Origin of the sequence: Paludibacterium purpuratum, from assembly GCF_004363805.1 — a bacterium.
GTDB lineage: Bacteria > Pseudomonadota > Gammaproteobacteria > Burkholderiales > Chromobacteriaceae > Paludibacterium > Paludibacterium purpuratum.
In genome coordinates this window covers 112,741-167,715 of sequence record NZ_SNZP01000006.1, presented here as the reverse complement: position 1 = coordinate 167,715, position 54,975 = coordinate 112,741, and the positions used below count along the sequence as shown (strand labels likewise).

63 protein-coding genes and 2 tRNA genes (2 of these 65 cut by a window edge) are annotated in these 54,975 nt (G+C 61.4%); 47 read left to right on the top strand and 18 right to left on the bottom strand.

All coding sequences use genetic code 11. From position 1 onward, the window contains the following. The 3 genes from DFP86_RS09045 to DFP86_RS09035 all read left to right on the top strand — a co-directional run. Positions 1-834, top strand: partial view of a DesA family fatty acid desaturase gene (locus DFP86_RS09045; protein ID WP_133680344.1) — the 3' portion only. Its footprint begins 357 nt before the window's first position; the window shows 834 of its 1,191 coding nt (coding positions 358-1,191); its start codon lies beyond the left edge, outside the window; its stop codon occupies positions 832-834. 126 nt (positions 835-960) lie between these two features. Beyond that, a complete protein-coding gene (locus DFP86_RS09040) occupies positions 961-2,133 on the top strand; it encodes a trans-sulfuration enzyme family protein (protein ID WP_133680342.1) in 1,173 nt (390 codons plus the stop codon). A gap of 45 nt (positions 2,134-2,178) precedes the next feature. Beyond that, entirely contained in the window at positions 2,179-2,526 is a 348-nt protein-coding gene (locus tag DFP86_RS09035) for a RidA family protein (RefSeq protein ID WP_133680340.1), read from the top strand. A gap of 50 nt (positions 2,527-2,576) precedes the next feature. Here the strand turns inward: DFP86_RS09035 and miaA are convergent, their stop codons facing one another. From miaA to tgt, 7 genes are all read right to left on the bottom strand, one after another. Continuing rightward, the gene (miaA, locus tag DFP86_RS09030) at positions 2,577-3,548 is read right to left on the bottom strand and encodes a tRNA (adenosine(37)-N6)-dimethylallyltransferase MiaA (RefSeq protein ID WP_133680338.1); all 972 of its coding nucleotides are present in this window, start codon (positions 3,546-3,548) and stop codon (positions 2,577-2,579) included. Between the two features lie 4 nt (positions 3,549-3,552). Then, a complete protein-coding gene (mutL, locus tag DFP86_RS09025; protein WP_133680336.1) occupies positions 3,553-5,403 on the bottom strand; it encodes a DNA mismatch repair endonuclease MutL in 1,851 nt (616 codons plus the stop codon). A 2-nt stretch (positions 5,404-5,405) separates the two neighbouring features. Beyond that, on the bottom strand, positions 5,406-6,044 hold the full coding sequence (locus tag DFP86_RS09020; protein ID WP_133680334.1) for a DedA family protein: 639 nt from the start codon (positions 6,042-6,044) through the stop codon (positions 5,406-5,408). A gap of 79 nt (positions 6,045-6,123) precedes the next feature. Beyond that, a complete protein-coding gene (gene secF, locus DFP86_RS09015) occupies positions 6,124-7,059 on the bottom strand; it encodes a protein translocase subunit SecF (RefSeq protein WP_133680332.1) in 936 nt (311 codons plus the stop codon). Between the two features lie 11 nt (positions 7,060-7,070). Further along, positions 7,071-8,888, bottom strand: coding sequence for a protein translocase subunit SecD (gene secD / locus DFP86_RS09010; protein WP_133680330.1), 1,818 nt, complete (start codon positions 8,886-8,888; stop codon positions 7,071-7,073). A gap of 72 nt (positions 8,889-8,960) precedes the next feature. After that, positions 8,961-9,287 (bottom strand): preprotein translocase subunit YajC, encoded by a 327-nt coding sequence (gene yajC / locus DFP86_RS09005; protein ID WP_133680328.1) that lies wholly within the window; start codon positions 9,285-9,287, stop codon positions 8,961-8,963. A gap of 114 nt (positions 9,288-9,401) precedes the next feature. Further along, positions 9,402-10,517 carry a tRNA guanosine(34) transglycosylase Tgt gene (tgt, locus tag DFP86_RS09000; RefSeq protein ID WP_166642210.1) on the bottom strand — a complete coding sequence of 372 codons (1,116 nt, stop codon included), beginning with the start codon at positions 10,515-10,517 and terminating at the stop codon, positions 9,402-9,404. 126 nt (positions 10,518-10,643) lie between these two features. On the opposite strand from tgt, the gene DFP86_RS08995 reads away from it, so the two are divergent. The 12 genes from DFP86_RS08995 (at position 10,644) to DFP86_RS08940 (ending at position 19,130) form a co-directional block, all read left to right on the top strand. Continuing rightward, positions 10,644-10,720 (top strand) — tRNA-Val (locus DFP86_RS08995). Between the two features lie 187 nt (positions 10,721-10,907). After that, positions 10,908-12,809, top strand: coding sequence for a threonine--tRNA ligase (gene thrS, locus DFP86_RS08990; RefSeq protein WP_133680324.1), 1,902 nt, complete (start codon positions 10,908-10,910; stop codon positions 12,807-12,809). A gap of 45 nt (positions 12,810-12,854) precedes the next feature. Next, positions 12,855-13,373, top strand: coding sequence for a translation initiation factor IF-3 (infC, locus tag DFP86_RS08985; protein WP_133680322.1), 519 nt, complete (start codon positions 12,855-12,857; stop codon positions 13,371-13,373). Positions 13,374-13,530: 157 nt separating this feature from the next. After that, positions 13,531-13,728 (top strand): 50S ribosomal protein L35, encoded by a 198-nt coding sequence (gene rpmI / locus DFP86_RS08980; RefSeq protein ID WP_133680320.1) that lies wholly within the window; start codon positions 13,531-13,533, stop codon positions 13,726-13,728. A gap of 11 nt (positions 13,729-13,739) precedes the next feature. Next, positions 13,740-14,099 (top strand): 50S ribosomal protein L20, encoded by a 360-nt coding sequence (gene rplT, locus DFP86_RS08975; protein ID WP_133680318.1) that lies wholly within the window; start codon positions 13,740-13,742, stop codon positions 14,097-14,099. A gap of 126 nt (positions 14,100-14,225) precedes the next feature. Beyond that, positions 14,226-15,209 carry a phenylalanine--tRNA ligase subunit alpha gene (gene pheS, locus DFP86_RS08970; protein ID WP_133680316.1) on the top strand — a complete coding sequence of 328 codons (984 nt, stop codon included), beginning with the start codon at positions 14,226-14,228 and terminating at the stop codon, positions 15,207-15,209. Positions 15,210-15,227: 18 nt separating this feature from the next. Further along, on the top strand, positions 15,228-17,588 hold the full coding sequence (gene pheT, locus DFP86_RS08965) for a phenylalanine--tRNA ligase subunit beta (RefSeq protein ID WP_133680314.1): 2,361 nt from the start codon (positions 15,228-15,230) through the stop codon (positions 17,586-17,588). A 66-nt stretch (positions 17,589-17,654) separates the two neighbouring features. Continuing rightward, positions 17,655-17,957, top strand: coding sequence for an integration host factor subunit alpha (locus DFP86_RS08960; RefSeq protein ID WP_133680312.1), 303 nt, complete (start codon positions 17,655-17,657; stop codon positions 17,955-17,957). Continuing rightward, entirely contained in the window at positions 17,938-18,291 is a 354-nt protein-coding gene (locus tag DFP86_RS08955) for a MerR family transcriptional regulator (RefSeq protein WP_133680310.1), read from the top strand. The genes DFP86_RS08960 and DFP86_RS08955 overlap by 20 nt, the downstream gene beginning before the upstream one ends. Before the next feature lie 30 nt (positions 18,292-18,321). Continuing rightward, positions 18,322-18,398 (top strand) — tRNA-Pro (locus tag DFP86_RS08950). Positions 18,399-18,586: 188 nt separating this feature from the next. Then, a complete protein-coding gene (locus DFP86_RS08945; RefSeq protein ID WP_133680307.1) occupies positions 18,587-18,850 on the top strand; it encodes a BrnT family toxin in 264 nt (87 codons plus the stop codon). After that, entirely contained in the window at positions 18,834-19,130 is a 297-nt protein-coding gene (locus DFP86_RS08940; protein ID WP_133680305.1) for a BrnA antitoxin family protein, read from the top strand. The genes DFP86_RS08945 and DFP86_RS08940 overlap by 17 nt, the downstream gene beginning before the upstream one ends. A gap of 142 nt (positions 19,131-19,272) precedes the next feature. Here the strand turns inward: DFP86_RS08940 and DFP86_RS08935 are convergent, their stop codons facing one another. The 3 genes from DFP86_RS08935 to DFP86_RS08925 all read right to left on the bottom strand — a co-directional run bounded on the left by DFP86_RS08935 (position 19,273) and on the right by DFP86_RS08925 (position 20,728). Continuing rightward, on the bottom strand, positions 19,273-19,464 hold the full coding sequence (locus DFP86_RS08935) for a hypothetical protein (RefSeq protein WP_133680303.1): 192 nt from the start codon (positions 19,462-19,464) through the stop codon (positions 19,273-19,275). Positions 19,465-19,576: 112 nt separating this feature from the next. Beyond that, entirely contained in the window at positions 19,577-19,903 is a 327-nt protein-coding gene (locus DFP86_RS08930; protein WP_208108276.1) for a helix-turn-helix domain-containing protein, read from the bottom strand. A 120-nt stretch (positions 19,904-20,023) separates the two neighbouring features. Continuing rightward, positions 20,024-20,728, bottom strand: a complete 705-nt coding sequence (locus tag DFP86_RS08925) for a S24 family peptidase (protein WP_133680299.1) — start codon at positions 20,726-20,728, stop codon at positions 20,024-20,026. A gap of 161 nt (positions 20,729-20,889) precedes the next feature. On the opposite strand from DFP86_RS08925, the gene DFP86_RS08920 reads away from it, so the two are divergent. The 28 genes from DFP86_RS08920 (at position 20,890) to DFP86_RS08805 (ending at position 40,155) form a co-directional block, all read left to right on the top strand. Continuing rightward, positions 20,890-21,399, top strand: a complete 510-nt coding sequence (locus DFP86_RS08920; protein ID WP_133680297.1) for a hypothetical protein — start codon at positions 20,890-20,892, stop codon at positions 21,397-21,399. Between the two features lie 203 nt (positions 21,400-21,602). Next, positions 21,603-21,932: a hypothetical protein gene (locus tag DFP86_RS19310; RefSeq protein WP_166642209.1), complete on the top strand. Its 330-nt coding sequence runs from the start codon at positions 21,603-21,605 to the stop codon at positions 21,930-21,932. Then, a complete protein-coding gene (locus DFP86_RS08915; RefSeq protein ID WP_133680295.1) occupies positions 21,820-22,641 on the top strand; it encodes a hypothetical protein in 822 nt (273 codons plus the stop codon). The genes DFP86_RS19310 and DFP86_RS08915 overlap by 113 nt, the downstream gene beginning before the upstream one ends. Positions 22,642-22,649: 8 nt before the next feature. Continuing rightward, positions 22,650-22,796, top strand: coding sequence for a hypothetical protein (locus DFP86_RS19305; protein WP_166642208.1), 147 nt, complete (start codon positions 22,650-22,652; stop codon positions 22,794-22,796). 49 nt (positions 22,797-22,845) lie between these two features. Then, a complete protein-coding gene (locus DFP86_RS08910) occupies positions 22,846-24,414 on the top strand; it encodes a phage tail protein (RefSeq protein WP_133680293.1) in 1,569 nt (522 codons plus the stop codon). A 57-nt stretch (positions 24,415-24,471) separates the two neighbouring features. Then, complete coding sequence (locus tag DFP86_RS08905) at positions 24,472-24,897, top strand: hypothetical protein (protein ID WP_133680291.1); 426 nt, start codon at positions 24,472-24,474, stop codon at positions 24,895-24,897. Between the two features lie 140 nt (positions 24,898-25,037). Continuing rightward, complete coding sequence (locus DFP86_RS08900; RefSeq protein ID WP_133680289.1) at positions 25,038-25,421, top strand: hypothetical protein; 384 nt, start codon at positions 25,038-25,040, stop codon at positions 25,419-25,421. A gap of 177 nt (positions 25,422-25,598) precedes the next feature. Further along, entirely contained in the window at positions 25,599-25,826 is a 228-nt protein-coding gene (locus tag DFP86_RS08895) for a hypothetical protein (protein WP_133680287.1), read from the top strand. 16 nt (positions 25,827-25,842) lie between these two features. Beyond that, complete coding sequence (locus DFP86_RS08890) at positions 25,843-27,516, top strand: hypothetical protein (protein WP_133680285.1); 1,674 nt, start codon at positions 25,843-25,845, stop codon at positions 27,514-27,516. Between the two features lie 3 nt (positions 27,517-27,519). After that, complete coding sequence (locus tag DFP86_RS08885) at positions 27,520-28,491, top strand: hypothetical protein (RefSeq protein WP_133680283.1); 972 nt, start codon at positions 27,520-27,522, stop codon at positions 28,489-28,491. Continuing rightward, complete coding sequence (locus DFP86_RS08880) at positions 28,488-29,570, top strand: rhs element Vgr protein (RefSeq protein WP_133680281.1); 1,083 nt, start codon at positions 28,488-28,490, stop codon at positions 29,568-29,570. Before DFP86_RS08885 ends, DFP86_RS08880 begins: the two co-directional genes overlap by 4 nt. Then, entirely contained in the window at positions 29,567-30,211 is a 645-nt protein-coding gene (locus tag DFP86_RS08875) for a phage baseplate assembly protein V (protein WP_133680279.1), read from the top strand. The genes DFP86_RS08880 and DFP86_RS08875 overlap by 4 nt, the downstream gene beginning before the upstream one ends. Before the next feature lie 2 nt (positions 30,212-30,213). Next, positions 30,214-30,576, top strand: a complete 363-nt coding sequence (locus tag DFP86_RS08870) for a phage tail protein (protein ID WP_133680277.1) — start codon at positions 30,214-30,216, stop codon at positions 30,574-30,576. 3 nt (positions 30,577-30,579) lie between these two features. Continuing rightward, positions 30,580-31,707 carry a baseplate J/gp47 family protein gene (locus tag DFP86_RS08865; RefSeq protein WP_133680275.1) on the top strand — a complete coding sequence of 376 codons (1,128 nt, stop codon included), beginning with the start codon at positions 30,580-30,582 and terminating at the stop codon, positions 31,705-31,707. Then, complete coding sequence (locus tag DFP86_RS08860) at positions 31,708-32,361, top strand: hypothetical protein (RefSeq protein ID WP_133680273.1); 654 nt, start codon at positions 31,708-31,710, stop codon at positions 32,359-32,361. 43 nt (positions 32,362-32,404) lie between these two features. Further along, positions 32,405-34,462, top strand: a complete 2,058-nt coding sequence (locus DFP86_RS08855) for a hypothetical protein (RefSeq protein WP_133680271.1) — start codon at positions 32,405-32,407, stop codon at positions 34,460-34,462. Then, a complete protein-coding gene (locus DFP86_RS19300) occupies positions 34,459-34,626 on the top strand; it encodes a hypothetical protein (RefSeq protein ID WP_166642206.1) in 168 nt (55 codons plus the stop codon). The genes DFP86_RS08855 and DFP86_RS19300 overlap by 4 nt, the downstream gene beginning before the upstream one ends. A gap of 58 nt (positions 34,627-34,684) precedes the next feature. After that, positions 34,685-35,662, top strand: a complete 978-nt coding sequence (locus tag DFP86_RS08850) for a hypothetical protein (protein ID WP_133680269.1) — start codon at positions 34,685-34,687, stop codon at positions 35,660-35,662. Further along, the gene (locus DFP86_RS08845; protein WP_133680267.1) at positions 35,663-36,181 is read left to right on the top strand and encodes a hypothetical protein; all 519 of its coding nucleotides are present in this window, start codon (positions 35,663-35,665) and stop codon (positions 36,179-36,181) included. Further along, on the top strand, positions 36,182-36,649 hold the full coding sequence (locus tag DFP86_RS08840) for a gp53-like domain-containing protein (protein WP_133680265.1): 468 nt from the start codon (positions 36,182-36,184) through the stop codon (positions 36,647-36,649). It begins immediately after the preceding gene. Between the two features lie 9 nt (positions 36,650-36,658). Beyond that, entirely contained in the window at positions 36,659-37,504 is an 846-nt protein-coding gene (locus tag DFP86_RS08835) for a hypothetical protein (RefSeq protein WP_133680263.1), read from the top strand. Between the two features lie 5 nt (positions 37,505-37,509). Continuing rightward, the gene (locus DFP86_RS08830; protein ID WP_133680261.1) at positions 37,510-37,890 is read left to right on the top strand and encodes a hypothetical protein; all 381 of its coding nucleotides are present in this window, start codon (positions 37,510-37,512) and stop codon (positions 37,888-37,890) included. A 65-nt stretch (positions 37,891-37,955) separates the two neighbouring features. Next, positions 37,956-38,135 (top strand): hypothetical protein, encoded by a 180-nt coding sequence (locus tag DFP86_RS08825; protein ID WP_133680259.1) that lies wholly within the window; start codon positions 37,956-37,958, stop codon positions 38,133-38,135. Next, on the top strand, positions 38,132-38,767 hold the full coding sequence (locus tag DFP86_RS08820; RefSeq protein WP_133680256.1) for a glycoside hydrolase family 19 protein: 636 nt from the start codon (positions 38,132-38,134) through the stop codon (positions 38,765-38,767). The genes DFP86_RS08825 and DFP86_RS08820 overlap by 4 nt, the downstream gene beginning before the upstream one ends. Continuing rightward, positions 38,751-38,963, top strand: coding sequence for a hypothetical protein (locus DFP86_RS08815; protein ID WP_208108275.1), 213 nt, complete (start codon positions 38,751-38,753; stop codon positions 38,961-38,963). Before DFP86_RS08820 ends, DFP86_RS08815 begins: the two co-directional genes overlap by 17 nt. Then, positions 38,960-39,352 carry a hypothetical protein gene (locus DFP86_RS08810; RefSeq protein WP_133680252.1) on the top strand — a complete coding sequence of 131 codons (393 nt, stop codon included), beginning with the start codon at positions 38,960-38,962 and terminating at the stop codon, positions 39,350-39,352. Before DFP86_RS08815 ends, DFP86_RS08810 begins: the two co-directional genes overlap by 4 nt. After that, the gene (locus DFP86_RS19295; RefSeq protein WP_166642205.1) at positions 39,336-39,491 is read left to right on the top strand and encodes a hypothetical protein; all 156 of its coding nucleotides are present in this window, start codon (positions 39,336-39,338) and stop codon (positions 39,489-39,491) included. Before DFP86_RS08810 ends, DFP86_RS19295 begins: the two co-directional genes overlap by 17 nt. 343 nt (positions 39,492-39,834) lie before the next feature. Beyond that, entirely contained in the window at positions 39,835-40,155 is a 321-nt protein-coding gene (locus DFP86_RS08805) for a hypothetical protein (protein ID WP_133680250.1), read from the top strand. Between the two features lie 64 nt (positions 40,156-40,219). On the opposite strand, the gene DFP86_RS08800 is transcribed toward DFP86_RS08805, so the two are convergent. Genes DFP86_RS08800 through DFP86_RS08790 form a run of 3 tightly spaced genes read right to left on the bottom strand, consistent with a single transcriptional unit; the run spans position 40,220 to position 41,288 of the window. Beyond that, a complete protein-coding gene (locus tag DFP86_RS08800) occupies positions 40,220-40,525 on the bottom strand; it encodes a DUF2288 domain-containing protein (RefSeq protein ID WP_133680248.1) in 306 nt (101 codons plus the stop codon). Positions 40,526-40,556: 31 nt separating this feature from the next. Beyond that, positions 40,557-40,994 carry a hypothetical protein gene (locus DFP86_RS08795; RefSeq protein ID WP_133680246.1) on the bottom strand — a complete coding sequence of 146 codons (438 nt, stop codon included), beginning with the start codon at positions 40,992-40,994 and terminating at the stop codon, positions 40,557-40,559. A gap of 42 nt (positions 40,995-41,036) precedes the next feature. Further along, on the bottom strand, positions 41,037-41,288 hold the full coding sequence (locus DFP86_RS08790; protein WP_133680244.1) for a hypothetical protein: 252 nt from the start codon (positions 41,286-41,288) through the stop codon (positions 41,037-41,039). 296 nt (positions 41,289-41,584) lie between these two features. On the opposite strand from DFP86_RS08790, the gene DFP86_RS08785 reads away from it, so the two are divergent. After that, positions 41,585-43,390, top strand: a complete 1,806-nt coding sequence (locus tag DFP86_RS08785) for a methyl-accepting chemotaxis protein (RefSeq protein ID WP_133680242.1) — start codon at positions 41,585-41,587, stop codon at positions 43,388-43,390. A 33-nt stretch (positions 43,391-43,423) separates the two neighbouring features. Here DFP86_RS08785 and DFP86_RS08780 read toward each other — a convergent pair whose 3' ends face one another. The 3 genes from DFP86_RS08780 to DFP86_RS08770 form a co-directional block, all read right to left on the bottom strand. Next, positions 43,424-44,284: an HDOD domain-containing protein gene (locus DFP86_RS08780; protein WP_166642204.1), complete on the bottom strand. Its 861-nt coding sequence runs from the start codon at positions 44,282-44,284 to the stop codon at positions 43,424-43,426. 150 nt (positions 44,285-44,434) lie between these two features. Continuing rightward, the gene (locus tag DFP86_RS08775; RefSeq protein ID WP_424991625.1) at positions 44,435-45,862 is read right to left on the bottom strand and encodes an amino acid permease; all 1,428 of its coding nucleotides are present in this window, start codon (positions 45,860-45,862) and stop codon (positions 44,435-44,437) included. Positions 45,863-46,765: 903 nt separating this feature from the next. After that, a complete protein-coding gene (locus tag DFP86_RS08770) occupies positions 46,766-47,644 on the bottom strand; it encodes a hypothetical protein (protein WP_133680236.1) in 879 nt (292 codons plus the stop codon). A 201-nt stretch (positions 47,645-47,845) separates the two neighbouring features. Here DFP86_RS08770 and DFP86_RS08765 point away from each other — a divergent pair, with 201 nt between their 5' ends. Beyond that, entirely contained in the window at positions 47,846-49,225 is a 1,380-nt protein-coding gene (locus DFP86_RS08765; RefSeq protein WP_133680234.1) for an L-serine ammonia-lyase, read from the top strand. Between the two features lie 30 nt (positions 49,226-49,255). Here DFP86_RS08765 and DFP86_RS08760 read toward each other — a convergent pair whose 3' ends face one another. Next, a complete protein-coding gene (locus tag DFP86_RS08760; RefSeq protein ID WP_279526895.1) occupies positions 49,256-50,119 on the bottom strand; it encodes an EamA family transporter in 864 nt (287 codons plus the stop codon). Between the two features lie 210 nt (positions 50,120-50,329). On the opposite strand from DFP86_RS08760, the gene DFP86_RS08755 reads away from it, so the two are divergent. Then, positions 50,330-52,384, top strand: coding sequence for a phosphocholine-specific phospholipase C (locus DFP86_RS08755; RefSeq protein WP_133680230.1), 2,055 nt, complete (start codon positions 50,330-50,332; stop codon positions 52,382-52,384). Here DFP86_RS08755 and DFP86_RS08750 read toward each other — a convergent pair. Beyond that, positions 52,381-54,162, bottom strand: a complete 1,782-nt coding sequence (locus DFP86_RS08750; protein WP_133680227.1) for an ABC transporter ATP-binding protein/permease — start codon at positions 54,160-54,162, stop codon at positions 52,381-52,383. The genes DFP86_RS08755 and DFP86_RS08750 overlap by 4 nt on opposite strands. Before the next feature lie 359 nt (positions 54,163-54,521). Between DFP86_RS08750 and DFP86_RS08745 the strand changes: the two genes are divergently transcribed. Continuing rightward, positions 54,522-54,975, top strand: the 5' portion of a protein-coding gene (locus DFP86_RS08745; RefSeq protein ID WP_133680225.1) for an HD-GYP domain-containing protein. Its footprint extends 770 nt past the window's final position; 454 of the gene's 1,224 nt are visible here — the first part of the coding sequence; it begins with the start codon at positions 54,522-54,524; its stop codon lies off the right edge, out of view.

The following is a 54,975-nucleotide window of genomic DNA, read 5'->3' as shown; positions in this document are numbered from 1 at the left end:
CATGCCACGCCGGACGACTGGATCGAAAACAAGCTCTACACCCCGCATAACGGCAAGGGGATTTTTCTGTTGCTGGCCATCGACCTGGCGTTGTTCGGCTTGCCGGGTCTGTTGATCTGGGGGGTACAGATGATCTGGATCCCGCTGTTCGCCGCCGGCGTGATCAACGGCATCGGCCACTATTGGGGCTATCGCAATTTCGAGTGCGAGGACGCGTCGACCAACATCGTTCCCTGGGGCATCCTGATCGGTGGCGAGGAGCTGCACAATAATCACCATACCTTCGGCACCTCGGCCAAGCTGTCGCACAAGTGGTTCGAGTTCGACATCGGCTGGATGTATATCCGTATTTTGTCGATGTTCGGCATGGCCAAGGTGCGCAAGGTGGCGCCCAGGCTGCAGTGCACGGGCAGCAAGCTCAGCATCGACGCCGAACGCTTGCAGGCAATCGTCGCCAACCGCTATGCGCTGGCGGCGCGCTTCGCCCGCGATTTGGCACATGCCTGCCAGGAGGAACTGGTTCGGGTGCGCGCGGCCTTGCCCGAGGTGCACACGCCCGATTTGCCGGCCAAATTCAAGCGCTGGCTGAAGCAGGAGTCGCAGCAGACCCCGGAAGCCGAGCGGCACGAGTTGCAGCAACTACTGGAAAATAGTCCGCTGGCAGCCAAGGTCTACGCGATGCGCCAGGAACTCAGCCGGGTGTGGCTGCGTTCGAACCTGACGCGCGAGCAACTGCTGCAGGAGTTGCACGACTGGTGCGCACGTGCCGAGTCGAGTGGCATTGCCGCGCTGGAGCGTTTTGCCTTCGACTTGCGCCGGGTGGCCCTGGCCTAAGCGACGTACGCTCGCAAAGCAAAAGCCGATGCATTGCATCGGCTTTTGTTATTAAATTTGCGATTTACATTCCTTGTGGTTATATTTGTTTGCATTCAAACAAAATAGCAAGCTGCAAGGACTGCCATGACCGACTTCCATACCCTTTCGATTACCGCTGGCCTGCTGGCCGATCCGTTTGCCGATCCTTACGGTGCCGTGGTCCCGCCGATTTACGCGACTTCGACCTACCGTCAATATGCACCGGGCGAGCACACCGGCTATGAATATTCGCGTTCGCAAAACCCGACGCGCCAGGTGCTGGAGCGGGCCGTGGCCGAGTTGGAGGGCGGGGCGCAGGGCTATGCCTTCGCTTCGGGACTGGCGGCGATCGCCACGGTGTTGGATCTGTTACCGGCCGGCAGCCATATCGTCGCCGTCAACGATCTGTATGGCGGTACCTTCCGTCTGTTCGAGCGCGTGCGCGGTATCAGCGCCAATCTGACGGTCAGCTATGTGGCGGCCGACGATCTGGCGGCGCTCGCCGCGGCAATCCGGCCGGAAACGCGGCTGTTGTGGGTGGAGACACCCTCCAATCCGCTCAATCAATTGGTCGATCTGGCGGCGGTCGGCCGGCTCGCGCGCGAGCGCGGTATTCTGGCCGTGGCCGACAACACTTTCGCATCGCCGGTGGTGCAGCGCCCGCTGGCTCATGGTTTCGATATCGTGTTGCACTCTGCGACCAAGTATCTGAACGGCCATTCCGATGTCGTGGCCGGGGTCGCGGTGGTCGGCCACGACCGGCCGGAACTGGCGGAAAAACTGGCCTTCCTGCACAACGCCACCGGCGCGGTGCTCGACCCGTTCCCGAGCTTCCTGGTGACGCGGGGCTTACGCACCTTGGCCTTGCGCATGGAACGGCACAATGCCAATGCGCTGGCGCTGGCGCATTGGCTTGAGACGCATCCGGCGGTCGAGCGCGTGTTGTACCCGGGGCTCGAGAGCCATCCGCAACACGCGCTGGCACGAAGCCAAATGCAAGGCTACGGCGGGGTGGTGTCGTTTTATCTGAAAGGCGATGCGGCGGCGCTCACCCGTTTCCTGCAGCCGCTGAAACTGTTTACCCTGGCCGAAAGCCTGGGGGGCGTGGAGAGCCTGGTATGCCACCCGGCGACCATGACGCATGCGGCGGTGCCGCTCGAACATCGGCGTCAGATCGGCCTGACCGACAATCTGTTACGCCTGTCGGTGGGTATCGAGGGAGTGGAGGATCTGCGGCGCGATCTTGCTGCGGGTCTGGACGCTGCCTTGCCGGCGTAATGACGTTAGAATGACCGAACCTCTTTTACTTCGCAGGAGCAAAGCGTGACGATTTACCGCCATCAACCGGGTGCCCGGCTGTCCGAAGCCGTTGTGGCCAATGGCCTGATTTTTCTGGCAGGCCAAGTGCCGAACAATACCGATGTCGATGCCACGGCACAAACCGCCGACGTACTGGCACAGATCGATAAGCTGCTGGCCGAGCTCGGCAGCGACAAGAGCCGGATTGTCGATACCACCATCTTTCTGGCCGACCTGGCCGACTACGACGCGATGAACGTCGCCTGGGATGCCTGGGTGCCGGCCGGGCATACGCCGGCGCGCGCCACGGTGCAAGCCAAGCTGGCCAACCCGGCATGGAAGGTGGAAATCAAATTGGTGGCGGCGCGATAGCAGCGTCCGTGGGGGCTGTGGTACGAACCCATTTCTGACGGGAGTTGCGCTCAGTAGCCGCCGCTGTAGAGCAGGTTCGCCGGCAGTTCGTCGCCGGCGAGAAAGGCCGTGCACAAGGCAACGGCGCGTAGGGCCACGTCGTCTTGCTGTGCATCGAGCGGCAGCACGTCGAGTGAGCGCATCCAGGTGAGCTGACGCTTGCAAAGCTGGCGGGTGGCGGCGATACCGCGCTCGACCATCTCGTCGTAGCTGCAGGCGCCGTCCTGGTATTCCCAGGCTTGGCGATAACCGACGCAACGCATCGACGGCATGGCCGGCGCCAGCTCGGGGTACTGGCTGCGCAATGCGCTGACCTCGTCGAGGAAGCCGGCGGCCAACATTTGGCGGAAACGAAGCGCAATGCGCTCGTGCAACCAGCGCCGCTCGGCTGGCACCAGCGCCAGGTTGAGCGAGCGCCAGCGGCGTTCTGGGCGCGTGCTGTCTTGGAATAGTTCGGACATCGGCCGGCCGGCCAGCAGGCAAACCTCCAGCGCGCGCTGGATGCGCTGCGCATCGTTGGGTTTGAGGCGCGCGGCGCTGACCGGGTCGAGCTCGGCCAAGCGGGCGTGCAGCGCCGGCCAGCCATGCGCCGCGGCGTCTCGATCCAGTTGAGCGCGCAGGGCGGCATCGGCTTGCGGCAGTTCGGATAGCCCTTCGAGCAGCGCCTTGTAGTACAGCATGGTGCCGCCTGCCAACAACGGAATATGCCCGCGAGCGTGGATCTCGTCGATCAGCCGTTCGGCATCGGCGCAAAACTGTGCGGCGGAATAACTTTCCAGCGGGCTGATGATGTCGATCAGATGATGCGGGCAGAGCGCCTGCTCCTCGCGGCTCGGTTTGGCAGTACCGATATCCATGTCGCGATAAACCAGCGCCGAGTCGACGCTGACGATCTCGATCGGGAAATGGCGCGCCAATTCGAACGTCAGCGCGGTCTTGCCGCTGGCGGTCGGCCCCATCAAAAAGAGTACGTCGTGCTTCATCCCGTCATTGTCCCCGCATGAACAGCTCGTCGAGCTGTTTCATGGAAAGGCGCGACCAGGTGGGGCGGCCATGGTTGCATTGACCGGAGCGCTCTGTGGCTTCCATGTCGCGCAACAGCGCATTCATCTCGACCAGCGTCAGCTGGCGATTGGCGCGCACGGCGCCATGGCAAGCCATGGTGGCCAAGAGCTCATTGCGCCGTTCGGTCAGCACTCGCGTCAGGCCGAATTCTCGCACGTCGGCCAGCACCGCCCGTGCCAGGTCGACCGGGTTGCCATCCGATAGCCACTGCGGCACGGCGCGCACGGCAATCTGGGTCGGCGACAGCGCGGCGAGTTCCAGGCCCAGGCGCGTCATGCCCTCCTTGTGTTCTTCCACCGTCGCGACTTCCTGCGCACTGGCGCCAAACGACACCGGCAGCAACAGCGGTTGGGTGGGAATGCCTTCGTGGTCGAGCGCGGTTTTCAGGCGTTCGTAGACGATGCGTTCGTGTGCGGCATGCATGTCGACCACGATCAGGCCTTCCTGGCACTGCGACAGGATATAGACGCCATGCAGTTGAGCCAGCGCGAAACCGAGCGGGGGGATGCCGTCGTCGCTTTCGGGTAATGCCACTGGCGGCAGGTCGGTACGAGGCGTCCCGGTCTGCCGGTCTAAGGCGCGTTCTTCTTCGCGCACGCCGTCGAACAGTTTTTGATAGATCGACTGCGCGCCTTCCGCGACGTGCAGCGGCATGCTTTGCTGAACGAACACTTGGCCGCGGGCGGGCGGCGGCATCGATGGCCGTGCGGCGGACATGGCGGGGGAGGGCATCGTCGAGTCCGTCGCCGTCGCCGTCGGTTCGTGCGTCGCGTCGGCGCGATTACCGGCGCTGCCGGACAGCGTTTTGTTCAGGCTATGGAACAGAAACTGATGGACCGCCTGCGACTCGCGGAAACGAACCTCGATTTTGGTCGGGTGGACGTTCACGTCGACCGCGGCCGGGTCCATGGTCAAAAACAGCACATAGGCCGGGTGGCGCTCGTGGTGCAGCACGTCGCGGTAGGCTTGGCGCAATGCGTGTTGAGCGGTTTTTTCGCGCACGAAGCGGCCGTTGACGTAAAAGTATTGCGCGTCGCGGCTGGCCTTGGAGTAGGTCGGGTCGGCGATGAAACCGGTGAGTTGCAAGGGGCCGGCGACGTGCTCCAGCGGTAACGAGGCTTGGATGAAATCCTGCCCGAGGAGGGCGGCGACGCGCTCGGCGCGACTGCCCTGCGGCAAGCGCCAAACCACCTTGCCGTTGTGCCGCAGCAGAAACTCGACGTCCGGCCTTGCCAGCGCGATGCGCTCGAATACCGCGGCGCAATGGGCGTATTCGGTGTTATCGGATTTGAGAAACTTACGGCGCGCCGGGGTATTGAAATACAGATCGACGGCTTCGACGCTGGTGCCGGGCGCATGCGCCGCCGGTTCCACCGGATGCAGTCGGCCATCGATGGCCAATATCTGGTGCGCGTGCGCGGCGTCTTCTTGGCGGCTGATCAGCGTCAGGCGCGAGACCGACGCGATACTGGCCAAGCCTTCGCCGCGAAACCCCAAGGTGCCGACCTGCTCCAGTTCGTCGAGCGAGGCGATTTTGCTGGTGGCGTGACGATCCAGCGCCAGCGGCAGATCGTCGGCGGCAATGCCGCCGCCGTTGTCGGTGACGCGGATCAGCTTGATGCCGCCTTGAGCCAAATCGACGGTGATCTTATCCGCGCCGGCGTCCAGACTGTTTTCCAGCAGTTCCTTCAGTGCCGAGGCCGGTCGCTCGACCACCTCGCCGGCTGCGATCTGGTTGACCAGGTGGTCGGGCAGGCGACGGATCGGGCGCATGGTCATTTCCCCGCGCGGTGGCGCCAGGCGGCAATGATGCCGGGCAGGAACGACACCACGATGATGCCGATGATCAACAGCTCCAGGTTGTGGCGGATCACCGGAATATTGCCGAACAGGTAGCCGGCCAAGCAGAACAGGCCGACCCACAAAACGCTGCCGACGATATTGAACAGGGTGAAGCGCGCCAGCGGCATCTCGCCGATACCGGCCACGAAGGGGGCGAAGGTGCGCACGATCGGCATGAAGCGCGCGAAGATCAGGGTCTTGCCGCCATGCTTTTCATAGAACGCATGAGTGCGGTCCAGATAGGCGCGGCGGAAGATCTTCGAATTCGGGTTGGCGAATAGCTTATGGCCGAAAAAGCGTCCGATCAGGTAGTTGACCTGGTTGCCGAGGATGGCGGCAACGCCCAGTACGCCCATCAGCGAGCTCAGGCTCATGTTGCCGGTGGCGGCCAAGGTGCCGGCGACGAACAGCAACGAGTCTCCGGGTAGGAAAGGCATGACCACCAGACCGGTTTCGCTGAACACGATGGCGAACAGGATCAGGTAGATCAACGGGCCGTAGGCGGCGATCAGCGGCGGCAGGTGCTGGTCGATGTGCAGGACGAAGTCAATCAAGAAGGTGACGTAGTGCATGGGAACCAGAACTCCGGACGGATCATAACGTAAAAGAAAAACTGGCCGACGCTAGGCGCCGGCCAGTGGGGCGGGGTGGTTAGACCACCGCCTCCTGTTTCTGCTTGGGCGGCTTGACCAGATTCTCGCGCGAGACGCCGAGCCACAGCACGATCGGGCTTGCCACCAGAACCGACGAGTAGATACCGAACAGAATGCCGATGGTCAGCGCGGTTGCGAAGCCGTGCAGCGCCGGCCCGCCGAACAGCAGCATCGCCAGCACCATGGTTTCGGTCGAGCCGTGCGTGATGATGGTTCGGCTCATGGTCGAGGTAATGGCGTTGTCGATGATCTCCGCGACCGTGTGGTTGCGCATATTGGCCTTGCGGAAGTTTTCGCGAATCCGGTCGAACACCACCACCGATTCGTTGACCGAGTAGCCGAGCACCGCCAGCACGCCGGCCAGTACCGTCAGCGAGAACTCCCAGCGGAACAGCGCGAAGCAGCCGAGGATGATCACCACGTCGTGCATATTGGCGATGATGGCCGATACGGCGAAGCGCCATTCGAAGCGCAGGGCCAGGTAGAGCATGATGCCGAGGCAGACGATGCTGATGGCGGTCAGGCCGTGCTGCACCAGTTCCTCGCCCACCTGCGGGCCGACGAAGTCCACCCGGCGCAGATCGACTTGCTGGCCGCCCTGCTTCAGCGCGGTCAGCACCTCGTTGGACAGTTGGGCCGACGACTTGGCCTTCAGGTTGGGCAGGCGGATCATCACGTCGCGCGAGCTGCCGAGCGTTTGGATGGTCGACTCGCCGAGCTTGAGCGCTTCGACGCGGCTGCGCACGTCGGGCAGATTGGCGGCTTGCTGGTACTGCACCTCCATCACGGTCCCGCCGGTGAACTCGACACTGTAGTTCAGCCCGCGGGTGGCGAGGAAGACCACGGCCAGGATGAAGGTCACCAGCGAGATCGCGGTGGTGAGCCGGCCGTAGCTCATGAAGGGAATGTCTTTTTTGATGCGGAAGAATTCCATGGCTGGGTCCCTTACACCGAAATCGAAGTGAGACGGCGACGACGGCCGTACCACAGGTTGACGAGACCGCGCGACACCAGCACCGCCGAGAACATCGAGGTCATGATGCCGAGGCAGTGCACCACGGCGAAGCCGCGAACCGGGCCGGAGCCGAAGATCAGCAGCGCGAGGCCGGCGATCAGCGTGGTGATGTTGGAGTCGAGAATCGTCGCCCAGGCGTGCTCGTAGCCGGCCTGGATCGCCGAGTGCGGCGGCATGCCGTTGCGAAGTTCTTCGCGCACGCGCTCGTTGATCAGTACGTTGGAGTCGATCGCCATGCCCAGCGCCAGCGCAATGGCGGCGATACCCGGCAGGGTCAGCGTGGCTTGGATCATCGACAACAGCGCCACCAGCATGAACAGGTTGACCCCGAGCGAGATCGCCGAAATCACGCCGAACACGCGGTAATAGATCAGCATGAACACCGCGATGGCGGCAAAGCCCCACAGGGTGGAGTGGAAGCCTTTCTCGATGTTTTCCTTACCCAGGCTCGGGCCGATGGTGCGTTCCTCGACGATGTTCATCGGCGCGGCCAGCGAGCCGGCACGCAACAGTAGCGCCACGTCGCGCGCTTCCGCCGGGCTCATACTGCCGGAAATCTGCACGCGGCCGCCGCCGATTTCGGAGCGGATCACCGGCGCGGTCACCACTTCGGAGCGGTTCTTCTCGACCAGGATCATCGCCATGCGCTTGCCGACGTTTTCGCTGGTCACCTGACGGAAGATGTCGGCACCGGTGGCGTCGAGATTGATGTTGACCGACGGCGCGCCGTTCTCGTCGAAGCCCGGTTGGGCATCGTTGATGTTGTCGCCGGTCAATTCGACATCCTTCTTGACCAGGATCTTGTCGGAACCGTTGGCATTGGCTTCGTCCATCAGTTCGTAACCGGCGGGCACGTTACCGGCCAGCGCGGCGCTCACCTTGGCCTGGTCGTCTTCGACCATGCGGACTTCCAGCGTGTCGGTTCGGCCGAGAATGTCCTTGGCCTTGGCGGTATCCTGCACGCCCGGCAGCTCGACCACGATGCGGTTCGGGCCCGACTGCTGGATGATCGGCTCGGCCACGCCCAGTTCGTTGACGCGGTTGTGCAGGGTGGTGATGTTCTGCTTGACGGCGTCGTTCTGGATGCGGGTCATTTCATCCTGCGACAGGCTCAGCGTCAGCTTGAAGCCGGCGTTGTCGCGGGTCTGGGTCAGCGAAGTCAGGTTGCGCGACACCACGTCGGAGGCGGCGGCCAGGGTGTCCTGGTCGCGCAACTGAATCTCGATGGTGTTGCCGATGTGCTTGACGCTGCCGTAACGCACGTCTTTCTTCTTCAGCGCGCGGCGGATGTCGCCGGCGTAGCGTTCCATGGTCTTCTCGACGGCGGCCTTCATGTCTACTTCGAGCATGAAATGCACCCCGCCGCGCAGGTCGAGGCCGAGGAACATCGGGTAGGCCTTCATGCGCGTCAGCCAGTCGGGCGAGGCCGACAACAGGTTGAGCGCAATGATGTAGCTGTCGCCCAGATCGTGCTGGATGGCGTCGCGCGCCTTGATCTGGGTATCCGGGTCGTGGAAACGCACCTTCAGGCTGTTGTTGTCGAGCAGCATGCCGTCGGGGCTGATGCCCTGGGCGCGCAACGCGCCTTCGACGCGGCCCATCAGCGCGGCGTCGACCGGGATCGATTCGCGCGAACTGGAGACCTGAACGGCCGGCGTTTCACCGTAGAAATTGGGTAGGGTGTAGATCGTCGCAATGACGAGAGCCACCGCGATAATGATGTACTTCCAGAGTGGGTAGCGATTCATATGCGTGGTTCAAGGAAGTGTGTTCAGGCCCTGCCCGCCAGGCGGGCAGGGGCCGCAGACCCTAATCGGCGCTTACAGGGACTTGATCGTGCCTTTTTCCAGCTTGCCGGTGATCGCGGCGCGAGCCAGCTGGATTTCAACGCCGGAGGCGATCTCCAACGAGACATATTGGTCGGACAGCTTGCTGACGCGGCCGACGAAACCGCCTTGCGTCATCACTTCGTCCCCCTTGGAAAGCTGAGACAACATCTGCTTGGTTTCCTTTGCCTTCTTCTGCTGCGGGCGAATCAGCAGCAGGTAGAACAGCGCGAAGATGACGATCATCGGCAGGAATTGCATGATCGACGATTCGGCGGCTCCGGCGGGGCCAGCGGCAAATGCGGAAGAAATCAGAAACATTGTTGAAACTCCTGGTTAAGGGGTGTATTCGCAAACCGGTCATTGTAGCCAGCGCGCGCGGCTTTTCCAACCGCTAAGCCATTCTCGAGCGAGCGCGTTTAGACCGGGGAGCACTCATTTAGTGCCGCGTGCGCGTTTCGCGGCGAATTCGGCGCGGAAATCTTCGAAGCGGTCGGCCTCGATCGATGCGCGAATCTCGCGCATCAATTGTTGGTAATAATGCAGGTTGTGGATGGTATTGAGCCGCGCGCCCAGAATCTCGCCCACACGATGCAGATGGTGCAGATAGGCACGGCTGAAGTTGCGGCAGGTATAGCATTCGCAGGTCTCGTCCAATGGCCGGGTATCCTGCTTGTGGCTGGCGTTCTTGATCTTGATGTCGCCCCATTGGGTGAACAGCCAGCCATTGCGCGCATTGCGCGTCGGCATCACGCAGTCGAACATGTCGACGCCGTGCGCCACGCCATAGACCAGATCCTCCGGCGTGCCCACGCCCATCAGGTAATGCGGCTTGTCAGGCGGCAGCATGGGCTGCATCACCCTGAGCATGCGCTCCATCTCTTCTTTCGGTTCGCCGACCGACAGGCCGCCGATGGCGATGCCGTCGAAACCGATGTTCATCAGCTCGGTGAGCGACTCTTCGCGCAGATCGTTATACATCGAACCCTGCACGATGCCGAACAGCGCGTTGGGGTTTTTCAGATCGTCGAACGCGCGGCGCGAGCGCTCGGCCCAGCGCAAGCTCATGCGCATCGAGGCGGCGGCGGTGTCGTAGTCGGCGGGGAACGGCGTGCACTCGTCGAAAATCATGACGATGTCGGAGTTCAGTACGCGCTGGATCTTCATCGAGACTTCGGGCGACAGGAAGCAGCGGTCGCCGTTGACCGGGCTTTGAAAGGTGCAGCCATCCTCGGTCAGTTTGCGCAGGTCGCCGAGACTGAAGACTTGAAAGCCGCCCGAGTCGGTGAGAATCGGTTTGTCCCAGCCGATGAAACTGTGCAGGCCGCCGAATTGCTCGATCACTTCCAGGCCGGGGCGCAGCCACAGGTGGAAGGTGTTGCCGAGGATGATCTGGGCGCCGATCTCGTTGAGTTCCAGCGGGCTCATGGCTTTAACCGAGCCATAGGTGCCGACCGGCTGGAACACCGGGGTTTCCACGGTGCCGTGATTCAATTCCAGCGTGCCGCGACGGGCGCCGCCGGAAGTCTTGTGAACGGTAAACTTGAGCATTTGCAGACTGTGAGCAATTCGAAAATAGGTCGTCAGTATAACCGATGACGCTGAATTTCGCGTTTTATTCACCTCGAGAGGCTTGCGCGTTCGGTTAACTGTCGCTAATATGGCTGCCTCAGCGTTAGGCACGTAGCTCAGTTGGTTAGAGCACCACCTTGACATGGTGGGGGTCGTTGGTTCGAATCCAATCGTGCCTACCAAACGAATATCATGGGACGATCAATCATGTTGGCAGCACGAACTACCACAACCGGTTTCTCGATCTAGTCGAGCCACTGGTCGTTCCCTAATCGAAACAAAAGTGCGGCTCGAATGCCGCACTTTTTTTTTACCCGCGGCATCCGGGGCGATGCTGAAGCAAATAGAAACCAGACTATTGGAGAAATCATGCCTGACATTCGCCTGCCTGACGGTTCCATTCGCTCTTTCGAGCACGCGGTAACGGTTCACGATGTGGCCGCCTCCATCGGCGCCGGCCTGGCGCGCGCGGCATTGGCCGGTCGCGTCGATGGTCAGCTGGTCGACACATCCTATTTGATCGAGCGGGACGCCGAACTGGCGATCGTCACCGATCGCGATGCCGACGGCTTGGACATCATTCGCCACTCGACCGCCCACCTGTTGGCATATGCCGTCAAGGAGCTGTTCCCCGAAGCGCAGGTGACCATCGGGCCGGCGATCGATAACGGCTTCTATTACGACTTCAGCTACAAGCGTCCGTTTACCCCGGACGACCTCTTGGCCATCGAGAAGAAGATGACCGAGTTGGCTCGCCGCGATGTTCCGGTCGAGCGCTACACCTTGCCGCGCGACGAGGCGGTGGCCTACTTCAAGTCGCTCGGCGAACACTACAAGGCCGAAATCATCGGGTCGATTCCGCAAGGCGAAGTCGTGTCGCTCTATCGCGAAGGCGAATTCACCGACTTGTGCCGCGGTCCGCACGTGCCGTCCACCGGCAAGCTCAAGGTGTTCAAGCTGATGAAAGTGGCCGGCGCCTACTGGCGTGGCGACAGCAAGAACGAAATGCTGCAGCGTATCTACGGCACGGCCTGGGCCAAGAAGGAAGACCTCGACGCCTATCTGTACATGCTGGAAGAGGCGGAAAAGCGCGATCACCGCAAGCTCGGCACCCAGCTCGACCTGTTCCATTTGCAGGACGAGGCGCCGGGCATGGTGTTCTGGCATCCGAAGGGCTGGCAATTGTGGCAGAACGTCGAGCAATACATGCGGGCTAAGCTGCTTAAGGAAAACTACCGCGAAGTGCGCACGCCGATGATGATGGACGTGAATCTGTGGGAGCGTTCCGGCCACGCCGCCAACTATCGCGAGAATATGTTCATCACCGAATCGGAGAAGCGCGATTATGCTGTCAAGCCGATGAACTGCCCGGGGCATATCCAGATCTTCAATAGCGCGTTGCGTTCCTATCGCGATCTGCCGCTGCGCTATGCCGAATTCGGTTCCTGCCATCGCAACGAACCGTCCGGCGCCTTGCACGGCATCATGCGTGTGCGCGGTTTCGTACAGGACGACGGCCATATCTTCTGTACCGAAGATCAGATCAATCAGGAGGCCAAGGATTTCCACCGCCTGGTGATGGAAGTGTATGACCGCTTCGGTTTCGACAACGTGGCGATCAAGCTGGCGCTGCGCCCGGATAAGCGTATTGGCGCAGAGGAAGTGTGGGATCGCGCGGAGCAAGGCATGCGCGAAGCGCTCATGGCCTGCGGCGTCGAGTGGGAAGAGTTGCCGGGCGAGGGGGCGTTCTACGGCCCGAAGATCGAGTACCACATCAAGGACGCGTTGGGTCGCTCCTGGCAGTGCGGTACGCTGCAGCTCGACTTTATGCTGCCGGAACGTCTGGATGCCGAATACGTGGCTGACGACAACAGCCGCAAACGGCCGGTGATGCTGCATCGGGCGGCGCTCGGTTCGCTCGAGCGTTTCCTCGGTATCTTGATCGAAAACCACGCTGGCGCCTTCCCGTTGTGGCTCGCGCCGGTGCAGATTGTTGTCATGAATATTACCGAAGCGCAGGCCGATTACGCTTCGCTGGTTGCGGAAACGCTGAAAAAACAAGGCTTCCGCGTGGAACTCGACTTGAGAAACGAGAAGATCAGCTATAAAATCCGCGAGCACAGCCTACAGAAGTTACCGTATCAAGTGATTGTCGGCGACAAGGAAAAGGCTGGCGGACTGGTTGCCGTGCGTGCGCGAGGCGAAGATCTTGGTCAATTGACCGTCGACGATTTCGTTTCCCGTCTGCAGGCTGAGATGCCGGCAGACTGATAGGCCGCGCGGCAAACGTGATGAATTTTTTGAAGGAGAGCGGACATAGCTCAGGAACGTGAAGCACGGATCAACGGCGAAATTACGGCGCGTGAAATCCGTCTGGTAGGTATCGAAGGCGAAGCAATCGGCATCGTGAGTTTGCGTGAAGCCATGGCGATGGCGGAAGAGAGTGACATCGATCTGGTGGAGATCTCCCCGACCGCTCAACCGCCGGTTTGCAAACTGATGGACTACGGCAAGTTCAAGTACGAACAGTCGAAGAAGCGTCACGAAGCGAAGCAGAAGCAGAAGCAGATTCAGGTCAAGGAAATCAAGTTCCGTCCCGGAACCGATGACGGTGACTACCAGGTCAAGCTGCGTAACCTGATCCGCTTCCTGACCGAGGGTGACAAGGCCAAAGTGACCTTGCGCTTCCGCGGTCGCGAAATGGCGCACCAGGACATCGGCTTGGCGCTGCTTAAGCGCGTCGAGTCGGATCTGGCCGAGGTGGGCGTGGTCGAACAGTTCCCACGACTGGAAGGCCGACAGATGGTTATGATGATCTCCCCGAAAAAGAAATAATCGGGTATAATCATCGGTTTGACGCGGCGGAGATTCTCCGCCGGGTTCTTTTGTGGCGCGAAAGTGCCACATTAAAAAAGCGTGGCGTAGCGGTTTTCAAGTGCCTTCATGGCCACCCTGCGCCGGATTCACACAATAATCGCAGGAGTTTTTTTCCATGCCGAAAATGAAGACCAAGTCGAGCGCCAAAAAGCGTCTCAACGTTTTGGGCGGCGGCGGTGTAAAGCGTTCCAAGGCTTTCAAGCGTCACATCCTGACTAAGAAAACCACCAAGAACAAGCGCCAATTGCGCGGTACGACCATGGTCGATGCCACCAATATGGCTTCTGTTCGCGCTATGCTGCCCTACGCTTAAGGAGTTGAACTATGCCTCGTGTTAAACGCGGTGTCACCGCTCGCGCTCGTCACAAAAAGATTCTCGCCCTGGCAAAGGGCTATCGCGGCCGTCGCAAGAACGTCTATCGCATCGCCAAACAGGCGGTGATGAAGGCGGGCCAGTACGCTTATCGTGACCGTCGTCAGAAAAAGCGTCAGTTCCGCCAACTGTGGATCACCCGTATCAACGCCGCTGCGCGTCTGTCCGGTCTGAGCTACAGCAAGTTCATGAACGGTCTGAAGAAAGCCTCGATCGAAATCGACCGCAAGGTCCTGGCCGACCTGGCCGTGTTCGACAAGCCGGCTTTTGCCCAGATCGTTGAAAAGGCTAAAGCAAGCCTCGCTGCTTAAGCTGATGACGGTTAAAAGGGAGGCACGATGCCTCCCTTTTTTTATCCTCTTGCCGAGAAGATTGACCCGACCTGTCCCGCCCGGGGCGAGTGAGGCCAGCCTTCTTACGCATACGGTGTGAGATTCATGAAAAATGTAAACGATATTCTCGAGTCCGGTCTGGCGGCAGTGGCCGCGGTCGGCGACCTGATCGAACTCGAACAGGTCAAAGCGCGCTATCTCGGCAAGAGCGGCGAGCTGACCGATCTACTCAAGCAATTGGGGCAACTGCCGGCGGAGGAACGCAAGGCGGCCGGTGCCACCATCAACGCCGCCAAACAGACCTTCGAGGCCCGGCACAACGATAAGCGCGATGCCTTGAACGCCGAGAAATTGGCGCGCCAGCTTGCCGCCGACGCGCTCGACGTCACCCTGCCGGGGCGCGGTCAAGCGACCGGTGGCCTGCATCCGGTGACCCTGACTCTGCAGCGTATTACCGAACTGTTCGCCAGCATCGGCTTCGCCGTTGCCGACGGCCCGGAAATCGAGAACGATTTCCACAACTTCCAGGCGCTGAACATTCCGGAGAACCATCCGGCACGCGCCATGCAGGACACCTTCTATGTCGAGGGCGGCGACGTGCTGCGCACGCACACCTCGCCGATCCAGGTGCGTTACATGCTGGAACACCAGCCGCCGATCAAGATCGTGGCCCCCGGGCGCGTATTCCGCGTCGACTCGGACGCCACCCATTCGCCGATGTTCCATCAAATGGAAGGCCTGTGGGTGGACGAGGGCGTGAGCTTCGCCGACCTCAAGGCGGTGATGATCGACTTTTTGCGCCGCTTCTTCGAGCGCGACGACTTGCAAGTGCGCTTCCGCCCGTCCTTTTTCCCGTTTACCGAGCCGTCGGCCGAAATCGACGTGCTGGGCGAACGCGGCTGGCTGGAGGTCGGGGGTTGCGGCATGGTGCATCCGAACGTGCTGAAGAATGTCGGCATCGACTCGGAAAAGTACACAGGCTTCGCCTTCGGTATCGGCATCGACCGCTTCGCCATGCTGCGCTACGGGGTCAATGACCTGCGGTTGTTCTTCGAGAACGATCTCAACTTCCTCAAACAATTCAACTGAGCGCGGCGGAGAATAACCATGCAATTTTCCGAACAGTGGCTGCGTAGCTGGGTCGATCCGTCCCTCTCCAGCGAACAACTGTCTTATTTGTTGACCATGGCCGGCCTGGAGGTGGAAGAAACCGCCGCCGCTGCGCCCGCCTTTACCGGTATCGTCGTCGCGGAAGTCAAGGAAGTGGTGCCGCACCCGAACGCCGACCGTCTGCGCGTGACCAAGGTGGATGCCGGTACCGGCGAGCTGATTCAGATCGTCTGCGGTGCGCCCAACGTGGCCGTCGGTCTCAAGGTGCCGTGCGCACTGCCTGGCGCCGAGTTGCCGGGCGATTTCAAGATCAAGCCGACCAAGATGCGCGGCGAGGTCTCCAACGGCATGCTGTGCTCCGGTCGCGAGCTGGGCGTGCCCGACGACGTCGACGGCCTGCTGGTCTTGCCGCATGACGCGCCGGTGGGCAGCAACATCCGCGATTACCTGTCGCTCGACGACACGCTGTTTACCCTGAAGATCACGCCCAACCGCGCCGACTGCCTGTCGATTCGCGGTATTGCGCGCGAAGTGGCCGCGCTGACCGGCGCCGAGCTCAAGCCGGTCGCCATCGCCCCGGTCAAGCCGGCGCACGACGACAGCCTGCCGATCCGCATCGACGCGCCCGAAAGCTGCGGCCGTTACCTCGGTCGCAAGATCGTCGGCATCGATGCCGCCGCCAAGACGCCGGACTGGATGAAGCGCCGGTTGGAACGCGCCGGTCTGCGCTCGATCTCGGCCGTGGTCGATATCACCAACTACATCCTGCTCGAGCAAGGGCAGCCGATGCATGCCTTCAACGCCGACGCCATCCAGGGCGGCATCCAGGTGCGCATGGCTCGCCCCGGCGAGCAACTGCAGTGCCTGAACGAAAAAACCGTCGAGCTGGATGCGGACTTCATGGTCATCGCCGACAACGAACGCGCACTGGCGATTGCCGGTGTGATGGGCGGCCAGGCGAGCAGCGTCGATACGCAAACCCGCGACATCTTCCTCGAGAGCGCCTTTTTCGCCCCCGAGGCGATCGCCGGCCGTTCGCGCAAACTAGGGTTCGGCTCCGATTCGTCCTATCGCTACGAGCGCGGCGTCGACTATCAACTGCAGCATGCCGCCATGGAGCGCGCGACCCAGTTGGTGCTGGAAATCTGTGGCGGTCGCCCCGGCCCGGTCAAGGAGGCCGTCGGCAAGCTGCCGGCCGAGCGCGGCGTGCGTGTGCGCACCGAACGCGTCAACCGCGTGCTCGGCATTCGCCTGAGCACTGAAGCCATCGCGGCCATCCTGCGCCGGTTGGGCCTCGATTTCACCGCGCTTGCCGATGGCTTTGCGGTCAATGTGCCGTCGTTCCGTTTCGACATCGCCATTGAAGAAGATCTGATCGAAGAAGTGGCTCGCGTGCATGGCTACGACGCCATTGGCGCCGAAGTGCCGCGTTCCGGCCTGCGTATGCTGCCGTTGCCGGAAGAACGTCGCCCGCGCGAAGATCTGCGCCTGCGCGTCGCGCTGCGCGACTATCAGGAAATCGTCTCCTACGCCTTCGTCGACGAAGCCTGGGAGCGCGATCTGGCCGGCAATGCCGACCCCGTGCGACTGATCAACCCGATTGCCGCGCAGATGAGCGTGATGCGCTCCACGTTGTTCGGTGGGCTGATCAGCACGCTGTCCGGCAATATCAACCGCAAACAACCGCGCGTGCGGCTATTCGAGATTGCGCGCGTCTTCCTCAAGCAGGCCGAGTCGGTCGAGCAACCGGAAAAGCTGGCCATGCTGGCTTGGGGTTCGCGCCAGCCGGAACAGTGGGGTAGCAAGACCGAGCGCGTCGATTTCTTCGACCTCAAGGGCGACGTCGAAGCACTGCTGCATCCGCAACGCGCCAGCTTCCGTAAGGCGACGCATCCGGCGCTGCATCCTGGCCGTTGTGCCGAGGTGTTGATCGACGGCGAGGTGGTCGGGGTGTTCGGCGAGCTGCATCCGCAGTGGGTGCAGGCCTACGATTTGCCTAACGCACCGGTGCTGGGCGAGCTGGACTTCGCCGCCTTGACCCGTGCCGCGCGCATCGCCGCTCGACCGGTGAGCAAGTTCCAGGCCGTGCGCCGCGACTTGGCTTTGCTGGTCGATGAAGGCATCGAAGTCGGCGCCATGCTGCAGACCTTCGCCGACATGTCGGCGCCGATCGTGCAGCAGGTGGCCTTGTTCGACGTCTATCGCGGCACCGGGGTCGAACCGGGTAAAAAGAGCCTGGCTTTCAGCGTGCAGCTGCAGGATCCGGCCAAGACACTGACCGATGAAGAAATCGAAGAGGCCGTTGCGCGTCTGTTGAACGCCGCCGCCGAGCGGCATGGTGCGCAGCTAAGACTTTGATCTGAGTGCTTGCTTGCTATCGGTCTATATGTAATATTTTCACGTTGTTGTTTATGAGGGGTAGTCATGACTTTAACCAAAGCCGAGCTGGCCGACCTGCTGTTCGACAAGGTGGGCTTGAATAAGCGTGAGGCTAAGGACATGGTCGAGGCGTTTTTCGAAGAGATCCGCATTGCGCTCGAGTCCGGGGACTGTGTCAAACTGTCCGGCTTCGGTAATTTCCAGTTGCGCGACAAGCCGCAGCGTCCTGGCCGTAACCCCAAGACGGGGGAGGAAATTCCTATTACCGCCCGTCGTGTGGTAACGTTCCATGCAAGCCAGAAACTCAAGGGAATGGTTGAGAAGCACCATGCTGACAAGCAAGGCTGAACTACCGCCGATCCCGGCCAAGCGCTACTTCACCATCGGTGAGGTCAGCGAATTGGCCGGCGTCAAAACCCATGTGCTGCGCTACTGGGAGCAGGAGTTTTCGCAACTGCGCCAGGTCAAGCGCCGGGGTAACCGTCGTTATTACCAGCATCACGAAGTGCTGCTGGTGCGGCGCATTCGCGAGCTTTTGTACGACGACGGCTTTACCATTCAGGGCGCTCGCCAGCGCCTGGGGCAGGATGGCGAAGTCCAGGCGCCGCTCACAGCCCAGGACGTGCGCGCCGAGCTGCAGTCCATACTCGATTTTTTAGGTGCGGGGATTGGCAAAAGCTGAGTCCCCCTCTATAATGCGTCCTTCTTGAGTCGGAGTGTGGCGCAGTCTGGTAGCGCACTTGCATGGGGTGCAAGGGGTCGAAGGTTCGAATCCTTTCACTCCGACCAATTCAAAGCCTTACGTACAAGCATTTAAGCCCTGTCGCCACAGGGCTTTTTTTGCGCCCTCATTTTGCCGCGTGTGAGATTCGTGTGACTCATGCGGTTTTCCTCTAGATGATCGCTCACTCCGTTTGTCGGTATTTTATGTATATACAAAAATAGCTTGATTGCAATAATTGTCGTATATACAATAATTGCATGAAGATCACCTACGACGCCGCCAAGGACGCAGCAAACATGGCGTGTCGCTGTCCGAAGCCGAAGGCCTGGAATGGGATACGGCACTCAGCTCGGAGGACGGTCGCAAGGAATACGGCGAAGTGCGCATGGTGTCGTTCGTGATCATGTCCGACCGGCTGTATTGTGCGGTCTACACGGACAGGGGCGATTCCCGGCGTGTTATCAGCCTTCGCAAGGCAAACAAAAGAGAGGTGGCTTACTATGCCGAACACAGTTAAAACCCGCTCCGGGCGGGTTCTTATTGTCCCGGATGATGCAGAAGATGCGGCCATCAATGCTGGCATTGCTGCTGACCCGGATACCTTCGAGGCTAGTTCGGCCGACTTCGCCAAGATGAAACCTTCTAGAGGGCGTCCCAAGGCAGACAAGACCAAGGAGAGCATTAGTATCAGGCTGGATGCCGACGTGCTCGACGCCTTCCGCGCCACCGGCGAAGGCTGGCAGTCGCGCATCAATGACATCCTGAAGGACTATGTGCAAACTCACAAAGCCGCATGACGCTTCGTTGCTTCGAAGAGAAGGGGCGGTTGTTGGCCCGGCGGGCAGGAAATCAAAGGGGTGGATTTCGGATACTGTTTGACTGATGTTTTTCTTGCCCTTTGTTTTCCTGCGCGTGATGCCATTTCGTGAATGTAGCGAATTACCCGGTCGCGATCGCACCGGGTTTTTTATTGTCCGACTCCCGCCTGATCCGTTCGCGTAGCACGATCAAATCCAAGCGCATGCTTTCCACCGTATGGGCGAGGCGTCTTTCCATGACGCTCAAATTCATCAGTACGATTTCCAATTCCTGACCGACGGAGGCTGGCGAGTGCGCTTGTCTACTGTTCATTGTTTGTTTTCTCTCTACACATGATCGCTATCCGGTGGCCGGGGCGCCAGCCGGAGGACGTCAAGCCTAGGCCGAAGAGGGTGGGTTCGCTATCGTTGCGCTTACCTAGCTTTCATGGGTTTTGCCGCTCGCGGCGGCGAAATTCCAGCGCGGCGTGCAGCAGGATGGTGATTTGATAGGTCGAGAGCTGGGGGAGGGTGGCGGATAGGTCCTGCAGCAATTGCTGGCGCTGCGAATCGTGCGTGCCGTACAGCAGGTAGTCGGCCGATACGTTGAGCAGGGCAGCCAGCGAGCTCAGATGGTGCATCCGTGGGTGTTGTCGCGCGGCTAGCCAGTCGTATACGGTCTGCTGGCAGACGCCGACTTGTCGGGCGATATCTTTCGCGGAGAGTCGAAGCTTTGCTTTTTCGATGCGGAAACGGTCTTGGAAGCCACTCATGACGCGAAGAAGGGGAAGGGCGGCCGCCCGGCAAATCTTGGGATAAAAGCTTTCGGCTTTTCCCATGATATTTGCCGGGCGGCCGCTGTGTCTTGGGTTTATGAGGTTCGAAGTCGAAGGCTAGGTCGCGCTGCCGGCCAGTGCGACCACGCGGCCGATGATCTGCAGGCGATCCATGAACTGCGGCGAGACGATCTTATCCGGGTAACGGATTTTGTCCGTGTTGTCGCTGACGATGCGGATCGAGCCATCCACTTCTTTGAACAGGCGTTTGATGAACACTTCCGCATTGAGCGCGATGGCGTACACCTTGCCGTCGATGATGGTATCGCGTTGGCAGTAATCGACCACGATGCTATCGCCGTCCTGATAGCGCGGCTCCATGCTGCTGCCGCTGACCACCATGGTGGCGGCGCAGGTCGGGTCGATGCCGACCCGCGATGCCCATTTGCGCGTGTAAGCCTGGCGTTGTCCGGCTTCGTCCAGGTGCCAGATGGCGGTGCCGGCACCGGCTGACAGCTTCACTTCCAGTGAGGGAATGAACACATATTGGTCTTCCGACAACTCCTCTTCCTGTTCCCATAGCTGGATCGGCCGCAGCAAGGCCTTGACCTGCCAGTCGCCCTCGCCGGTGGAAAGCCAGGCCGGATCGCACTCCAAGTACTCGGCCGCCTTGAGCAGGTTCGAGCCTTCCAGTCGCTTGGTTTCGCCATTGATCCACTTGGTGACGGATGGCGCGGCGATGCCGGCATAGCGGGCGAGCCCTGCCTTCTTTTTGCCGGTTTGTTCGAGTCGCCAAAGGATGCGTTCGGAAAGCGTCTGCATAAAGTTAACCACAAGAAAGTATTTGCATAAAAACTTAACTACAGCTAAGATATGTATAACGTTTATAACTTGCTGTGCAGTTATCATTAAACCATAGTTTGCCTTTTTTGGTAGTGCTAACTGCAGCATCGTCCACATATTGCACGAAATCGGAAAGGGGCATGATGAATCTGGCGGATCTCTCGGTGGTTCGGATGGCGGGCGTCGATGCGGTGGAGGCTTTGGAAATGTGGGGGCGCTGGCAGCGCCTAGGTGCGACGCGCGGTCGTGCGCAAGGCGTGGAAGGGCGCTTTCGCAGCCAGCGCTGCGAGCAATGCTATGAAGCACTTGAGCCTTGCCTGGCCTGCCGGTCTGCCGGTGCGAGCTCGGCGCCGCTCGACGAACGGCTGGCGCTGGCGGTCGAGGCGGCCATCACCTATGGCGCAATGAAGGTTTCGCTGGGCGGCGGGCGGCAACGCATCACCGACGGCTGCAATAGCAAGGAGCAGGCGCTGCTGCTGGCGCATTATCGCGGCTTCCGCGGCCAGGATGGCCACTATCGCGATAGTCACCCGCGGGTGGTGTGCCGCCAGCTGGGCTTGGCGATCGCCGATTACGACGCGCAAGTGGCGCGATTGACCATGGCGGTATGGAATCGTGCTAAAAAACGAATTTCGACGAAAATGTCTTGACAATCGCCGAAGATCATGTATAATAGACTCACAATTTGATTCCGCCTCAGTGGCGAGTAAAAAACCAGCCGGATGGCTGGTTTTTTGCGTCCAGAACAAACCCGGCCACCGTGCCGGGTTTTTTTATTTCCCCTACGGCCCCGCGTTTTCGCGGGGCTTTTTTTATGCCCGGCGCGCCGCCGCGGGGCGAAGCGAGAACCGTCATGCATTACCAATTTGGCGTTCCCCGGCTGGAGGCCCTGCCGGTGCGGCTTGGCCAGCGCCTGCGCTTGCCCTCTGGCCGCGCGGCGGTGGTCGAGGCGCTGGCGCGGCACGACATCGCACTGCGCTATGCCGATACCGGCGTCGCGCTGGTGCTGGATCGCGCACTGTTAGTGCGCTGGCTCGCCGGCGCAGCGTTACCCCGTAAAGGAGATTCCCATGGCAGATTTGTCGGATGTGCTGTCGTTCCTGGTCACCCAGGCGAGCACAGTGCTGTACCCGAATGGCAGCGGCCAGCCGAGCCTGACCGGCGCCAACATCAAAATCTATAGCGGCTGGCCGTCGTCGGCCGACCTGGCCAACGACCTGCCGGCGGGCGTCGCGCACGTTTCGGTGTGTTCCTTACCGCGCGAGCGGCCATCCAGCCGTTTCCTGGGCCAAGCCTGGAGCGTGCAGCAAGCGCCCGCACCGACGCTGACCGCCGCTTTGCAAGGCAATGTCGTCACCCTGGGCGGCAGTGCGGGTCCGCACAACGTGCTGATCCAGCTCGCCGGCATCGACTATGTCTATGCGGTGCAGCCGGCCGACACGCTGGCGAGCATTGCCGTTGCCCTGGCCGCCATGATTCCGGGCGCCAGCTGCAGCGGGGCGACGGTGACCTTGCCACCGCGTGCCAATCCGCTGGTGCGCGTCGGCGCCGCCGGTAAGGTGGTGAGCGAACTTCGCCGGCAGGAGAAGCGCTTCATGCTCTCGGTGTGGGCGCCGAGCACCGCCTTGCGCGACCAGATCGCCAAGGCGCTCGACACCGCGTTTGCCGGCATCGGCAACATCGCTTTCCCCGATGGTTCGGCCGGCATCTTGCAGTACGCCTACACCATCCAATCCGAGCCGCCGGCGGTGGCCAATCAGTACCGCCGCGACCTGGCATACAACATCGATTACGCCACCACCATCACGGCTGGCGCAACGCAAGTCGTCGCCGTGCAACTCAACGGCAGTAACGCCCTCTCCGGGCAACCCTTGTTTACCCGTAACAACTGAGGACTCCCATGGAAAATCAACCAGCGCCGATCGCGCTCATCGTCAAACACGCCTTCGCCGACTATCGGATCGGCGACAAGATCGACGACCCGCAACAGGTCGACGCCATCCTGGCCGGAGAAAACGCCGGCCAGGTACTCAAAGTCCTGAATTGATCGCAACCGACCGCCGCCACGTTTTGGCGGCTTTTTTCTGGAGGAAGCCATGCCTATTTATCCGGCAGGCAGTTTGAACACCGCCGCGCTGTCCGCGCCCGATCTCTATGTACAGCAAGTTCCGCCCAAGACCCGCTACATCAACGGCGTGCCGACCGATATTCTCGGCATCGTCGGCGTAGCCTCCTGGGGCGCGGTCAACAGCCCGATGCTGATCGGCTCGCCGGCGGACGCCGCCTTGAAGGTGGGGGTACAGCAAGTGCGCAAGTACGACCTGGCCACCGCCATCGCGGTATCGATCCAGCTTGGCGCATCCAATCTCCGTGCGGTGCGCGTGACCGACGGCACCGACGCCGCGGCCACCACCACGCTGAAGGACTCGGCCGCCACGCCGGCGACCGGTGCCACCCTGACCGCCATGTATACCGGCTCGCTCGGTAACACGCTGTCGGCGGCGCTGACTGCCGGCACGGCGGCCAACAGCTTCAAGCTGATTGTCACCATGCCCGGCGTGCAGCCCGAAATTTTCGACAACCTGGTCGGCAGCGGCGCGGCGTTGTGGCAGAGCCTGGTCAATGCCGTCAATAACGGCATCAGCGGTATTCGCGGCCCGTCGCAACTGGTGGTGGCGACCGTGGGCGCGTCGAGCTTGGCGCCGCAACTGACCGGCGGCACGCAAAGCGTGACCTTTACCGGCGGCAGCGATGGTGCGGCCGGCGTGACCGATGCCATGCTGGTGGGGGCCGATGGCGTGACCGCTCCGGCGCGTAAGGGCATGTACGCCTTGCGCGGTGCCAACGCCCAAGTGGTCAACCTGGTCGATCTGACCGATTCGACGCAGTGGCCGGCTATGCTGAGCTATGGTCAGGGCGAGGGCGCCTACGTGGTCACCCAGGGCCCAGCCGGCGCGTCTTACGCCACGGTATCCGGCAGTCTCAACACTGCCGGCGTGGACGGTTACGGCCTCAAAGTGCTGGTAGGGGACTGGGTGTACTGGTTCGACACCGTCAACGGCCAAAACCGCATGCTGGCGCCGGCGACCTTCTCGGCCGCGCGTGTTGCCGGTCTGGCGCCGCACTTGTCGGTGTTGAACAAGTCCTTGTCGAACGCCACCGGCACGCAGCGTAGCCTGGCGCAACAGCCGTACAGTAACGGCGAGATCGGCGCCATCAATACCGCGCGGCTGGATGTGATCACCAATCCGTGTCCGGGCGGCAGCTACTTCGGCCACCGCAGCGGCCTCAACTGCGCCAGCAACCCGGCGCAGAACGGCGACAACTACACCCGTATGACCAACTACCTCAGCTTGACGCTGGCCGCGTCGTTCGGTTGGGTGGTCGGCCAATTGCATACCGCCGACCTGCGCCGCCAGGTGAAGTCGACCATCGAAAGCTTCCTGCAGAACCTGGTCGACCAGAACATGATCGGCGACCCGAACGGCGGGCCGGCCTTCTCGGTGCAGATCGACAAGCAGAACAACCCGGACAGCCGCGTGGCGCTGGGTTATATGCAGGCCGACGTGCAGGTGAAGTACTTGTCCGTGGTGCGCTACTTCCTCATCAATCTGGAAGGCGGTCAGTCGGTCAGCATTACCGTGGCCAACAACCCGCGCAGCTGAGCGAACCCACTTTAGCCCCGCCATGGCGGGGCATTTTTTATTTCCGAGGAGAGAGTAATGCTAGGTGGATTCAACACCGGCAAGGACGTGTCGCTGGACATCAATACCCCGAACGGTCCGATGCGTATCAGCAAGATCATGTCCTTCGATTCCAAGCCGAAAACGACCAGTACCGAAATCACCCCGCTCAACGGCCAAACCGACGAGCTGTTGGTGCCCAAGGGCTGGAGCGGTACTTTCGAGGTCGAGCGTACCGACGCCACCCTGGACAAATGGTGGGCGCAGTTCGAGTCCGACTATTACAACGGTGTGGCGCAGCCGCCGGCCACCATCACCGAGACCATCCAGGAAGTCGACGGCAGCACTTCGACCTTCCGTTACACCAACGTGATCCTGAAGCTGGAAGGCGCGGGCAAGAAAGAGGGCGACAAGACCATCCGTCAGTCGGTGACCTTTACCGCCCGCCGCCGTCTGATGGTGTAACGATCGATTGATTTGAACGGCACCGATGCCGGCCCGAGTGGGCCGGCATTTTCTTTTTGCGCGGCAGCCCGGCAGGGCGCGGGAAATCGTCACCCCGCCGCCGCGCCTTTCCCGACGACTCGAGACGAGAGGACCACGAGATGAATACCGTTACCTTGCGCGAACAATCCGATATCAACACCGACACCCGCCAAACCCGCCAACCGCAATTTCAGCGTGTCACCGACAGCCTGGGCCGCGTCATCCAACTACGCGAACTCGATCCGCTGCAACAAGCGCGGTTGGTCATGGCGGTCGGCAGCGAGCTGTCCACCAACGCGGTGTACATGAACGGCTTCGCCTTGCCGGCGGCCATGGTGGCGCACATCGACGACGATTTCTTCGGCTTCCCGGCCAGCATCGCCCAGATCGAGGACATGCTCAAACAGCTCGGCACCGAGGGCATGGTCGCCGTCAACGATCACCTGTTGGCGCGGCTGGAACAGGCGCGTAGCGATGCCGAGTTGGCCGCCGCAAAAAACTGACGCAGAACCCCGATTTTCGCGGCCGCTGTTGGCTGCTGAAAAACGGGGTTCCTTTCGATCGGGTCTTCGAGTGCGAGCGTCTGGCCGCGCATGAGCGCGTGGCGATGTCGATTGTCTTCAGCGAGATCGAAGGCAACGAATGGGACTGGAGTGCGATGAAATTCAAGGAGCAAGCACATGCCAATGGATAGTTTCGGCGCCTTGGCCGCGCACCTGAGCGCCGTCATGGACGGCCAGGAGCAGCACATGGAGGAAGCGGTGTCGCGCGGCATCGCTTTATTGGATCAACGCTACGGCGGCTTTTTGACCGAGCCGTCGGACGCGACCTACGAGCCGGCGCTGACCGCCAGCACCGGCGATTTATTGCAGGCTATCAGCCAGTCGACCCTGGCCGACTTCAACTGAGCGGGGGCAAAGACATATGGCTAACGAGACAACTCTTTCCGTTGCGCTCGCCCTGTCGCTCGACAACGGCATCAAGGTGGGACTGGCCGCTGTCATTCAGCAGGTCAAGGAAGCCGACAAGGCGTCGGACTCCTTTGCCGCCCGGCTGGAAAAAATCAACCAGATCACGCAGCAGATCAACCAGATCGCCTCGGGCGGCATGAAGCTCTATCAGCTGTACCAGGGCGGCGGCGAAGCCATGGACAGCGGCTTTGGCAAGGCCTTGGCGCGGGCGAAAACCGGGGGCAAGGGCAAGGCCGCCGCGGGCGGCAAGGACGGTGGCGCGGGCCCGGGCGGCGGTTTCGATTTCATGGCCGCCGCCAAACAAGCGGGCGAAGTCTACAAATCGGCCAAGCCGCTGATCGACCAGTTGTCCGGCGGCAAATCGGGCGGCAAGAAGGGCGGCTTCGATTTCTTGGCCGCCGCCAAGCAAGCCGGCGAAGTCTACAAATCGGCCAAGCCTTTGGTCGACCAACTGGCGGGCGGCAAATCGGGCGACAAGAAAGACGGTTTCGATTTCATCGCCGCCGCCAAGCAGGCGGGAGAAATTTACAAATCGGCCAAGCCTTTGGTCGATCAACTGGCTGGCGGCAAAGCGGATTCCTCGACAGCCGGGCGGAGCGGCGCGCGTTCACGGCGACGCGCACAAAGCGGTACTTCGGACCGCTCCGCCGGCGGCGCAGGCTTCGACCCCTTTGCCGTGGCCAAGAGCGTGGCCGATTTCTATCTCGCCAAGACCGGCGCCAAGGGCAAAGGTAAGGGCAAGGGCGGCGACAAGCTCGAAGGGCCGGTCGCCACCTTGGTGAAGGTCAACCAACTGGTACAGGCCATCCCCAAGCTGACCGGCAAACCGCTACCGGCCAACCTGGGGCCGTTGATGGACGGCATCACCAAGGCGGCCGTCAACATCAGCAAGGATCCGGCCATGCTGTCGGCGCTGTCGCAGACCTTCGGCGCCTTATCGAAGGTCTTCACCGCCAGCGGCTTGCCCGCCAAGTTCCAGGCGCTGGGCTCGGGATTGACGCAGATGCGCGGGATCATCGACAGCGGCATCGGCCCGGCCATCGGGCGCGGCGTCAGCGCGCTCGGTCAGGCCGGCAACGCCTTCAAGACCATCGGCGGCTTGATCAGCGGTCCGATCGGCAGCGCGCTCAACTTCGGCGTCAAGTTGGTCGCCCTGTTCGGCGAAACCTTGTCGACCTTGGGCATGACGTTGATGGCCAACCCGGTGGTCTTGGGGATTACCTTGGTGATCGCCCTGGTGGTCGGCGCGCTGTGGTACTTCCGCAATTCGCTCGGCGGGGTGGGCGATGCCATCCAGGCGGCCTGGGAGAAGCTGAAGAAGATGGTCAGCTTCTTCGGCGGGGGCGGCGACGACACGAGCGGCAAGAAGGCCGCTACCGCCGTACCGACGGCGCCCAAGATGCCGCCCGCGCCGATGGTGCCGCCGGTACCGCCGCGCGGTCGCGCCGCCCAGTCCGGGCCGGCCAATCTCTACATCACACACGAGGGCAAAACCGTGCTGGCGGCCACCGTCACCGCCGCCCAAGCCAAAGCGGCCAACCGGCCGGCGAGCGGCGGTCGACAGGCCGATCCGACGCGGGCGACGCGGCGGCCCGGGGCGGCCAACTACGGCTATGGAGGAGGTTGATCCATGCGATTGTTAGATCTAATGACGGCCGATGGGCCGAGCAACCTGACCCGGCTCACGCTGGGCGATTTCGAGTTCCAGGGGCTGGAAGTGCCCGAGGCCATCACCGTCGGCGCCCAACAGCAAACGGCGGTGCACAAATTGGTGGGCGGTGGCCGCATCGTCGATGTGCTGGGGGTCGAATACGACAACCTGACCTGGTCGGGCTGGCTGGTCGGCGCTTCGGCCCAGACGCGCGCCAAGCGCCTGGAAGCCTTGCGCGACGCAGGCAAGCCCTTGCTGTTCAACCTCGACCACTATGCGTTGACCGTGTTGATCGCCGGCGTGACCACACGCTTCGAGCATGCCTACCGGCTGGGCTACGGCATCGATCTCTTGGTGATTGGCCCGGCGCCGTTGCCGAGCAACGCGCCCGCCGCTGCCTCGCCCGACGACCTGATCGATAACGACATCGCCTCGGCGCTCGGCCTGAGCCAGGTACTGAACGATCCGACGGTGACCGGCATCGTCAACGATGTCCGCCAAACCGTCGATACCGTCAAGGCCCAGGCCGGTAAAGCCATCGATCAGGCACAGCAACTGTTGCAGAAGGTCGAGTCGGCGCAGCACGCCTTGGGCAAGTTGGCGCAAGAGGCGCAGCCGCTGGAACGCTATGCCACCTTGGGCGGCCTGTTGCCGGGTAATCCGGTGGCCTCGGCGGTCGATCGGGTGATCGCGCAGATGAACGATGCCGCGCGTCAGCCCGTCGTGCACCAACTGCAAAGCGTGCTCGGCCGGCTGCAAAAGAACCTGGCGGCCGGCCCGATAGCCAACGGCGTGCAAACCATCACCACCGGCAACACCAGCCTGCAACGGTTGGCCGCCGATGCTTACGGCGACCAGGCGAAGTGGCCGGGCATCGCCACCGCCAACGGGCGCGACGACCCGCAGATCGTCGGCATTCAGCAGATGCGCATCCCGAGGGAGCAGGCATGATACTCAACGACCCGCAACAGACCGCAAACGCCCGGGCAGTCGCCGGGCGTTTACGTCTCAATGGGAAGGCGGTGCCGTTCGCCTCGCTCGACATCGAGGCCAGTGGCGGTTTTAGCGCCGATACCTTCAGCGCCGTGCTGCCGCTTTCCTGCCTACCCAAAGACATGGGCCTGACCGATTGGTGGGCGAAGCAGCAGCAGATCGGCGTTTCCATCGATATCGGCGTGGAAGGCCCGTCCGGGGTCGCCTGGCAATCCATGCTGGTCGGCCAGATCGACCATTGGCGTTACCAGCCGGCACGCTTCGACATCGAAATCAGTGGACGCGATTTGACCGCGCGTTTTCTCGATAACAAAACCAGCGAGAAATTCGCCAACCGCACCACCAGCGACGTGGCGACACTGCTGGCCCAGCGGCGCGGCCTCAAGCCGGTGGTGACGGCCACCAAAACCCAGGTCGGCGGCATCTACAAGCACGACCAAAACCATGTCTCCAGCGACAGCTGCGAATGGGATCTGCTGACCTATTTCGCCGGCATGGACGGCTTTCGCGTCTACGTCCTCGGCGAGGAACTGCACTACGAGCCGGCGCCGGATCCCGCAAAAGCCGATCAGTACGTGATCCGCTATCGTCCGCCCGACGAGGCGCTCGCCTACCCGCAAGGCAACGTCGGCGACGACCTGCTGTTCGAACGGGACATGACGCTGGCGCGCGGTGTGAAAGTACATGTGCAGAGCTGGCTCAACGGCAAGGGCGTCGAGGCGTCCTGGCCGCCCGACGCGGCGTCCGATGCCCAGCTGTACAAGGTGGTGCGCAGCAGTCTCGATGTGCAGCGCGCCAAGGCGCTGGCCAAGACGCTGTACGAGCAAATCGCCGTGCGCGAAGTCAGCATGCAATGCAGCCTGCCCGGCGACAACCTGCTCACACCCGGTTGCATGGTGCGGGTGCAGGGCACCGGCGCCGGCTTCGACCAGTTGTATTACGTCGAGCACGTCAAACGCTCGCTCAGTGTCGACAACGGCTACGTCATGACGCTGAGCGCAACGAACCGCAACCCCGCCAACAAGGAGACGACATGAGAGAACTGATCCAGGCGCTGTCGGCCCATGCGGCGACCCAGGGCGCCTTCGAGCGCCTCGGCACCCTGACCAGCTACGACCCGGCCAACCACGCCGTCAAAGTGAGCATCCAGCCGGAAGGATTCGAAACCGGCTGGATCCGGCTTGCCGCGCCGGCGGTCGGGCAGGGCTGGGGCATCGTCGCCGGGCCGCAGATCGGCGACGAAGTGATGGTCGGCTTCGAGCACGGCGACATGAACGGCGGCGTGGTGCTGGCGCGGCTGTTCAACGACGGCCATCCGCCGCCGGCCGTGCCATCCGGCGAATTCTGGCTCATGCACCAGTCGGGCTCGCTGCTCAAGTTCCACAACGACGGCTCGGTCGAATTGACCGCCGCCGCCGGCGCCACTTACCGGGCGAGCCAGCACCACTTCGTCGGGCCGGTGCAGATGGACAACACCCTGCAAGTGACGCAGCAAATCGTCGGGCAGGGCGGCATGGCCGTCTCCGGCGGCTCGGGCGCCGCCATGCAGGTGTCCGGCGACATGCATTCGAGCGGCAAGATCAGCGCCGACGGCGACGTCGTCGCAGCCGGCAAGAGCGGTGCGAACCATACCCACCACGAAAATGGAGCGGGCGGCAATACCAGCGGCCCGAACTGAGCATGAGCGATCTCTACCATTACATCGGCGGCGACCTGACCACCTCGCCCACCGGCGACCTGGCGCTGGCCAGCGGCATCGAACGCGGCAAGCAGCGTCTGCTGCGCCGGCTCTTGACCAACCCGGGCGACTATCTGTTCGAGCCGGACTACGGCGCCGGCCTCGGACGCGAAGTCGGCGCCGCCAGCAATCTGGCGCGGGTAGCCGCCACCATCCGCGGCCAGCTCGCCCTGGAGCCCTGCGTGGCCGCCAATCCGCCGCCGACAGTCGAATTGCACGCCGAACGCGACACGCTGGCGGTCGACATCCGCTACACCGATGCGCCGAGCGGCGAGCCCACCACCCTTTCTTTCGATGTGAGTTAAACCATGGCAACGCTGAACCTGAAAGACTTCTCCACCCTGGTGAGCGACCAGGTCACGGCCATCCAGGGCCGCGCCGCCGCGCTGGTCGACTTTACCGTCGGCTCGTTGATGCTGGCGATCACCCAATCCAACGCCAGCGTGGCGCAATGGCTGCAGCAGCTGATTCTCAATCTGCTGGCGACCACCCGCGCCGCCACCTGTTCCGGCGCCGATCTGGACAGTTGGATGGCCGACTTCGGCTTCACCCGCCTGTCGGCGGTACAGGCCTCGGGCCAGGTCGCCTTCGCCCGCTTCACGCCGGGTAACGCCGCACTGATTCCATTGGGGGCTATCGTCGCCACCATGGACGGCTCGCAGCAGTACAACGTGATCGCCGACAGCAATAACCCGGCCTTCAACGCCACGCTCCGCGGCTATCTGCTGCCGGCCGGCACCGCCGCGCTGACCGTGCCGGTGCTGGCCTCGACCGCCGGCGCCGCCGGCAATGCGCTGGCCGGCACCGTCGGTGTGATCGTCGGCAGCATCGCCGGCGTCGATACGGTGAGCAACGCCGCCGCCTTCGCCAACGGTCAGGATCCGGAAACCGACGCCGCCTTCCGCGCCCGTTTCGTGCAATGGGTGTCCTCGTTGTCCAAGGCCACCAAGTCGGCCATCGGCTACGCGCTGGCCAGCATGCAGCAGGGCGTGACCTACACCCTGACCGAGAACCAGGACTACAACGGCAACACGCTGTACGGCTTTTTCTATGCCGTGGTCGACGACGGCAGCGGCAACCCGCCAGCATCGTTCCTGTCGGCGGCGGCCAGCGCCATCGACGCGGTGCGGCCGTTCACCAGCCGCTTTGCGGTCTTCCCGCCGCAAGTGGTCGGCGCCAACGTCGCATTGGCGCTGACCACCGACCCGAGCGGCAACCACAACGACGTGGTGCAGCAAGTCTCGGCCGCGCTGCAGAAATACATCGCCGGACTCAAGCTGGGCCAACTGCTGCCGTACACCCAGCTGGTGGCGCTGGCCTATGGCGCGAGCCCCCTGGTGACCAACGTCAGCGGCGTGCTGCTTAACGGCGCCTCGGCGGACTTGGCGGCCAACCAAAAACAGGTCATCCGGCCTGGCACGATCACGGTGAATTAAATGACAGGCGATCAACAAGACATGATGCAGCGCTTGCGCGGCCTGTTGCCGCCGGGCTGGTTCGGCGACGCCAACCCGGTGCTCGACGCCGTGTTGACCGGCTGCGCCCAGATGCTGGCCTGGTGCCACACCCTGTACCGCTTCGCCCGCGACCAGACGCGCATCCGTAGCGCCAGCGGCGGTTGGCTCGACATGATCGGGCTCGACTTCTTCGGTAATAGTCTGCCGCGCTACGCCAACCAAAGCGACGACAGCTACCGCAACCGCCTGCAGGCGAATCTGTTCCGCGAGCGCGCCACCCATGCCGCCGTGGCCAAGGTGCTGCTCGACCTCACCGGCCGCGCGCCGGTGGTGGTCGAACCGGCACGGCCGGCCGACGTCGGCGGCTTAGGCATCGGCTTCGCGCTCGGCGCCACCGGCCGCGTCGGCTCGGTCAGCCTGCCGTACCAGGCCTTCGTCACCGCCTACCGGCCGCCCTATAGTGGCCCGGCCGGCTGGCCCGGCGTCGCCAGCTGGTCGTTCGGCATGAATGGCACCAGCGCCGTCGCAGGCCCAGTGCAACTGACCCCGCCGGTGTCGGACGCCGATCTGTTCGCCGCGGTGGAGGCCGTCAAACCGGCCGGCAGCGTGGTCTGGCTCAGCATCGCCAATTAGCCGTCAATCAACGGGCCCGCGGGCCCTTTTTTCTGGGAACAACATGGACCGCCAACTTATCTATCCGGGCCAGATCCTGCCCGACACCACCTTGCTGCAAATGAGCAAGGACGCCATGCTCGGCCTGGCCAAACTGTCTTCCGCGCTGTTCGGCGGCAACACCCTGATCAACGGCTTCGCCACCGCGCCGAGCAACCCCGCCTCGCTGCAGGTGGTGGTCGCGCCGGGCGAAATCTACAGCTGGCAGAACCTCGACAACAACGCCTTCGGCAGCCTTGGCGCCGACAGCGCGCACAGCGTGATGAAGCAGGGCCTGGCGCTCGACGCCGTCTCGCTGACGCTCACCGCGCCCACCGCCTACGGCCAGTCGGTCAACTATTTGATTCAGATCGGCTTTCAGGAACAAGACGTCAACGCCGCGGTGCTGCCGTACTTCAACATCGCCAACCCGCAACAGCCGCTGTCCGGCCAGGGCAACAACAACCTGCCGCAATACACCGCGCGCAAAGACCTGGCGCTGGTGCAGGCCAAGGCCGGCATCGCCGCCGCCAGCGGCAGCCAAAGCACCCCGGCACCCGACGCCGGCTTCGTCGGTGCCTATGTGGTGACGCTGAACTATGGGCAGAGCCAGATCACCGCGGCCAACATCGCGCCTTTTGCCGGGGCGCCGTTGCTACCTTGCGGCCTTCTGCAAGCCATCCAGACCGAAGGCTTGTCGTTCGGCCTCGATAGCGGCAGCGCCAATGCCTACGCCGTGAACCTGTCGCCCGCGTTGACAGCGCGCGCCGAAGGCCAGGTGCTGCGCTTCAAGGCTAAAAACGCCAACACCGGCCCGGCCACGCTCAACGACGGACTGGGTGCCGCACAGCTGGTTGGCGGCGCACACGCGGCGCTGCAGGGCGGGGAAATCATCGCCAACGGCGACTGCTGGGCGCAGTGGAATAGCTCGATCGGCAGCACGGGCGGGTACATCCTGCTGTTCTGTACCGGCGGGGCGGAGCAGGTGGCGCCTGCGACGCAGAGTCAGCAGGCTATGCAGCTTGGGCAGTTCACCTCCGAGCCGCTGTCGTTCCGTAACTTGTTGGTGAATGGTGCGATGCGCGTGGCGCAGCAGTATGGGAATGCTAGCCAAACGCCGGCTAGCGGCACATTTGTTCTCGATCAGTGGCAATTTGGCGCAACACAGGCGGGCAAGATTAACTTCCAGCAAGTGGCCGGTCCGACCTCCATGGGCTTTGACGCCTATGCTCAGTTCACCGTGGCATCGGCCGTCACCCTGGTTGCGTCAGACAACATCAACCTGACACAGGATATCGAGTCACAAAATTTAACTGCGCTTGCCTGGGGCACGTCGAACGCGAAGCCGGTTAGCCTGCAGTTTGTCGTCAACGCCTCGGTGGCTGGGTTGTATTCCGTCTGTCTGCGTAACCCGATGGGAACCCGTTCCTATCCTGTTGCATTCAACATTCCGGTAGCTGGCGCGGATACGCTGATCCAAATCCCCAATATTCCCGGCGATACAACGGGTAGTTGGATATTGACGGGTACGGGTGGGGGCTTACAAGTGATTTTCGGTTTGGGCCAAGGCAGTGCCACCGTCGCGACGCCGGGTGCTTGGTCAAACGGTAATATCGTTGGCGCCAGCGGCACGACCCAGATCGCGCAGATGGCCGGGGCAACGTTCAAAGTAACTGGCGTACAACTTGAAGTCGGGCCGTTCTGCACGGCATTCGAGCGGCCGACGCCGGAAGCGGAACTGGCGCGGTGTCAGCGGTATTTGCCATGTCTGGCCGCTAGTAACGCGACATCTACGTTGCCGTCTGTGCTGTACACGCTGACAAACACGGTCAACATGGCGTGTATTTTTAAAGTGCAGACGCGTATACCCGTTACGGGAGCCGTTATATCCTCTCCGTCTCACTTTACCTTTACCCAGTCAGCGGCTGTATCTCCTGCAGTCGCTGGCTTTTCATTCGCAGGTGTCGATGCTGCATTGATTACATTTACCGGAGGTGGATTAAATTCCTCCACTGGAATGTCGTCCTACACTTACTTCAACAGCGTATCCGGCAAAATCGTTTTCACGGGGGCCCAACTATGATGCAAGGCACACCAACCGCATGGCAGTACACCGACACGACGAAAGCTGTGGTCATACGTACCTATCCTGACGGCTCGATGGAATCGTGCCTCGCCACCCGCGCCGACGTGGCCGCATGGGTCAAAGCGGGCAATACCATTCAGCCGGTACCGACCAGCAATTAAACGCTGCCAGAATTGATCATCCAGCCGCCCACGGGCGGCTTTTTTATTTGAGGTTTCCATGGACCGTCAAATCGTCTATCCCGGGCAGATCCTGCCTGAAACCACGCTGCTGCAGATGAGCAAGGACGCCATGCTCGGCCTGTCCAAGCTGTCTGCCGCGGTGTTGGGTTCCAACACTTTGATCAACGGCTTCGCCGTCGCGCCGACCAGTCCGGCTTCGCTGCAAGTCAACGTGGCGCCGGGCGAGATCTATAGCTTGCAGAACGTCGACTCGACTGCTTTCTCCACCCTTGGCGCCGACACCGCGCACCAAATCGTCAAGCAGGGCATGGCACTCGACGCCAGCGCGCTGACGCTGGCCGCGCCGACCGTCAGCGGTCAGTCGGCCAACTACCTGATCCAGATCGGCTATCAGGACAGCGACAGCAACGCCACCATGCTGCCGTACTACAACAGCGCCAACCCGGCGCAGCAGTTCGCCGGGCAGGGCAACAACAGCCAGGCGCAAAACACCGTGCGCAAAGGCGTGGCGCTGGTGCAGGCCAAGGCCGGCACGGCGGCCAGTACCGGCACGCAGACCACGCCGGCGCCGGATAGTGGTTTTGCCGGTGCCTATGTGGTGACGGTGGCTTATGGCCAGACGCAGATCACGGCGGCGAATATCGCTATCTATCCCGCTGCGCCTTTCTTTGCCACGTTGCCGAACGCTGTCTCTCGTGACGCGCCGACCGGTTCCGCACAGCTTCCCGCCGGCAATAGCGCGCAGCGCACGTCGGCGCCGGCCGGACCGGCGGTTCGTTTCAATACCGATACCAATCAGTTCGAAGGCTTTTATCCGAACGCGATGAACTGGGGCAACATCGGCGGCGGCGCAACCGGCGGCGGCAACGACCAGATTTTCGAATTGAACGGTCAGGTGGTCACGACCAACTACAGCATCCCGGCCAATAGCAACGCACAAAGCGCCGGGCCGATTTCGATCAACAATGGCGTGACGGTGACGATCCCGTCCGGCTCCGTATGGGTGGTGAACTAAATGGCGACGATTGTGACCGGTAGCGGCGTGAGCACGCCGCAATTGAACGTGTCGGGGACGGCGACGTTTGGCAGTACCCCGAATGTGACCACGCCGCAAAGCATGGTGCAGTTAAATACAGCGAACGGCTATGGCTCGACCAACGTCATGATCAGGCGGTTCTCGAACATGCAGGTAAACCAAGGGACAGATATTTCTTATATCGACAGCACGGTTAATGGGGCGTCTTTCTCGATCAACACGGCAGGGGTTTATTCAATTAGTTATACGGATCAATTCAGTGGCACGAATGCAAACATGGGACTTTCACTGAACTCCAGTCAGTTGACGACGCCGATTTACCTGCTCAATGCCGCAAATATGTTAGCGGCAAATACGGTTTACTCCACCAACACGCCAATGAGTTGTGGATGGACTGGCTGGCTACCGGTAGGGGCAGTGATCCGTGCCCATAACAATGGGGCCGTAAGCGGCACATTTACCCAATGCTGTCAGTTCACCATCGCGAGGGTCGCATAAATGAGCAAAGTCCTCGGTTCTCAAATCCAGGTCGGCGCCAGCGGTACCGCCGCGAATAATCTGGTGCTTGACGCTAGTGCCAATAATGGCACGGCCAGCCTTTACATGGGGGCGCCGGGTACGCCGTCAGTACCCGTTGCCATGATTAACTCACTCGGGCAGCTCGGCCTAGGCTCGCTCGGGGCGGGGTCGGGCGTGGTCACCAACGCAAATGGCACGGCTATTCAATTGCCGGGTGGGTTCATTTTGCAGTTTTGCACATCTGCTTTGATAGCGGGGAATAGCTCGACCACGATCACGTTCCCTACGCCATTTCCTACTGCCTTTGTCGCAGGAGTGTCCTCCTGCAGTGGTAGTGACAATTCCGCCAGAGGAGCAAATATTGGAAATCCAACCAAAACTCAGATGACTTTATTTAGTAATACCGCTGCTAGTGGCTATTACTTCTGGTTTGCTATTGGTAATTAAGGGGCAACGATGACTACTGGAATCAGAAGTGACGCCTCCGGCGTCATGGGGGCTCTGCAAATCGGCGGCGCGGATGTCATGCAGTTCACCAACAACGGCTCGTCCGGATCGATCTCGCCCTTCACCGCCAGCGTGAACGCGAATGCCATCACCGGGGTGCTCGCGCCGTACCCGAAGGTTTACCGCAGCTTGGCGCAAAGCGGCGGGCCATCCACTCAAACGACCAACACCGCTAGTTTGTGGTTGACCGTGCCGAGCGGCGCGACGCTGGGTAGCACCAATGGCAATCCGAGCATGCTGGTGTGGTTGTCGCTGTGGAATGGCGCGACCGAGTCGCTAGGTGTGGTCAATATTACCAGCGGGTCGATCAATCTGGACGAATCGTTGCTTATCAGCACGACGGCGATCGGTACCGGTGCCAACAGTGCTGGTGTGGTGTACAGCAGTGCTGCGTTAACCAATGCGGCATTCAAGATCGTCGGCATGACGACGGTTACGCAGGTAACGGCAGGGGCTTGGGCCAGTGCGCCGACAGTTGGTAGCGGTGTTGGTGGCTTTGCTGGTGAAAACCTGATCGGGCTGGGCGTTGGGCAGACCTGGCAGAATGTTGTGGCGAGTCGAGTTGCGGGTGCCATTTATTACAACACCACTGGCAGACCCATTATTGCGAATGTGGCTGCGACGCTTACATCCGCCGTTGGCATCGCAATGACGATCAACGGGACGCTCCTTCTCCAAGGGGCGACCCTTGCAACCGCTACCATTGGCGGCACTTGGCTGATCCCTCCGGGAGCATGGTATTCGTTATCGTCCAACGGGGTGTCCGGGATTAGTGTGTGGGCTGAGCTGAGGTAATCAAAATGACTATGCAATATTACAAAGATGCGATCGATGCCATTCACGGCTTCGACGACACCGACCCTGCGCAAGTGGCGTTGATGAGCAGCCTTGCCATTGCACAAGGCTGGGAGAGGGTTTCTGGTGACTGGCCCCCGGCGCCGACCGCCGCTGACCAGTGGACAAGCTACCAAGCCGCTGCCAAAGCCGCACTCGCCGACACCAGCGTCACAGTCGAGCGCATCATCGAGGCCGTCTCGCTCGGCAAGACCACGCTGACTACCGCCGACGTGGTGACGTTCATGGAATACCGTGCAGCGTTGCGGTCGATCGTCAATCAGCCGCAGCCGAAGACGATTCCGAGCACGCTACCGGTGAAGCCGCCATACCCGGCTAACACCTAGCCCTTTTGGGCCAATCAACCAGCCGCCCCCGGGCGGCTTTTTTCATGCCTGAAAGGAGGCGATGGGTGACCGAGCTGACCGAAGAACAAAAGCGGCGGTTGGAGGAGATTCTCGACACCTGGGATTCGGCGCATCGCGCCATCCGCATGTTGAATTTCATCGGCCGCGTGTTGAAGTGGATTGTCGGCCTGGCGGCGAGCCTGGCGATGTTGTGGGGCGCGCTGCATGGAAAGGGGCCGCAATGATCGATGTCGCCTTGATTTCCACCGCCACCGGTTGTCCGCCGACGCGGGCCTTGCGCTGGCAGGCGTCGTTGTCGACCGCTTGCGCTAAATACCTGATCAACACGCCGCGTCGCATCGCGGCGTTTTTGTCTCAGGTGGGCGTCGAGTCGGCCGGGTTGTCGGCCTTGGTCGAGAACTTGAACTACTCGGCCGACGGCCTGTTGGCGACGTTTCCGACGCATTTCGATGCCGCGCTGGCGGCGCAATACGCCCGGGCGCCGCAGAAGATCGCCAACCGGGTGTACGCCGGCCGCATGGGCAATGGCGACGAGGCCAGCGGCGATGGCTGGGTCTATCGAGGGCGCGGTTTGCTGCAGATCACCGGCTGTGCGGGTTATGCCGCCTGCGGCAAAGCGCTGGGGCTGGATCTGCTGGCGCACCCCGAGTGGCTGGAGCTGCCGGCCAACGCGGCGTTGTCGGCCGCCTGGTATTTCGCCGGCCATGGCTGCTTGGCGCTGGCCGATGCCGGCGACCTGCGCGGCGTCACGCGTGCGATCAACGGCGGGCTCAATGGCTATGCGGAGCGGCTGGCGCTATTCGGCGCCGCCGAGCGCGTTTTGAATGGAGGAAATCGTTATGCACAAATGGCTTGAAGCGGTGACCGGCGACGATAACCAGACGCTGGAGCCCTCGTATTGTTGGGGTGCGGTGTTCGCCTTGGCCGGTCTCGGTTTGCAGATCTACTGCAGCGTGACCGGCAAGGCTTTCGACCTGCAGGGTTACGGCATTGGGGCAGGGGCCTTGCTGGCCGGGCTGGGGCTCGGCAAGAAGTTGGGGAGCGGGCAATGATCGCGCTCATGACTTTGCTGCGCCGTTATTGGCGTGAAGTCGTGCTGCTACTGGTGGTGATCGGGGTGTTGCTGATCGGCTGGTCGTTGCGCGGCATCGCCGCCGAGCGCGATACGGCGCGCCAGGCCGACTTGCAGGACAAGGCGCGGCTGGCGCAGATCCAGCGGCAAGACGCGGTCACGCAGCGCATCGATGCCAGCGCCACGGCCACGGCTGAGCACACGCAAACCGTTTATCGAACCCTTCACGACGAGGTGATCCAGTATGTCGACCGCAAAGACAGCAGCGCTAGCTGCATGCTTGATCTTGGCTGGGTGCGGCTCCACGATGCCGCCGCCAACGGCATCGTTCCCGATGCCTCCGGCACAGTTGATGCAAGCCGCCCCTAAGCTGATGGCGATCGGCAAACGGGTCGACGCCAGCCAGGCGCTGGTCGTCATCGCCGATAACTACGGCGCCTGCAAGGCGACCGCCGATAGGTTGGCCGGCTTGCAGGCCTGGGTGGCCGCCATGTCTCGGAAGGACTGATGCCATTGCTGATGGCTTTGCGAGATTGGCATCAAGATTTCCGCTCGCCGCCACGGCATCATGGCTGTTTACGCATTTTCGTCGCTACGACAAAAACATGAACAAAACCAAAAGAGTACAGCAACCGCGTAAGCTCGACGTCGCCTCAGGTGCCGCCTACGCTGACGGCTCCTAAATTTGTGTCCCAATCGCCATGAGCCTCGGCTCATGGCTTTCCCGTGGTCGCGACATGTCTTCTATGGGGGCTGCGAGTATCCGCAAGGACTCGGCGCTGTTGGGATACAAAGCGTAGGACAGCCCCCGCCCCTGTATCGGGCGGATTGCCATATCCTGGAGGCTTGTCATGAACGCTGAACTCAATCTCACCCATCTATCCATGCTGTGCGCGCGTCTGACACGCATGCGCCATTCCAATGCCGAGTTGTTGCTGGCTACCGGGCTCGACGAAGTCTTGCCGGCGCTGGACCGCCTCACCGACACCCTGCCTACCCTGTACCGCGTAACGGACGAACTTGGCGACGCCACGTACGATATGCGCCAGGTCTTGAGTCGTTTGCACGACGCGGGAACGCAACCGTTGCCAGCCGATCAGCTGTACCTGCTCTTGGATCGGCCATTCCAGCGTTTGCGTGCTCAACATGGCCGTCTGGCCGCGTTGATCTAAGCGCTCAGGCCTTGTGCCATGGTGGTTGTGCGTTGCTTCGCGAACGCACACTACCAGACGCACCTTACCCGATGCGTTCCTGCACGCACACCCACGGCGAGACCACCACGGCCCACAATGCCGGCTGACGCGCGGCCAGGTCGGCGGCGGTTTCTGCCGACATGCGTTCGACCTCGCCCGATGTGAGCCACGCCGCCACCTGGGGCTGATCGTCGTTGGCGATGGCTGCGGCGGCTTGCACCAGATCCAGGGCGGGGGCCACCCAGAGCAGTTTGCCTTGCGCGAAGAAGCGTTCGAGTGCCGGCCAGTCGATCTGGGCGGTCTCGCCGAGCAGTTTGACGTAGAGCGGGTTAGGGGTATCGGGTGTCATGATTGTTCGGTGTGTGAAAGTTGGTCGGGGTTCAGTCGTCTAGCGAAATCAGCCTTGGCATGCGGTCGTGGATCAGGGCGACCTCGCCCTCGGCCGGCTCGGTGACGACGTAGACGATGGCGCGATGGTCGCTGCGTGCCACGCTCAGCATCTCGGGGTCGACCCGCACCAGGGCGCCTTGAATGGCGTGTCGGGCCGGCACGGGAAACCAGACGGCCTGCTTGTGCGGGTCGCGTTCCATGTACGCGCTGCAGGGAATCTTGACCGGCCTGGGCTGCAGTCGGTGCCATTTGCCGGCCAGCAGGCTCTCGCGCCGAGCGCAGGCGCCAGCCCACAAGCCGGGCATGTCCCTGCCGTAAGGGACGCCCCATTGCACCCAGTCGACCCCGCCGTCGCGGCGCAGGATGGGGAGGGTGGGGGTGTCTTTGAAGTACAGGCGTACACCTGCGTATTCGATGCCGGCACACATGGGTGAATTATGACATGCACGGCGCAGACCGGTTTGGCGAACTTAGGCGGCTTGGCCCGCGTTGGCGGCCATGCAAAGCCGGCAGCGGCCGAAGATGCTTTGGCCTTGTTCGATCCGCCGCCAAGTGTGGCGGTGCTGGCGGATGGTGTCGGCCAATAGCCGGCGCCTGGCCTCCGCCGCTTGGCCTTTTAGCGGTACCGAATACTCGAAATCCACACTGACGCCATGCGGGCAGCGCACCGTGACGCGTAACAATCGGCCGACTCGGCCCAGTGACAGTAGCTTCTGTCTCATTGCTTTTGTCCCCCATCGGGCGCGCGTATGTGCGCCCGATCCGAAAACCAACGCCTTGGAAGATCCGACTGACGATTGTAAAAAAGGGTGGGCGTGCTATGCCAGTGGGCTATTGTTGATTCATGTCAAAATTAGCGTTCTCTTGTTTTGGCAACAACTAGTTGTAAAACAATTTCTTAATATGACGTTTGTTGTTTTTAATGCACTAGTCATTTAATGAAATTTGGGTGACAATCTCTCGCTAGATAAAAAATTCTCGCAGATAAGACAGTGGGAATGGATGGGGGGAGAAACGAATGGCATGGTTCTGGCGCGTCTATCAATTTATCGAAAAAACCTTCTGGAACAGTTTGGGCAAGAAGCTGGCCAGCTTTTTGTTCATTAGCCTGTTTCAGTTGCTGCTGACGCTGTATCTGTACTGGCAGCTCGACAGTGTGCGTAGCGCGTTGCGCGCCGGCCCGATTGGCGAAGCGGCACGGCAGACCCTGGCGGGCACGGTGGATTCGGTGCTGTTCTGGACTTGGGGTTTCTGGCTGTTCTGTTTGGTTTTTATCGTCGCCCAGATCTGGTATCTGCGTTTTTTGATCGTGCGGCCGATCCGCATGATCATCACCATTTTCAACGAGATCGGCGACGGCGAGGGCGATCTGTCGCGCAACATCCCGACCGTCACTTTCGACGAAATCCGCGATCTATCGTTGTCCTACAATCGTTTCGTCACCAAGATGCGCGAGATCATCAGCCATGTTAGGTTGATGTCGGTGCGCATCGCGCTCGACTCGGCGCGCACGGGTAAAAACGTGGCCGAATCGCTCGGCATGGCCAAGGAGCAGGACTTGTGCGCGACCCGCGTGCACGAGACCAGCGACGAATCGACACGCGGCGTCGAGCAATTGACGGTACAGGCGCACAGTATTTCCGATACCACGCAGAGCAATCTCGCCGTGGCGCGCGCCTCCTTCGACGAGCTCAATCTGGTCGCCGAGCGTATCGGCGTCATCAGCGAACAGGTGCAGCATTTCAATACCACGGTGGAAGACCTGAGCCAGCGTTCGGCCAGCATCAAATCCATCGTCGATCTGATCCAGGCCATTTCGGACCAAACCAATCTGCTGGCGCTCAATGCCGCCATCGAGGCCGCACGGGCCGGCGAGGCCGGCCGCGGTTTCGCCGTGGTGGCCGACGAAGTGCGCAAATTGGCCGAACGGGTCAAGGTCGCGACCAACGAGATTTCCGGCAACATCGAAGGCATGTTGACCTTGGTGGGCAATACCGAGGTCGAGACCGGCGAGATCCGCGCCGGCACCACCGAAGCGAGCCAGGTGGTGGCGCGCGCCTCGCAGAACTTCAATGCCATGATCGGCGACTTCGAGCGGACGGCCGATAGCCTGAACCATATGGTGGGGACGCTGGATAATCTGGCCGATTCCAATCGGCAGATCAACAGCCATGTCAGCGAGATCCATTCGCTGGGACAGGATGTCAAACAGCGCTTGGATCTCACTCAGCACGCCGCCAACGAACTGGCCGGCGATACCGAGCAGGTGCAGGAGCTGGTGTCGCGTTTTGTGGTGGGAGAAGGGCCGTTCGACCAGATGGTCAATCGCGCACGCCACGCCCGCGAAGAGTTGCAGCGGCTGTTGGCGCAAAGCCAGGCCAGCGGCATCGATGTCTTCGATCAACGTTATCAGCCGATTCCCGACACCGTGCCGCAAAAGTATGCGACCCGATACGATAAGCAGTTGGAGCGTGCACTACAGGGGATTTACGATGGCTGCGCAGGCGATGTTCCCGCCAGTCGCTTCTGCGTGATGACCGATACCAACGGCTATGCGCCGACACATATGAGCAAGGCTTCGCAGCCCCTGACCGGCAAACCCGAGGCGGATCTCGTCAATAGCCGCGACAAGCGTATTTTCAACGACCCGGCCGGCCTTAAGTCGGCGCGCAACACCCGGCCATTCCTGCTGCACACCTACTGCCGCGATACCGGGGAAGTGCTGGCGGAAATATCGCTGCCGGTCCACGTCAACGGCAAGCACTGGGGCGGTTTGCGCCTAGGCTTCGACCCGATGGCGCTGTTGCAGCAAAGCGGGCAGTAACCGCGGCGGGCAGGGCGCCCGCCGCGCGATCGATCACACCTCCAATTGGTGGTGCATATGATCGGTCCAGTCCTCGAACTCGTTTTCGTCCAGACCGATTGTCCTGAGTATGTCCGCTTTGATTTCATTCCAGCCGGCGTCGATATTGCCGGGTGTCAGCGTGCGCCAGACATAGGTCGCGGCGCGGGTGACGGCCATCGACTGTCGTGTTTCGCTACTGATCGGCTGTTCGATCTGCAGGTCGTACACCATGGGATCGAATTGCAACAGAATCGCGCAGCAGAACTGTTCCGGCATGTTCCAAGCGCGCGCCACTAGGTAGCCTACCGTGTCATGGCTGGTTCCGTGCTGCTCCTGCTCGATTTTCGGTATCCGGCCATCGGGCGCCATCTCGATCAACTGCAGCGTGTGTCCGAATTTTTTGTAGCGCATCAGCATCAGCGCGATACCGCAACCGTGGAACAGCGCATAACTTTGGCAATCTTCCGGCGTGTGCAGGATGTGATGGCACAGCGCCTTGCTGATTTGGGCGATCAGCATGGCGCGCTCCCAAAATTGCTCGATGCTGGGCGGCGCTTCGCCGGTCAGGCGGCTGCGCAGCACCAGTCCGCTGATCAGATTGACCACGTTTTTGCTGCCGAGGATATTGATGGCTTGGGAAACCGAACTGATGGTGCGCGAGCGGGAGATCAGCGGGCTGTTGGCGGCTTTGAGCAGTGCCGCCGATAGTGAGACGTCCGATTCGATGACTTGGCTGATCTGCTGCCAATTGACGTTCGAGTCGTCGCGCAATTTGATCAGGCTATCCAGGACGGCCGGGCGCGGCGGAATGACCAGGTTTTTTAGCAGTTTGTCGCGTGCGTCCGGGCTGATCAGCACTTTCTCGTCTGGCATGATTGACCTCATGAAGCAGGATCTCTATCCCGTTTTCTCTCGCATCGATAGACAGGTAGGTCGGATGGCTGTTTGAGTTATAGGCCTCGTTCTGGCTGTTTAGAAAAAAAATCGGGCACCCTTGGGTGCCCGAATTGCCACTGCAATCGCTTACTCCTGTACTTCTGCCATCAACCGGCCACCTTGGTAGTCGATATCGGACAGCGGCACCACGCGAGTGCGGTGTTTGTACTTGTAGCCGAGCCAGAACAGCACGAACAGCGGGATGCCGAGGTAGGTGGCGACAATGCCGTTCCAGTCGATCTTGGTGCTGGTGAACGCGGCATAATCCTGGCCCAGCATGATCAGCATGCACAGCGAAAAGGCGAAGATCGGACCCAGCGGGAACCACAGCGCGCGGTAGGGCAGGCTTTGCAGCTCGATGCCTTGTGCGACCAACCCCTTGCGGAAACGGTAGTGGCAGACGGCGATGCCGAGCCAGGCGATGAAGCCGGTCATGCCCGCCGAGTTGAGCAGCCACAGGTAGACGTCGTTGTTGTTGAACAGCGAGGTCAGGAAGCACAGGCCGGCAATCGCCGTGGTGACGTACAGCGCATTGCGCGGTACACCGCTCTTGGACAGTTTGCCGAATGCCTTGGGCGCCATGCCGTTATGCGCCATGGTGTACAGCATGCGGGTCGAGGCATACATGCCCGAGTTGCCGGTCGACAGCACGGCCGACAGGATGGCGGCATTGATCAGGCTGGCGGCGAAGGCCAGGCCGGCACGCTGGAATACCAGGGTGAACGGGCTCGCGCCAACGTCTTCCATGCCGTTCTTCAACAGCGACGGGTCGTTGTACGGCAGGATCATGCCGATCACCAGGATCGACAGCATGTAGAACATCAGGATCCGCCAGAAAATCTGACGCACGGCGCGCGGGATGGTCGCCTTGGGATTATCCGCCTCGCCGGCCGCCACGCCGATCAGCTCGGTGCCTTGGAAGGCGAAACCGACGATCATCGAGACACTGATAAAGGCCGGGATGCCGCCGACGAACGACGAGCCGTTCATGGTGAATACCGCCAGGCCAGGGTGAATGCCGCGCAACGTCGGCGCGGTCATGATGCCGACGATCATCAACAGACCGAGGACAATGAAAATGATGATGGTGATCACCTTGAGCAGCGAGCACCAGTATTCGGCCTCACCGAACCCTTTGACCGAGAAATAGTTCAGCGCCACGATGATGCCCAGGAAGAGCGCGCTCCATATCCAGCCCGGGGTCACGGGAAACCAGTAATGCATGATGATGGACGCCGCGGCCAATTCGACCGCGATCGTTACTGCCCAGCTGTACCAATAGTTCCAGCCGAGTGCGAAACCGAAGGCCGGATCCACGAAATTGGATCCATAAACCTGAAAAGAACCGGAAACCGGCATGTATGCGGCCATTTCTCCCAGACTGGTCATCAGGAAGTAGACCATCAAGCCTACGACGCCGTAGGCAAGTAGGGCCCCGCCGGGACCCGCGGAGGCAACTGTCGCTCCAGAGGCAAGGAACAAGCCCGTGCCGATTGAACCCCCGATTGCAATCATGGACAGGTGGCGTGACTGGAGCTCACGCCGCAGTCCAGGAGTTTCCCGGTTTTTTTCCATAATTATTAATTCCTAGTTGTTATCGATGCGGCTTGCTCTGTATTTTCCGCACCGGTTGGGCTTGCCAAGGGACAAACCATCAATGACTCGGGACCAGCGAGACCCGAGGGCGCTTTACGACCAAGAACCCGCCTCCCACTCCCGCGTGGCGGACTCTCGCTCCCAACAACAACGGACCACCCATTAGCTGGGTGGGGGCTACGCACATGACGACTGCACCTATCTTCATTCAACACCGGAAAACGCAATCTGTAAGCCACGAATTTTCCTGTGCATGAGCACTGCGCGGCAAAATCGGCATACATCCTGACCGGGTGGGCAGTGATGCACGATAGATCCCGAATATTGCAAAGTAGCGACAGCGCTCGGAAAACACGTGTTACGTGTTAGCGATTCCGAAAGAAATGGACGAGGGAAAAATAGCTGGACGGGGGTACGGCAAGATCCCGGGACAACGATTCCACCTCGCTCATCTGGCGGAATCGGCTGTTCCGGTCAGATGAGCTTCGGCGTACTTAACCTATTCACCAGGCGTGCGGCTACCACCCCGCAAGCTGCGGGGTTGTGCGTGGTGGCGGTCAAGTAGATAGTCATCATGGGGCGCGATCCTAGACCACAAACATGCAGGGCGCAAGACGAAATATGCAACAAAAGTGGAGGTTTTTTTAGGGTGGGGCGCAAACCACGCTATATGGTCATCGCGCATGAAATTTCCGGCAGTAAAGCGTGGTATTTTTACCGCACTTTTGGCTAGGTGATATGAGCTCGTCGGAGCGGTTTTAACCGCGATTTGCCTGCATTCGCGGTTGAAACCGCTCCTAGGTGTGGACGAGCCTCTTTTCGTTACTTGCCGGCGCGTTCTCCGCTTTGCCACTCTCTGGCGAGTGCTTGCCAGCTCGCCTGGTGCGGCGCGAGGGACTGGCTGGCTTGCTGGATCAGCGGTTCGAGACGGGCGCTTTCCCCCGCCGCCCAACGGGCCTCGGCGCGCGCAAGCGTCCGCGCGGCATCGCTTGCCTGGAATGAGATGAAAGCCGGCAGGTCGGATCGGTAGCGCTGACCGATACGGTCGAGCGCTGCGCCGTCTTGTACGGCCAGCAAGTCGCTGATGACGCCGAACGCCGCCGGCATGCCCTTGCTGCGTTCGGCGGCAAGCGTGTTGGCGGCGGTCGATAGGGTCAACAGGCGCTGGCGCTGTTGCATGGTGGCGGCCGGCGGCATCTGATCGCGCCGGAATGCGAACGGCGTCGATGCCAGGCGAGCGAGGCCACTACCGACCAGATCGTCCAATTCGCGGTTGAAGCTCAGATAACGTTTGCCGACCGGCGCGCGCAGGAAGGCCAGCAGGGAGTCGGTTTGTGCCTGACTCAGCGTATCGGTCAGCGCCACTTCCAGCGAGGCGGTCATCTCGGCGGATTGCAAATGGGCGAAAGTTTGGCGCACGGCCGGGCGGATATCGGCGTCGAGTTGCGTCGAAAGCGCTTTGGTGCCTTCGGGGCCTAGCCGGTTATCCGGGTCGAGGGTGCGCAGGTTCTGTCGGATCAGCAGCGTGACGGCGCTGCGCTCGGCGGCGCTCAACTGGGCTTGGCTCATTCGGTTGGCGCCCAACAGCTGTGCCAGGGTGTGGGTGACGCCGGCAACGGGGCGGGGCGCCGAGGCATCTGCGGCGAATGTCGGCATCGCGCATAGCAGCGCGGCGCAGAGTGCGAAGTGACGTAAGTGCATACGACATACTTTTCATTAGCTTTCTAGGGCTATCAACATAACATAAAACCCTGTCGGGCCGAGGTCGCCCGATTGTCGATCATCGATTGTTTGACAGTACTGTTTGTTGTGAATAGATTCCGAGTACCTTACCCGTGACAGGAAATCACGGATTGCTGCATACAGAACTATCATTCAATAAGTAAAAACAGGGTTGAAGCCATGGCTATCAGTGTTTTCGATTTATTCAAGGTAGGGATCGGCCCTTCCAGCTCACATACCGTGGGCCCGATGCGCGCCGCCTGCCGTTTCGCCAATTGCCTGAAGAACCGCGATCTGCTGGGGAGCGTGGTGGCGGTCAAGAGCGAGCTGTTCGGTTCGCTGGGTGCCACCGGCCGCGGGCATGGCTCGGATGTCGCCGTATTGCTCGGTTTGGAGGGTGAAGAGCCCGATACCGTGGACACCGACAGCGTCCAGCCGCGCGTGGCGGAGATCCGCGCGCAAGGGCGGCTGACGTTGCTGGGCCAGCACCCGATCGCCTTCGACGAAAAGGCGCATTTGATTCTCTATCGCCGCGAGACCTTGCCCTACCATCCGAACGGGATGCGTTTCACCGCGTTCGATGCCGAAGGCCAAGTGGTTTTCACCCGGATCTACTATTCGGTCGGCGGCGGTTTCGTGGTCAACGAAGAGGCGGCCGGCGCTGACCGCATCGCATTGGATAGCACCGAGTTGCCCTATCGCTTTCACAGCGCCAAGGAATTGTTGGCACTGTGCCGCGAGCATGGCTTCAGCATCAGCCAATTGATGATGGAGAACGAAAAGGTCTGGCGCAACGAAGCGGAAGTGCGTAGTGGACTGATGCATATTTGGGAGGTCATGCAGGCTTGTGTGCGGCGCGGCGCCGAGCGCGAAGGCACGATGCCCGGCGGCTTGCATGTCAAGCGCCGTGCCGCCGAATTGTATCGCAAGCTGTCCAGCCATCCCGAGGCAGGTCTCAAGGATCCGCTGACGGTGCTGGATTGGGTCTCGTTCTATGCTTTGGCGGTCAATGAGGAAAATGCCAGCGGCGGTCGCGTCGTCACCGCGCCGACCAATGGCGCGGCCGGCATCATTCCGGCGGTGCTGCACTACTACACGCGCTTTTACCCCGGTGCCAGCGAGGAGGGGGTGGTGCGTTTTCTGCTGACCGCGGGCGCCATCGGCATCTTATACAAAGAGAACGCATCGATTTCCGGCGCCGAAGTCGGTTGCCAAGGCGAAGTCGGCGTCGCGTGTTCGATGGCGGCCGGTGCGCTGGCCGAGGTCATGGGGGGGAGCATCGAGCAGGTGGAAAATGCCGCTGAGATCGGCATGGAGCATAACCTGGGTCTGACCTGCGATCCCATCGGCGGATTGGTGCAGGTGCCGTGCATCGAACGGAATGCCATGGCGTCGGCCAAGGCGGTCAACGCCGCCCGTATGGCGCTGTTCGGCGATGGCCACCATTTCGTTTCGCTCGACAAGGTGATCAAGACGATGCGCGAAACCGGTGCCGATATGAAGGATAAGTACAAGGAAACGTCGCGCGGCGGCCTGGCGGTCAATGTGATCGAGTGCTGACGCGGCGATAGGCGATCCGGGGCGCGTCGCTCAGGATGGGCAGGGCGCGACGGGCGCCGGTGCGCGAGCGCGCGCCAGCGCCAGTCCGGCCGCTGCTCCCAATACCAGTGCGCTACCGGCGAGCGCGCTCGGGTTCAGCGTTTCTCCAAGAAAGGCCAGTCCCAAGCTGACCGTGACGACCGGCTCCAGGGTCGACAGGACCGAGGCCAGTGTCGGGCCGACGTGGCGTAGGCCCATCAGGAATGCCGAGTTGGCCAATGCCGAACTGAAGCAGGCCAGTGCCAGCAGCGCTCCCCAGCCGGTCGGACTGGCCGGCAGTGTCAAGTGCCAGGCGGCGATCAGGCCATCGATCACCGCCGCGCTGACGATCACGACCCAAGCGGCCCCCAGCGGATTCACCCCTTGGCCGAAGCGGCTGTTGCACAAGATGTAGATGGCGTAGAGCAGCCCTGACAGCAACGACAGAATCACGCCCAATGGACTGCCGGCATGCATCGACTGCCCCAGCAGCAGATAGAGTCCTACCGCGCAGGTTGCCAGCGCAATGGTTTCGGCCCGACCGAAACGATCCAGCCCCAGTAGTGCGCCAAGCACCGCCACCATGATCGGATAGACATAGACCAGCAGCGCCACCAGCCCGCTGCTGGCGTAGTGCAGCGCCGAGAAATAGGTCCAGGCCATCGAGGCGAACAACGCGCCCAATCCGGCAAATCCCCACAGCTCGCGACCGCGCGGCAATGCGATCCGCTGGTGTCGTACCCAGAAACCCAACACCACCGAGGCCAGCGCGAAGCGCAACGCCAAGAGCGAAGTGGTGTCGACACCATCCGCATAAGCAAGTCGCGCGAACAGCGCCATGCTGCCATAGCCGCATGCGGCCATGACAATCCACATTAATCCGGCAAGTTTTGAGCTCTTTGTCATAAATGATAACTATTTGTCATTGCATACTGTCAGTGTATCTAGCCGTCTCGGTAGTGACAACCCGTGGTTTTCGCGCGATGACGGCTAAGTAAACTGGTCGGATGGCCATGGCCATTCCGGCTGCCTTGTTCTTTGATTCAGCGGTAGTTCAACGAGAGCGAAACTAAGAAAGGAGGACGAATGCAGGCGAATAGACGCATGTTTCTGAAGGGTATGGCGGCCGCCATGGGGGCGAGCGCTTTGCAAGGCGCATTGAGCGCACCGATTTTACGCGCCTTGTCGTTGCCGGGGGCCAACCGGTATGGCGACTTGAGGGATGTCGAACACATTGTGATCCTGATGCAGGAGAACCGCTCGTTCGACCATTACTTCGGCACCCTGCGCGGGGTGCGGGGCTTTGGCGATCCACAGCCTATTCCGCTGCCCGGCGGCAAGCCGGTGTTCTATCAGCCTTGGTTGCCGGGGCCGGCCGGCAATCGGGTACTGCCTTTTCATCTGGATAGCCGCGCGAGCAGTGCGCTGTGCCTGCATAGCCTGGATCACAGCTGGAAAGTATCGCAAACCATTTGGCGTAACCACGATGCCTGGGCCTGGCTCAAAACCCCGCTGTGCATGGGGCACTTCACTCGGCAGGATATTCCGTTCTATCACGCCTTGGCCGATGCTTTCACCATCTGCGATGGCTATCACGCCTCGGTTCAGGGGCCGACCGATCCCAACCGGTTGTACTTGTTCAGCGGTACCTGCGGGCAGCACGTGAACAACGACGACGATGGCAACAATACCGCCGACATGGCCAACGACCGGGCCGGCTATGCCGGCTATACCTGGACCACCATGGCGGAACGCCTGCAACGCGCCGGTGTCAGTTGGCAGGTGTACCAGGAGTACGATAACTACGGCGACAACGCCTTGGCCTATTTCAAGGCGTTTCGCAATTTGGATCGACAAAGCGAAGCATGGCGCCGCGCCCGCTCGATTGTGCCGGGCTCGACGCGCGCCAATGCCGCCACGTCCGACGCCAGCTACCTGGTGTCGGCCTTCGCACACGATGTGCAGACCGGGAATTTGCCGCAGGTGTCGTGGATTGTCGCACCCGAGCGGCTTAGCGAGCATCCCGCGCATTCGCCGGCGTTGGGCGAGTCGTTGACCGCGCGCCTGTTGGCCGCGCTCGTGGCCAATCCGGATGTTTGGGCCAAAACGGTGTTCCTGATCAACTACGACGAGAACGACGGTTTCTTCGATCATATGCCGTGCCCGGTGCCGCCGTTGAATGCGCAGCAAGGAAAAAGCACGGTCAGTGTCGATGGCGAGCGCTATCAGCAAACGCCGATCGGTCTGGGGGTGCGGGTGCCGATGCTGGTGGTGTCGCCATGGAGCAAGGGCGGTTGGGTCTGCTCGGAGCAGTTCGATCACACCTCGGTGTTGCGCTTGATCGAACGGCGATTCGGTGTCGAGGAGACCAACATCTCTCCTTGGCGTCGTGCCGTCACGGGCGACCTCACCTCGGCCTTCGATTTCTCCCACTCCGATCTGTCCTGGCCGAGCCTGCCCGATCCGGCCGATTATCAGTCGCAGGCCGCCGCTTCGTGCCAACTGGCTATGCCGACCCCGCCCGCCAAGCCGCAACTACCGCGACAGGAGCCTGGCCGTCGCCCGTCGCGCGCCTTGCCCTACCGTCTGGGTTGTTATGCGAGCGTCGACGAATCGGGGCGGGCGCTGACCTTGAACTTCGTCAATCGCGGCGATGCGGGCGCGAGTTTGATCGTTTATGCGCCGCAACGGGTGGATGGCCCTTGGCATTACACCGTCGGCGCACGTTCGCGGCTGTCGGATACTTGGCATCAGCCGCTGGGCGACGGGAGCTACCGCTATGTGGTGCACGGGCCGAACGGTTTTGTGCGCGAGTTCTGCGGGGTGCACGACGATCCGAAGGTGGATTTGCGCGTGCACGAGGATCCGCAGCAGCATGCTTTGCGCCTGGTGCTGATCAACCGCGGCAGCCAACCCTGCGTGGCGATGGTCGCCGCGGCGGGCAGCGCTTCGTCGGCGAGTCGGCTGACCCTGGCGCCGGGGCAGCGCTACGAGTTGCCATGGAGCGTGCAGGATCGGGATGATTGGTACGACCTGAGCGTGACCTTGGAGGGACGGTCGCATTGGCTGCGCCGCCTGGCCGGCCGGGTGGAAACCGGCCGGCATGGTTGGAGCGATCCCGCGTTGGCGACCGGGCGTTAAGCGCCGGCCAAGGCCCACCGGCCTTCGCCTTGTAGCAGCAATTGCCGTGGATGGTGCCGCAGCAGCGTGCTGCGGTGCCCGACACTGACCAGAACCGCTTGCGGCAGGCTCTCGCACAGCATGCTGTACAGCGCTTGCTCAAGCTCTTCATCCATGGCCGAGGTCGCCTCGTCGAGGAATGCCGCCTGGGGCTGGCCGACGAGCAGACGGCCGAAGGCCAGGCGTTGTTGCTCGCCCAGCGATAGGATGTGGCTCCAGTCGGCGGCCTCGTCCAAGCGCTCGACCAGGTACTCCAACTGCACATCGATCAGCGCCTGGCGCGCCGCCTTGTCGTCGGCGGTGGTCGGGTTGGGGTAGTACAACGCATCGCGCAGCGTACCGAGCGGCAGATAGGGTTTTTGCGACAGGAACATCACATGTTGTTCGGGGCGCACGATCCGGCCTTCGCAATAGGGCCATAACCCCGCCATGGCGCGCAACAGCGTGGTCTTGCCGACGCCGGAGCGGCCACGGATCAACAGCGGCTCGCCGGCGCGCACTTCCAGCGCGGCATCCGCCACCAACGGTCGTCCGTCCGGCCGGCGCACGGTCAGGTTTTCCAGGGCCACGCGCGCCCCTTCTTCGCGACGCTGCGGCACGGGCAATGCATTGGCCTGATCGATCGCCTGATCGAAGCCCGACAGCCGGTTCAGTACGGCGCGGTAAGAGGCGAAATCGTCGTAAGCCTGGCGGAAGAAGGACAGGCTATCGTGCAAGGTGGAGAACGCTTGCGCCGTCTGCATCATGTCGCCCAGGGTGATCTGCTTCGAGAAGAAGCGCTTGGCCTGGATGATGAACGGAAATACCACGGCCGTTTGGCTGACAACGAAGTTGAAACCTTGGAACTTCAGCGACCGATACACGATGCGCCAAGCGTTGGCGATGACCGCGCCGAAGCGGCTGCGCAGTAGTGCTCCCTCGACTTTTTCGCCGCAATAGAACGCCATGTTTTCCGCGTATTCGCGCACTCGCACCAGCGCGTAACGATAGTCGGCATTCAACTGCTCGTTGAGGAAGTTCAGCCTAATCAGCGGCCGGCCGATACGGAAGGCGAACAGGGTGGCGATCAATACATAGATGAAGATGGCGAACACCATGCCGCGTGGAATCTCATGGCCGAACAGCGGCAATACGCCGGATAGACCCCATAGAATAAAGGTGTAGGCGACGATGGAAACCAGCGCGTTGACCACCCCCGTCGACAGGGCCAGCGAGCCGCTGACCAGGCTCGCGATGTCTTGTTGCAGACGCTGGTCGGGGTTGTCGGCCGGATTGTCGAGGTACTGGCTGCGATAATAGGCTTGGCGCTCAAGCCAACGGTTTAGCAGATGTTCGTTGAGCCATTCGCGCCAGTGAATGTTGAAACTCTGACCGACGTAGAAGTCCAGCAGACTGCGCACCACGTGAACGGCGGCCAGTACGCAAAATACCAACAGCTCGCGCCAGAACGCCGATTCGTTCAACTGCTGCATGGCGGTATAGAAGCCGTTATACCAATTGGAGAACAGGACATTGACCCGAACCGCCAGCAAGGTGAGCAGCAGAACCAGTGCCAGTATGCCGAGTACGCGCGGATGACGACGCGGCGAGAAGTAGCTGCCGGTCAATTTCCAGAACTGCTTGCCCCACTGCGTGCTGCGTATTAACAACATGACGCTGCCGGTGCACAACAACACGACGATCAGGTAAGTTTTAAGCAGCCAAAGGCCGCTGGCGAGTAGTTCTTGACGCCAATCCATCGATTGCCTTTCTTATTTTGGATGATTACATCGCATAGTTTGTGATACTAGCATAGTGATTGGCGTTGACTGGCAGGACAGGGCTTAAATTTGAGTGTATTAATTAATTTGTGCTTTTAAACGATTGCTTGTTAATGACGTCTGCCATCTTTAATGATTTTTTGGCGGCGAACGGGCTGGATCAGTATTAAATGTTATACGAGTGCGTTTGATCCGGGGCAAAGGTCGCACCAGAATGTTATTTAACTTTATGAATTGTTTGCGGTAGGATCGTGGCTTCGTCAGTTGCACGGCATGCCAGCGGCACCCCGGATTTCCAGGCTGTCCCTTTGTCAACTTTCTAACCGGCGTCGGTCAAGATGATCAAGAAAATCCCCGTCGAGCGCTTGCGCCCGGGCATGTTTCTGCACAACCTCAATTCGGGTTGGATGTCGCATCCCTTCCTGCGGAACCGTTTTCTGGTGACCGAGGAGAGCATGGTCGAAAAGATCATCGGCGCCGGCATTCACGAATTGTATATCGACACCTCGCGCGGGCTGGACGATGCCGACGCGCCGACCGAAGCCGAAGTCAACCAGCAGTTGATGGAGGAAATGCAGGCGGCGGTCAGCAGCGAGGCGCCCTATCGCTGCACCACCGTGGCCGAGGAACTGCCCAATGCGCGCAGACTGCGCGCCCGCGCCACCCGTATCATCCGCTCGGTCATGCAGGACGCCAAAATGGGCAAGGCCATCAACCTGGAAGAAGTCAACCAGTTGGTGGGCGAGATCATCGAGAGCATCCTGCGCAACGATAGCGCCCTGATGCTGTTGT

Bases quoted from the DNA above. Each gene is read 5' to 3' on its own strand.
- DFP86_RS09040 (WP_133680342.1), top strand. From the start codon at position 961: ATGACCGACTTCCATACCCTTTCGATTACCGCTGGCCTGCTGGCCGAT.
- miaA (WP_133680338.1), bottom strand. From the start codon at position 3,548: ATGAAGCACGACGTACTCTTTTTGATGGGGCCGACCGCCAGCGGCAAG.
- mutL (WP_133680336.1), bottom strand. From the start codon at position 5,403: ATGCGCCCGATCCGTCGCCTGCCCGACCACCTGGTCAACCAGATCGCA.
- DFP86_RS09020 (WP_133680334.1), bottom strand. From the start codon at position 6,044: ATGCACTACGTCACCTTCTTGATTGACTTCGTCCTGCACATCGACCAG.
- secF (WP_133680332.1), bottom strand. From the start codon at position 7,059: ATGGAATTCTTCCGCATCAAAAAAGACATTCCCTTCATGAGCTACGGC.
- secD (WP_133680330.1), bottom strand. From the start codon at position 8,888: ATGAATCGCTACCCACTCTGGAAGTACATCATTATCGCGGTGGCTCTC.
- yajC (WP_133680328.1), bottom strand. From the start codon at position 9,287: ATGTTTCTGATTTCTTCCGCATTTGCCGCTGGCCCCGCCGGAGCCGCC.
- tgt (WP_166642210.1), bottom strand. From the start codon at position 10,517: ATGCTCAAGTTTACCGTTCACAAGACTTCCGGCGGCGCCCGTCGCGGC.
- thrS (WP_133680324.1), top strand. From the start codon at position 10,908: ATGCCTGACATTCGCCTGCCTGACGGTTCCATTCGCTCTTTCGAGCAC.
- rpmI (WP_133680320.1), top strand. From the start codon at position 13,531: ATGCCGAAAATGAAGACCAAGTCGAGCGCCAAAAAGCGTCTCAACGTT.
- rplT (WP_133680318.1), top strand. From the start codon at position 13,740: ATGCCTCGTGTTAAACGCGGTGTCACCGCTCGCGCTCGTCACAAAAAG.
- pheS (WP_133680316.1), top strand. From the start codon at position 14,226: ATGAAAAATGTAAACGATATTCTCGAGTCCGGTCTGGCGGCAGTGGCC.
- pheT (WP_133680314.1), top strand. From the start codon at position 15,228: ATGCAATTTTCCGAACAGTGGCTGCGTAGCTGGGTCGATCCGTCCCTC.
- DFP86_RS08960 (WP_133680312.1), top strand. From the start codon at position 17,655: ATGACTTTAACCAAAGCCGAGCTGGCCGACCTGCTGTTCGACAAGGTG.
- DFP86_RS08955 (WP_133680310.1), top strand. From the start codon at position 17,938: ATGCTGACAAGCAAGGCTGAACTACCGCCGATCCCGGCCAAGCGCTAC.
- DFP86_RS08940 (WP_133680305.1), top strand. From the start codon at position 18,834: ATGCCGAACACAGTTAAAACCCGCTCCGGGCGGGTTCTTATTGTCCCG.
- DFP86_RS08935 (WP_133680303.1), bottom strand. From the start codon at position 19,464: ATGAACAGTAGACAAGCGCACTCGCCAGCCTCCGTCGGTCAGGAATTG.
- DFP86_RS08930 (WP_208108276.1), bottom strand. From the start codon at position 19,903: ATGAGTGGCTTCCAAGACCGTTTCCGCATCGAAAAAGCAAAGCTTCGA.
- DFP86_RS08925 (WP_133680299.1), bottom strand. From the start codon at position 20,728: ATGCAGACGCTTTCCGAACGCATCCTTTGGCGACTCGAACAAACCGGC.
- DFP86_RS08920 (WP_133680297.1), top strand. From the start codon at position 20,890: ATGATGAATCTGGCGGATCTCTCGGTGGTTCGGATGGCGGGCGTCGAT.
- DFP86_RS19310 (WP_166642209.1), top strand. From the start codon at position 21,603: ATGCATTACCAATTTGGCGTTCCCCGGCTGGAGGCCCTGCCGGTGCGG.
- DFP86_RS08915 (WP_133680295.1), top strand. From the start codon at position 21,820: ATGGCAGATTTGTCGGATGTGCTGTCGTTCCTGGTCACCCAGGCGAGC.
- DFP86_RS19305 (WP_166642208.1), top strand. From the start codon at position 22,650: ATGGAAAATCAACCAGCGCCGATCGCGCTCATCGTCAAACACGCCTTC.
- DFP86_RS08910 (WP_133680293.1), top strand. From the start codon at position 22,846: ATGCCTATTTATCCGGCAGGCAGTTTGAACACCGCCGCGCTGTCCGCG.
- DFP86_RS08905 (WP_133680291.1), top strand. From the start codon at position 24,472: ATGCTAGGTGGATTCAACACCGGCAAGGACGTGTCGCTGGACATCAAT.
- DFP86_RS08900 (WP_133680289.1), top strand. From the start codon at position 25,038: ATGAATACCGTTACCTTGCGCGAACAATCCGATATCAACACCGACACC.
- DFP86_RS08895 (WP_133680287.1), top strand. From the start codon at position 25,599: ATGCCAATGGATAGTTTCGGCGCCTTGGCCGCGCACCTGAGCGCCGTC.
- DFP86_RS08890 (WP_133680285.1), top strand. From the start codon at position 25,843: ATGGCTAACGAGACAACTCTTTCCGTTGCGCTCGCCCTGTCGCTCGAC.
- DFP86_RS08885 (WP_133680283.1), top strand. From the start codon at position 27,520: ATGCGATTGTTAGATCTAATGACGGCCGATGGGCCGAGCAACCTGACC.
- DFP86_RS08880 (WP_133680281.1), top strand. From the start codon at position 28,488: ATGATACTCAACGACCCGCAACAGACCGCAAACGCCCGGGCAGTCGCC.
- DFP86_RS08875 (WP_133680279.1), top strand. From the start codon at position 29,567: ATGAGAGAACTGATCCAGGCGCTGTCGGCCCATGCGGCGACCCAGGGC.
- DFP86_RS08870 (WP_133680277.1), top strand. From the start codon at position 30,214: ATGAGCGATCTCTACCATTACATCGGCGGCGACCTGACCACCTCGCCC.
- DFP86_RS08865 (WP_133680275.1), top strand. From the start codon at position 30,580: ATGGCAACGCTGAACCTGAAAGACTTCTCCACCCTGGTGAGCGACCAG.
- DFP86_RS08860 (WP_133680273.1), top strand. From the start codon at position 31,708: ATGACAGGCGATCAACAAGACATGATGCAGCGCTTGCGCGGCCTGTTG.
- DFP86_RS08855 (WP_133680271.1), top strand. From the start codon at position 32,405: ATGGACCGCCAACTTATCTATCCGGGCCAGATCCTGCCCGACACCACC.
- DFP86_RS19300 (WP_166642206.1), top strand. From the start codon at position 34,459: ATGATGCAAGGCACACCAACCGCATGGCAGTACACCGACACGACGAAA.
- DFP86_RS08850 (WP_133680269.1), top strand. From the start codon at position 34,685: ATGGACCGTCAAATCGTCTATCCCGGGCAGATCCTGCCTGAAACCACG.
- DFP86_RS08845 (WP_133680267.1), top strand. From the start codon at position 35,663: ATGGCGACGATTGTGACCGGTAGCGGCGTGAGCACGCCGCAATTGAAC.
- DFP86_RS08840 (WP_133680265.1), top strand. From the start codon at position 36,182: ATGAGCAAAGTCCTCGGTTCTCAAATCCAGGTCGGCGCCAGCGGTACC.
- DFP86_RS08835 (WP_133680263.1), top strand. From the start codon at position 36,659: ATGACTACTGGAATCAGAAGTGACGCCTCCGGCGTCATGGGGGCTCTG.
- DFP86_RS08830 (WP_133680261.1), top strand. From the start codon at position 37,510: ATGACTATGCAATATTACAAAGATGCGATCGATGCCATTCACGGCTTC.
- DFP86_RS08820 (WP_133680256.1), top strand. From the start codon at position 38,132: ATGATCGATGTCGCCTTGATTTCCACCGCCACCGGTTGTCCGCCGACG.
- DFP86_RS08815 (WP_208108275.1), top strand. From the start codon at position 38,751: ATGCACAAATGGCTTGAAGCGGTGACCGGCGACGATAACCAGACGCTG.
- DFP86_RS08810 (WP_133680252.1), top strand. From the start codon at position 38,960: ATGATCGCGCTCATGACTTTGCTGCGCCGTTATTGGCGTGAAGTCGTG.
- DFP86_RS19295 (WP_166642205.1), top strand. From the start codon at position 39,336: ATGCAAGCCGCCCCTAAGCTGATGGCGATCGGCAAACGGGTCGACGCC.
- DFP86_RS08805 (WP_133680250.1), top strand. From the start codon at position 39,835: ATGAACGCTGAACTCAATCTCACCCATCTATCCATGCTGTGCGCGCGT.
- DFP86_RS08800 (WP_133680248.1), bottom strand. From the start codon at position 40,525: ATGACACCCGATACCCCTAACCCGCTCTACGTCAAACTGCTCGGCGAG.
- DFP86_RS08795 (WP_133680246.1), bottom strand. From the start codon at position 40,994: ATGTGTGCCGGCATCGAATACGCAGGTGTACGCCTGTACTTCAAAGAC.
- DFP86_RS08790 (WP_133680244.1), bottom strand. From the start codon at position 41,288: ATGAGACAGAAGCTACTGTCACTGGGCCGAGTCGGCCGATTGTTACGC.
- DFP86_RS08785 (WP_133680242.1), top strand. From the start codon at position 41,585: ATGGCATGGTTCTGGCGCGTCTATCAATTTATCGAAAAAACCTTCTGG.
- DFP86_RS08780 (WP_166642204.1), bottom strand. From the start codon at position 44,284: ATGCCAGACGAGAAAGTGCTGATCAGCCCGGACGCACGCGACAAACTG.
- DFP86_RS08775 (WP_424991625.1), bottom strand. From the start codon at position 45,862: ATGATTGCAATCGGGGGTTCAATCGGCACGGGCTTGTTCCTTGCCTCT.
- DFP86_RS08770 (WP_133680236.1), bottom strand. From the start codon at position 47,644: ATGCACTTACGTCACTTCGCACTCTGCGCCGCGCTGCTATGCGCGATG.
- DFP86_RS08765 (WP_133680234.1), top strand. From the start codon at position 47,846: ATGGCTATCAGTGTTTTCGATTTATTCAAGGTAGGGATCGGCCCTTCC.
- DFP86_RS08760 (WP_279526895.1), bottom strand. From the start codon at position 50,119: ATGTGGATTGTCATGGCCGCATGCGGCTATGGCAGCATGGCGCTGTTC.
- DFP86_RS08755 (WP_133680230.1), top strand. From the start codon at position 50,330: ATGCAGGCGAATAGACGCATGTTTCTGAAGGGTATGGCGGCCGCCATG.
- DFP86_RS08750 (WP_133680227.1), bottom strand. From the start codon at position 54,162: ATGGATTGGCGTCAAGAACTACTCGCCAGCGGCCTTTGGCTGCTTAAA.